At 52.9% G+C, this 57,671-nt stretch carries 42 protein-coding genes (2 of these 42 cut by a window edge); 29 read left to right on the top strand and 13 right to left on the bottom strand.

Annotated elements, in window-relative coordinates; genetic code table 11:
* A protein-coding gene (locus SH302x_RS00405) for a proton-conducting transporter transmembrane domain-containing protein (RefSeq protein WP_479366527.1) crosses the window boundary here: on the bottom strand, nucleotides 1–937 show its 5' portion. 626 nt of this gene lie to the left of the window's left edge; 937 of the gene's 1,563 nt are visible here — the first part of the coding sequence; its start codon is at nucleotides 935–937; its stop codon lies beyond the left edge, outside the window.
* 326 nt (nucleotides 938–1,263) lie between these two features.
* Here SH302x_RS00405 and SH302x_RS00410 point away from each other — a divergent pair, with 326 nt between their 5' ends.
* The 11 genes from SH302x_RS00410 to SH302x_RS00460 all read left to right on the top strand — a co-directional run bounded on the left by SH302x_RS00410 (nucleotide 1,264) and on the right by SH302x_RS00460 (nucleotide 19,775).
* Nucleotides 1,264–1,692 (top strand): helix-turn-helix transcriptional regulator, encoded by a 429-nt coding sequence (locus SH302x_RS00410; RefSeq protein WP_479366528.1) that lies wholly within the window; start codon nucleotides 1,264–1,266, stop codon nucleotides 1,690–1,692.
* A gap of 187 nt (nucleotides 1,693–1,879) precedes the next feature.
* Nucleotides 1,880–3,253, top strand: coding sequence for a Gfo/Idh/MocA family protein (locus tag SH302x_RS00415; RefSeq protein WP_479366530.1), 1,374 nt, complete (start codon nucleotides 1,880–1,882; stop codon nucleotides 3,251–3,253).
* 153 nt (nucleotides 3,254–3,406) lie between these two features.
* Nucleotides 3,407–4,396, top strand: coding sequence for an AAA family ATPase (locus SH302x_RS00420; RefSeq protein ID WP_479366532.1), 990 nt, complete (start codon nucleotides 3,407–3,409; stop codon nucleotides 4,394–4,396).
* Nucleotides 4,397–4,437: 41 nt separating this feature from the next.
* Entirely contained in the window at nucleotides 4,438–5,343 is a 906-nt protein-coding gene (locus SH302x_RS00425; RefSeq protein WP_479366533.1) for a DUF58 domain-containing protein, read from the top strand.
* 3 nt (nucleotides 5,344–5,346) lie between these two features.
* Nucleotides 5,347–7,467 (top strand): vWA domain-containing protein, encoded by a 2,121-nt coding sequence (locus SH302x_RS00430; protein WP_479366534.1) that lies wholly within the window; start codon nucleotides 5,347–5,349, stop codon nucleotides 7,465–7,467.
* Nucleotides 7,452–9,860: a hypothetical protein gene (locus SH302x_RS00435; protein ID WP_479366535.1), complete on the top strand. Its 2,409-nt coding sequence runs from the start codon at nucleotides 7,452–7,454 to the stop codon at nucleotides 9,858–9,860. Before SH302x_RS00430 ends, SH302x_RS00435 begins: the two co-directional genes overlap by 16 nt.
* Before the next feature lie 7 nt (nucleotides 9,861–9,867).
* Nucleotides 9,868–12,720 carry a hypothetical protein gene (locus SH302x_RS00440; protein ID WP_479366536.1) on the top strand — a complete coding sequence of 951 codons (2,853 nt, stop codon included), beginning with the start codon at nucleotides 9,868–9,870 and terminating at the stop codon, nucleotides 12,718–12,720.
* Between the two features lie 32 nt (nucleotides 12,721–12,752).
* Nucleotides 12,753–13,520 (top strand): DUF4159 domain-containing protein, encoded by a 768-nt coding sequence (locus SH302x_RS00445; RefSeq protein ID WP_479366538.1) that lies wholly within the window; start codon nucleotides 12,753–12,755, stop codon nucleotides 13,518–13,520.
* Complete coding sequence (locus tag SH302x_RS00450) at nucleotides 13,517–14,938, top strand: multiheme c-type cytochrome (RefSeq protein WP_479366540.1); 1,422 nt, start codon at nucleotides 13,517–13,519, stop codon at nucleotides 14,936–14,938. Before SH302x_RS00445 ends, SH302x_RS00450 begins: the two co-directional genes overlap by 4 nt.
* Entirely contained in the window at nucleotides 14,928–18,779 is a 3,852-nt protein-coding gene (locus tag SH302x_RS00455) for a HEAT repeat domain-containing protein (protein WP_479366541.1), read from the top strand. The genes SH302x_RS00450 and SH302x_RS00455 overlap by 11 nt, the downstream gene beginning before the upstream one ends.
* A 93-nt stretch (nucleotides 18,780–18,872) precedes the next feature.
* Nucleotides 18,873–19,775, top strand: a complete 903-nt coding sequence (locus tag SH302x_RS00460; protein WP_479366542.1) for a hypothetical protein — start codon at nucleotides 18,873–18,875, stop codon at nucleotides 19,773–19,775.
* Between the two features lie 40 nt (nucleotides 19,776–19,815).
* Here SH302x_RS00460 and SH302x_RS00465 read toward each other — a convergent pair whose 3' ends face one another.
* Both SH302x_RS00465 and SH302x_RS00470 read right to left on the bottom strand, forming a co-directional pair.
* Entirely contained in the window at nucleotides 19,816–21,078 is a 1,263-nt protein-coding gene (locus SH302x_RS00465; RefSeq protein ID WP_479366544.1) for a DUF1552 domain-containing protein, read from the bottom strand.
* 20 nt (nucleotides 21,079–21,098) lie between these two features.
* Nucleotides 21,099–23,615, bottom strand: coding sequence for a DUF1592 domain-containing protein (locus SH302x_RS00470; RefSeq protein ID WP_479366545.1), 2,517 nt, complete (start codon nucleotides 23,613–23,615; stop codon nucleotides 21,099–21,101).
* Between the two features lie 69 nt (nucleotides 23,616–23,684).
* Between SH302x_RS00470 and SH302x_RS00475 the strand changes: the two genes are divergently transcribed.
* The gene (locus SH302x_RS00475; protein WP_479366546.1) at nucleotides 23,685–24,428 is read left to right on the top strand and encodes a helix-turn-helix domain-containing protein; all 744 of its coding nucleotides are present in this window, start codon (nucleotides 23,685–23,687) and stop codon (nucleotides 24,426–24,428) included.
* A 59-nt stretch (nucleotides 24,429–24,487) separates the two neighbouring features.
* Here the strand turns inward: SH302x_RS00475 and SH302x_RS00480 are convergent, their stop codons facing one another.
* Entirely contained in the window at nucleotides 24,488–25,585 is a 1,098-nt protein-coding gene (locus SH302x_RS00480; protein WP_479366547.1) for a serine hydrolase domain-containing protein, read from the bottom strand.
* A 111-nt stretch (nucleotides 25,586–25,696) separates the two neighbouring features.
* Between SH302x_RS00480 and SH302x_RS00485 the strand changes: the two genes are divergently transcribed.
* The 3 genes from SH302x_RS00485 (at nucleotide 25,697) to SH302x_RS00495 (ending at nucleotide 28,758) form a co-directional block, all read left to right on the top strand.
* Nucleotides 25,697–26,254, top strand: coding sequence for a cysteine hydrolase family protein (locus SH302x_RS00485; RefSeq protein ID WP_479366548.1), 558 nt, complete (start codon nucleotides 25,697–25,699; stop codon nucleotides 26,252–26,254).
* Complete coding sequence (locus tag SH302x_RS00490) at nucleotides 26,233–27,078, top strand: CvfB family protein (RefSeq protein ID WP_479366549.1); 846 nt, start codon at nucleotides 26,233–26,235, stop codon at nucleotides 27,076–27,078. The genes SH302x_RS00485 and SH302x_RS00490 overlap by 22 nt, the downstream gene beginning before the upstream one ends.
* Nucleotides 27,079–27,528: 450 nt before the next feature.
* The gene (locus SH302x_RS00495; protein WP_479366550.1) at nucleotides 27,529–28,758 is read left to right on the top strand and encodes a CPBP family glutamic-type intramembrane protease; all 1,230 of its coding nucleotides are present in this window, start codon (nucleotides 27,529–27,531) and stop codon (nucleotides 28,756–28,758) included.
* A gap of 133 nt (nucleotides 28,759–28,891) precedes the next feature.
* On the opposite strand, the gene SH302x_RS00500 is transcribed toward SH302x_RS00495, so the two are convergent.
* Nucleotides 28,892–30,154 carry a hypothetical protein gene (locus SH302x_RS00500; RefSeq protein WP_479366551.1) on the bottom strand — a complete coding sequence of 421 codons (1,263 nt, stop codon included), beginning with the start codon at nucleotides 30,152–30,154 and terminating at the stop codon, nucleotides 28,892–28,894.
* A 323-nt stretch (nucleotides 30,155–30,477) separates the two neighbouring features.
* On the opposite strand from SH302x_RS00500, the gene SH302x_RS00505 reads away from it, so the two are divergent.
* Nucleotides 30,478–33,552 carry a zinc-dependent metalloprotease gene (locus SH302x_RS00505; protein ID WP_479366552.1) on the top strand — a complete coding sequence of 1,025 codons (3,075 nt, stop codon included), beginning with the start codon at nucleotides 30,478–30,480 and terminating at the stop codon, nucleotides 33,550–33,552.
* Nucleotides 33,553–33,561: 9 nt separating this feature from the next.
* Here the strand turns inward: SH302x_RS00505 and SH302x_RS00510 are convergent, their stop codons facing one another.
* The 3 genes from SH302x_RS00510 to SH302x_RS00520 form a co-directional block, all read right to left on the bottom strand.
* Nucleotides 33,562–34,461 carry an EamA family transporter gene (locus SH302x_RS00510; protein ID WP_479366554.1) on the bottom strand — a complete coding sequence of 300 codons (900 nt, stop codon included), beginning with the start codon at nucleotides 34,459–34,461 and terminating at the stop codon, nucleotides 33,562–33,564.
* 130 nt (nucleotides 34,462–34,591) lie between these two features.
* Nucleotides 34,592–36,097: an ArnT family glycosyltransferase gene (locus SH302x_RS00515; RefSeq protein ID WP_479366555.1), complete on the bottom strand. Its 1,506-nt coding sequence runs from the start codon at nucleotides 36,095–36,097 to the stop codon at nucleotides 34,592–34,594.
* 2 nt (nucleotides 36,098–36,099) lie between these two features.
* Nucleotides 36,100–37,101: a GNAT family N-acetyltransferase gene (locus tag SH302x_RS00520; RefSeq protein WP_479366557.1), complete on the bottom strand. Its 1,002-nt coding sequence runs from the start codon at nucleotides 37,099–37,101 to the stop codon at nucleotides 36,100–36,102.
* Nucleotides 37,102–37,378: 277 nt separating this feature from the next.
* Here SH302x_RS00520 and SH302x_RS00525 point away from each other — a divergent pair, with 277 nt between their 5' ends.
* The 6 genes from SH302x_RS00525 (at nucleotide 37,379) to SH302x_RS00550 (ending at nucleotide 44,869) form a co-directional block, all read left to right on the top strand.
* Nucleotides 37,379–38,566, top strand: a complete 1,188-nt coding sequence (locus SH302x_RS00525) for a PDZ domain-containing protein (protein WP_479366558.1) — start codon at nucleotides 37,379–37,381, stop codon at nucleotides 38,564–38,566.
* 49 nt (nucleotides 38,567–38,615) lie between these two features.
* A complete protein-coding gene (locus SH302x_RS00530) occupies nucleotides 38,616–39,059 on the top strand; it encodes a 3-hydroxyacyl-ACP dehydratase FabZ family protein (protein WP_479366559.1) in 444 nt (147 codons plus the stop codon).
* A gap of 255 nt (nucleotides 39,060–39,314) precedes the next feature.
* Nucleotides 39,315–40,619, top strand: coding sequence for a lipopolysaccharide biosynthesis protein (locus SH302x_RS00535; RefSeq protein ID WP_479366561.1), 1,305 nt, complete (start codon nucleotides 39,315–39,317; stop codon nucleotides 40,617–40,619).
* Between the two features lie 93 nt (nucleotides 40,620–40,712).
* Complete coding sequence (locus tag SH302x_RS00540) at nucleotides 40,713–41,255, top strand: DUF6677 family protein (RefSeq protein ID WP_479366562.1); 543 nt, start codon at nucleotides 40,713–40,715, stop codon at nucleotides 41,253–41,255.
* Between the two features lie 45 nt (nucleotides 41,256–41,300).
* Complete coding sequence (argS, locus tag SH302x_RS00545; RefSeq protein WP_479366564.1) at nucleotides 41,301–43,274, top strand: arginine--tRNA ligase; 1,974 nt, start codon at nucleotides 41,301–41,303, stop codon at nucleotides 43,272–43,274.
* Between the two features lie 737 nt (nucleotides 43,275–44,011).
* Nucleotides 44,012–44,869: a WecB/TagA/CpsF family glycosyltransferase gene (locus tag SH302x_RS00550; protein WP_479366565.1), complete on the top strand. Its 858-nt coding sequence runs from the start codon at nucleotides 44,012–44,014 to the stop codon at nucleotides 44,867–44,869.
* A 42-nt stretch (nucleotides 44,870–44,911) separates the two neighbouring features.
* On the opposite strand, the gene SH302x_RS00555 is transcribed toward SH302x_RS00550, so the two are convergent.
* On the bottom strand, nucleotides 44,912–45,730 hold the full coding sequence (locus tag SH302x_RS00555; protein WP_479366566.1) for a type III pantothenate kinase: 819 nt from the start codon (nucleotides 45,728–45,730) through the stop codon (nucleotides 44,912–44,914).
* A gap of 256 nt (nucleotides 45,731–45,986) precedes the next feature.
* On the opposite strand from SH302x_RS00555, the gene SH302x_RS00560 reads away from it, so the two are divergent.
* The 5 genes from SH302x_RS00560 to SH302x_RS00580 all read left to right on the top strand — a co-directional run bounded on the left by SH302x_RS00560 (nucleotide 45,987) and on the right by SH302x_RS00580 (nucleotide 49,902).
* The gene (locus SH302x_RS00560; protein ID WP_479366567.1) at nucleotides 45,987–46,703 is read left to right on the top strand and encodes a PEP-CTERM sorting domain-containing protein; all 717 of its coding nucleotides are present in this window, start codon (nucleotides 45,987–45,989) and stop codon (nucleotides 46,701–46,703) included.
* 69 nt (nucleotides 46,704–46,772) lie between these two features.
* Nucleotides 46,773–47,672 (top strand): DUF1559 domain-containing protein, encoded by a 900-nt coding sequence (locus SH302x_RS00565; RefSeq protein ID WP_479366568.1) that lies wholly within the window; start codon nucleotides 46,773–46,775, stop codon nucleotides 47,670–47,672.
* 34 nt (nucleotides 47,673–47,706) lie between these two features.
* Entirely contained in the window at nucleotides 47,707–48,141 is a 435-nt protein-coding gene (locus SH302x_RS00570) for a hypothetical protein (RefSeq protein ID WP_479366570.1), read from the top strand.
* Nucleotides 48,142–48,165: 24 nt separating this feature from the next.
* The gene (locus SH302x_RS00575; RefSeq protein WP_479366572.1) at nucleotides 48,166–49,200 is read left to right on the top strand and encodes a Kelch repeat-containing protein; all 1,035 of its coding nucleotides are present in this window, start codon (nucleotides 48,166–48,168) and stop codon (nucleotides 49,198–49,200) included.
* A 21-nt stretch (nucleotides 49,201–49,221) separates the two neighbouring features.
* A complete protein-coding gene (locus SH302x_RS00580; RefSeq protein WP_479366573.1) occupies nucleotides 49,222–49,902 on the top strand; it encodes a hypothetical protein in 681 nt (226 codons plus the stop codon).
* Between the two features lie 139 nt (nucleotides 49,903–50,041).
* Here SH302x_RS00580 and SH302x_RS00585 read toward each other — a convergent pair whose 3' ends face one another.
* Nucleotides 50,042–52,291 carry a hypothetical protein gene (locus SH302x_RS00585; protein WP_479366574.1) on the bottom strand — a complete coding sequence of 750 codons (2,250 nt, stop codon included), beginning with the start codon at nucleotides 52,289–52,291 and terminating at the stop codon, nucleotides 50,042–50,044.
* Between the two features lie 483 nt (nucleotides 52,292–52,774).
* Here SH302x_RS00585 and SH302x_RS00590 point away from each other — a divergent pair, with 483 nt between their 5' ends.
* Nucleotides 52,775–53,227, top strand: a complete 453-nt coding sequence (locus tag SH302x_RS00590; protein WP_479366575.1) for a ferritin-like domain-containing protein — start codon at nucleotides 52,775–52,777, stop codon at nucleotides 53,225–53,227.
* 104 nt (nucleotides 53,228–53,331) lie between these two features.
* Here SH302x_RS00590 and SH302x_RS00595 read toward each other — a convergent pair whose 3' ends face one another.
* The 3 genes from SH302x_RS00595 to cbiE all read right to left on the bottom strand — a co-directional run bounded on the left by SH302x_RS00595 (nucleotide 53,332) and on the right by cbiE (nucleotide 55,438).
* A complete protein-coding gene (locus SH302x_RS00595) occupies nucleotides 53,332–53,685 on the bottom strand; it encodes a hypothetical protein (RefSeq protein ID WP_479366577.1) in 354 nt (117 codons plus the stop codon).
* Nucleotides 53,686–53,724: 39 nt separating this feature from the next.
* Nucleotides 53,725–53,997, bottom strand: coding sequence for a hemin uptake protein HemP (gene hemP / locus SH302x_RS00600; protein WP_479366578.1), 273 nt, complete (start codon nucleotides 53,995–53,997; stop codon nucleotides 53,725–53,727).
* A 193-nt stretch (nucleotides 53,998–54,190) separates the two neighbouring features.
* Nucleotides 54,191–55,438 (bottom strand): precorrin-6y C5,15-methyltransferase (decarboxylating) subunit CbiE, encoded by a 1,248-nt coding sequence (gene cbiE / locus SH302x_RS00605; RefSeq protein WP_479366580.1) that lies wholly within the window; start codon nucleotides 55,436–55,438, stop codon nucleotides 54,191–54,193.
* A 309-nt stretch (nucleotides 55,439–55,747) separates the two neighbouring features.
* On the opposite strand from cbiE, the gene SH302x_RS00610 reads away from it, so the two are divergent.
* On the top strand, nucleotides 55,748–57,671 hold the 5' portion of the coding sequence (locus SH302x_RS00610; protein WP_479366582.1) for a hypothetical protein. Its footprint extends 287 nt past the window's final position; the window shows 1,924 of its 2,211 coding nt (coding positions 1–1,924); it begins with the start codon at nucleotides 55,748–55,750; the stop codon falls past the right edge of the window.

Here is a 57,671-nt window from a genome sequence, read left to right on the forward strand (position 1 = left end):
TCATGAAGCCCATTTGCGCAATGGTGGAGTACGCTAAAGATCGCTTCACACTAGTTGCCGTGAGCATAACGATAGCGCCACCACAAGCGGTGACCAATCCCACGATCGTGAGGAACTGCAAACTCTCTGGTACTAGTGTTAATAAGGGACTGACTCGAATCACCAGGTAGCCACCCGCATTGATAATCCCAGCATGCATCAAAGCAGATACAGGCGTGGGCGTCTCCATCGTTTCGGGCAGCCAAGCATGGAAAGGAAACTGAGCCGATTTCGTGATTGCACCAAGCACAAACATCCATGCGGATATCTGAAGGTTCATGGTTACCGCGTTAGGGTCATTTCCCAACTGCTGCAGCTTGGGCAATAGTTGAGCGAATTGAACGGTGCCCAGTTCACGATATAACAAAGCAACCGCGTAAATGAGAAACAGATCGCCCAAACGACTGATGGTGAATTTGCTCCAAGCAGCAAACCTCGCTGGTTCGCGCTCAGGGTACAGCAGCAAAAGTTTGTGAAGTGCGAGGCTGGTACCGACCCAAGCAAAAAAGAACAACAGCAAGTTGCCAGAGATTGCCATGATGGAGACCGACACCACCGCCAGAGCTGACCAGCGAAAGAAGCCGAGCTGTTGTGATTCTCCGTCCATGTATCGCAGGGCGAATCGACACACAATCCAGCCGACAAAGCTTACAAGCGTCAGCATCAAGACCGATAAGGTGTCGAAATAAAAAGTTAGAAGTGGCGGCCAGGAGGGGGAGCTCAGCAAAGTTTGGCTGACTACACTGCTGGCCAGCAAACCGCCGGAAATGAAGAAATGCACCGCCGTCATGGCGTTGAACCAACGGCAGGTCGCTTTGCTGTTGATGCCTGGAAACGCACTCCAGCACAATAAAAAGCCGAAACCGATAAAACTCAAAAAAATGACACTCGTAATCATGTAGTAACCTTGATATGGTACGAACTAGACTTCGCGGCATTTTATGCACGAATTGCAGTTCGTCAATTGCAGTTCGTTGAATGAGTCGGAGTTGCATTTTCCGTCTGTGGCGGCCAAGAATCAAAGGCTCTAGGGCCAAAAAGGGCGTCTAGCGGGAGGGGTGGTGGTTTTGCCATCTGTTTCGTGAATGCAAATTCGCTAAAATAGCTATGGCTTGGTGACGTTTTGTCGACGCCAGCCACACTAGAGACACGACTTGCTGACCCCCTAGGTCGTGCCTGGCTTTATTCCTTTTTCGTCATCGCCCATCCTCCAGGCAAATCGCATTGGCCAAGAAAACTGCACCTAAGTCCTACAAATCGAGCAGCGCGGGTGGTTCCGAATCGGCCGCAGAAAGCACCAACTCAAATGCTGCTTCTGCCGTTGCCATGGCGGCATCTGGTACGTCGAGCCGTTGGACTTTTCTAACCAATCATGCCCACGTGCTGATTCTGCTGCATGCCCACGGCGATTTAGTGCTGCGGGACGTGGCCAATCAAGTCGGCATTACCGAACGAGCTGTCCAAAAGATTATTCAGGATTTGGTGGAAGGTGGCTTCATCGAGATCCAACGCGTCGGGCGACGCAATCACTACGAAGTTTTCATCGACAAACCGTTGCGTCATCCCATCGAAGCCCACCGTCAGATCGGCGACCTGCTGAAGATGATCGCGCCAGGCAAGTCGTCCAATCTAAAGGACAGATCTGCCAAGTAGCCTGCGTTGCGGGGGCGTTTGTAGCAAACTTAGCAAACTCAGGCTCGCCACCCCGCTAGCCTGCGGACCTCCGCCGCCGGATCTTACTGCCCAGCAAGTACTTCTCAGCAGACGTCGCTCGATTCGACTATACTACCAGCTTAACCCACCTGACTGCTCTATAGATCCCTCCGCGAAAGGTCCGCTTGTGAACCCTCTAAGCTCACCCACTTCCACTCGTCGTCGTTTCATCGCTGGTACGACGACTTCCGCTGCAGGCTTGGCCCTTGCAGCCAAGCTCACGACGGTTGCAAAAGCAGCCGGGCCGCGCGCTCAAGGTAAGCTGCGTTTGGCAAGCGTGGGGGTCGGAGGGATGGGCGCATCTGACTTGAGCAGCTTGAGCTCGCATCCGTCAGTCGAAGTGGTTGCGCTGTGTGATGTCGATCAATCGCGGCTAGATGTTGCGGCGAAACTTCATCCAAACGCAAAGCTGTTTCGTGATTATCGCGTCATGCTGCGCGACATGGATGCCGAGATCGATGCGGTCAACGTCGCCACGCCAGATCATACGCATGCGGCGGCGACTATGTCGGCCATGTTGCAGAACAAACATGTATATTGCCAGAAGCCTTTGACGCATGACGTCTATGAAGCGAGGCAGTTAGCCATTGTCGCCGCTCAGCGTGACTTGGTTACTCAGATGGGAACACAAGTGCATTCGGCTCGTGAATATCGTTCGGCCGTCAAGCTGGTGCAGTCCGGAGCGATTGGTAGGGTTCGTGAAGTGCATTCATGGAGCAGCAAGACTTGGGGCTATGAAGGGCCGGTCCCTAAGCCCAGCGACGTTCCGCCAACGCTGGATTGGGAGCTATGGTTAGGCACGGCTCCTTTCCGTCCATACAGCGCGGGGCACTATCATCCTGCCGATTGGCGTCGTTGGTGTGACTTTGGTTGTGGCACGATGGGTGACATGTCAATTCACATCTTGGATCCGGTATTCACGGCTTTACGACTGGGTGCGCCCAAAACCATTGTCAGTCACAGCGACACGCCGGCTACGGAATCCTTTGGGCTGCAGAATGCGGTTGAGTATCGTTTCCCTGGAACCGATTTTACAAGCGACGAGCTCAAATTGACTTGGCATGATGGCGGAGCGATGCCCGATCTTTCTGCGTTACCGATGCCGACCATTAAAAAGGAGGACGGATCAGAACAAACCGATGTACCGGACCAAGGTTCCGTCTTTGTGGGCGAGAAGGGTTGTGTATTATTGCCTCACGTGGCGATGCCGCAATTGATACCTATGTCTAGTTTTCCAGCAAGTCCGATCGAGGCTGTTGCGGGCGGCAATCATTATCACTTGTGGGTCGATGCTTGTATGGGTGGTGAGCCCACCACGGCTGGCTTCAATTATGCGGGCCCCTTAACCGAAGCAGTCCTGTTAGGCGTTTTGGCGAATCGTTATCCGCACCAGCTTCTCACTTGGGATGCCAAATCCATGACCATCTCAGGCGTCGAAGGAGCGAATGCTCGCTTGCGGCGAAATTATCGCGAAGGCTTTGAGGTAGAAGGCTTGATGTGATCGAGGTTTTGGGGGCTTCCTTCGCCAGATTTCGGTTTAGCGAAAAATTCTTGACCACTGGTAGATTTCTGGCACCGAAACGAGTATGCTCGATCCGTCGGTTGTGACGCTCATGCTCTACTCATCGCATTCAGCTCTTGTCTTGAGGTTCACGTGGTTACTCTTGATGCAAAATCGGTCAGTGAAACATTTGTGCGACAAGCTGTTGAGGTTCGCACCAAACTTAAAGAGTCGATCGTCGGTCAAGATGACGTGCTCGACCAATTGTTAATCTGTGCTCTGACTGGTTCGCATGCTCTGATCGTAGGCGCACCAGGACTTGCCAAGACCTTAATGGTAAAAACGCTTGCTCGGGCGCTAAACCTAAAATTCTCTCGCATCCAGTTTACGCCCGATTTGATGCCCAGCGATATTACTGGTTATGAACTGCTGGCACGCAATGCTGAAACAAACGACATGACGATGCAGTTTCGTCATGGACCGATATTTGCCAACCTTGTTTTGGCCGATGAAATTAACCGTGCTGCTCCGAAGACCCAATCGGCGCTGCTGGAGGCAATGGCCGAGCGGCATGTGACCGTGGGCGGCATGACTTACAATCTTGATGATCCGTTTCTCGTCGTCGCAACGCAGAATCCCATTGAACAAGAGGGAACTTACCCATTGCCTGAAGCGCAGCTAGATCGCTTCATGATGGAAATTCGTGTTGGCTATCCAACAAAAGCTCAAGAGCGTGAAGTCGTATTGCGAACGACTGCGGAGAAAACCGATTTTACTTCGGGGGGGCTTACGCAAGAGGATTTTCTCGAGCTTCGCAAGACCGTGCGAGCAGTACCTGTGCCCGATTCGGTCGTCGATCTCGCTGTGGCTATCTGCAGTGCAAGTCGGCCAGAATGTGATGACGCGCCTGAAGTTGTTCGCAACTACGTGGCCTTCGGGGCTGGGCCGCGCGGTTCGCAGAATCTGGTGCTGGCCGCAAAAGCTCGCGCTTTGTTGGAAGGCCGTACGGCACCGATCACTGGTGATGTGCAGGCTGTCGCTAGTGCTGTCCTGCGACATCGAATCTTGATGAACCATCGTGCCATTGGAGATAACTTTAGCGTCGAGCAATTGATTGCCGCGCTGCTCAAAGAAGCAATCTGATCGTCGGCTGTGAAATTGTTTAATTCTAGGAGTTCGACGGCATGCAATCGCAAAGTACGTTTTTTGAACCGGGCCGCTTGTCTGGCCTCGAGAAAATGCGTTTCACGACATCGCGTCGTGTTGAAGGTTCATATTCCGGCCGACATATCGCGAAACGTCGCGGTGGCTCAGGTGAATTCGTCGACTATCGCGAGTACTCTCCCGGCGATGATTTGCGTCGCATCGACTGGAAGGCTTTCGGCAGAACCGGCCGCACTTATCTCAAGCTGTTTCAAGACGAAACCGATCTGCGATGTACGCTGGTGCTGGACTGCAGCGGTTCGATGTCGCAAGGCGGCAACTCCGCTTCCGATATACGCGGCTCCAAACTCGAGTGGATGAAGTACTTCGCAACGGCGCTGGCGCATTTAATTGTGCTTGGCCGCGATGCTGTTGGATTGTGTGCGATTCATTCTGCCATAGATCACTACGTTGCGCCGGCAGCTTCCATGCAGCAACGGGCTCTGGTGCATCAGGAGATCGAACGCATGAAGTCACACGGCCAAACGGATCTCGCTGCAGGTCTGGATTCAGCGTTACTGCAATCATCGCGTCGAGGTGTCTTGCTGGTGATGAGCGATTTCTTAGTGCCCAGTTTAGAGCCAGTCTTATCGAGCTTTCGAAAGTTCCGAGCTCGTGGATGGGAGATAGTTGTCTTGCACTTGGTTCATCCTAACGAAGAAAAGCTACCCGAGGGCAATGCCTTCCGCTTTACTGGCCTAGAAAACGATGGCTTCGTTAATTGCCAAGTTGCCGAGATTCGTCGCGCCTATGAAGAGCGTTTTGCAGCGCACTTAAAACATACGCGGTCGGCGCTCTATGCCACTGGCTGCGATTACCATTTGGTCCGTACATCTGAGAACTACCTTGACGTATTGCGATCGTTCATGGTTATGCGAGGAGCATAAAGAATGGGCGTTTTAAATTTTTGGGCGATAGGAATGGGAATGATGGCGCTCGCCGCGCCGATTGCCGTCCACTTTCTCACTAAGCCCAAGCCTGTTCCCTTCGCGTTATCGACGATCCGCTTCTTGCAAGAAGTCATCCAGCAGCGCAAAGCTCGCAGCCGATTCCGCGACTGGTTGGTTTTGCTATTGAGAACTCTTTGTATCGGCTTACTGGCCCTTGCTCTCGCGCGACCAATGTTAAGTGCCCGGCCCGCTGTTCCTATGGAAGCATCCAAGAACACCCAACGCGTGCTGGTGATCGATGTTAGCCAGAGCATGGCAGCCGGAAGTGGCGGTGTAACCAGTTGGTCCGCAGCGCAAGCCAGCGCATTGCAGTATTTAGAAAGCGGATCAGGCTTGCAAGCCGCTGTCGTATTCGCCGGAGCCCGCGGCTATCCTGTTTTCGATCGTATGTCGCCAAATTTGAATGCTTTGCGGGAAGCGATTCGGCAAGCCAAACCGAGAGCAGAGCGGGCTGACGCGCGAGCGGCAATGGAACAAGCCGCGATGATCCTTGGTAATGCAAGCGGCGAAACGAAAGAGCTTGTCATCATCAGCGACTTCCAACGAAACAACTGGGGGCAATTGATGATCGATTTGATACCCAGCGATACTCAAATTCAGTTTCACAGCGTGGCTCCTAAAGTTACCGACAACGTCGCTGTCACCACCGTCCGTTTTCAAACCGAACCGATCATCAACCAGTCGACGCAACTCGAGATTGAACTGGCCAATTACTCCGACCGCGAAGTCGATGTTCGTTGCGTGATCGAAATGACAGATACGCAGCGCGTCATCGAAGCCAAACTCGCGGCCAGCAGCACGCGCACTTTAGCCGAATCGATCACTTTCTCCGAAGTCGGTTGGAAGCACGGTTGGGTGCGGCTCGAAAATAACCTGGATGTGCTACCAGATGACGACCAACGCCCCGTCGCTGTTCGCGTTCGTCCTCCGGTGCAAGTCCTTATGGTGACGCGGCAGAACGTTCAGGAGGTCCCTTCGTCAAGCTTCTACCTTGAACAAGTATTATCCGTTGCGCTGGGAGGTAATGAGATTACCGATCCTAATTCGAATCGAACGGTTCAACGAGTACATCCGAGCCGCGATGCGCTACGAAGCTGGCCAGCGAGCGACCTTTTCGTTTTAGATCATCCCGGTTCGCTATCAACCGAAACGCTGCAGTTTATCGCTTCCCAATTGCGGCGTGGTAAAGGGCTGCTGTATGTTACAACCGAACTTGCCGATGCAATGAATCTGAAGCAACTGCAAGACTTGTTGGGCAGCGATTTTCAACCGCCCGTGGAATTCGCTGCCGATCGAACCAGCGGCGATCGAAAGGACCTTTTTGTCCGGCAAGTCCAAAGTCGGGAATCACCTTTTGCCGTGCTAGGCAGTAACAACGCGGCCAGCCTCTTCACTCCAGTTCGCTTTGCAGGTGGTTTGACCACCAAGGCGACGTCGGAAGGACTCAAAGATCAAGTGCTCGCGGAGTTGAGCGATACATCGGCGCTTCTTTATTCAACTTCCGTCGGGGCCGGTCAATTGGCGATCCTCAATACCGATTTGTCACGATCGAATTGGGCGATTCAACCGACCTATTTGCCAGTCATGGGCGAACTGGCTCAATCGCTGCTTGCTTCCCGCGGGCAACGCGATGAAACGCACTGCGGCGAGCCAGTCGTACGTTTGCTGCCAGCCGATGTCGTCAGTACCGAACAAATGGTTGCCAAGACACTCGAAGGCCCGCCGCCTATCGATAGCGAGTTTGGCAAGTGGGAATGGGTGGCCAATCAAAGCTCGGTAATCTGGTCGTGGAGCGCACCGCCCGGTCCCGGAGTGTATGCGCTAGAACAAAACGGTGCACCGAAAATGTTACTTGCAACCAGTGCGCCTGCAATTGAATCTGATTTGGCATCTTTGTCCGAAGATATCCTGACGACACGCGTAAGCGGGACACGTAAAGTTGGCTTTGCCTCCAATGATGCCGATTCGACGAATTCAGATGACCTTTGGAAGTGGTTGATTGTTGGCTGCTTACTCGGCTTAGTTGCAGAAATTGCAACGCTTAGGTGGAATCGAATGTAATGTGGACGATTGATCCTAAAATCCCGATGACTTTGTGGTGGGGCTTGGCGGTCTTAGCCTTCGCCGCGGTCGCTTGGTATGCCATCCGCAAACAGTGGTCGGTCGCTCCGACCAAACGCGTTCTGATCACTATGTTGTTGGGGCTGGGCATCACCGGACCGCTCTTGATTGCATTGAATCCAACTTGGGTCGAGACCATTCCACCTGTTCCCGGCAACCCTCTGCTAACGGTGCTGATCGATGGTACGTTGAGTATGCAGACGGTCGACGCTGGCGATAGCGGGCGGCAATCGCGATGGGATTATGCAGCAGAATTAGCCAAATCAGTCCAGCAAGGTAAGTCCACGGTTGAAGTTCGTAAGCTTGCCTTCGGTGACAGCGGCATAAGAGCAATCACCGAAGAACAACTGAATCCCAGCACGTCGGACAAAGTCGAGCCCGCAGCAGCCGATCGGTGGCCGCGAGGTTACAACAGTGATCTTGCCTCTTCACTTCGACAGACAACGCGCACTGGTTCTCCGCTCGGACATGCTGTGTTGATGATCAGCGACGGGGCACATAACGTCGGATCGGTGGAGAGCGTGCTACAGGCAGCAGTCGAGTCCAATGCACTAGCGACACCGATCCACACCGTGACTTTGGGGACTTCGATTGGCATGTTAAATATGTCGTTGACTGCCAAGTCATCGCGGATGATCGCGTTCCCTAACAATCCCATTGCAATCAGAGTCACAGTCGGACATAGCGGGCTCGCAGGCCAAAGCACCAGGCTTACGCTTTTACGCGATGACACGGTCGTTCAAGAGCAAACGGTTCGATTGACCAGCGAACCGTCGCAAGAAGTCCGGTTTGTGGTTAAAGAAGGCGTTACGCAGGCCATGGAACGCTATCGAGTCATTGCGAGCGATGTCCCGGGAGAAGTGACCACAGCCGACAATCAAACGATGGTGCTCGTACAACGTTTGAGCGCTCCGATTGGGGTCTTGGTGCTGGAAGGAAAGCCGTACTGGGACTGCAAGTTTCTCACTCGTAACTTAGCACGCGATCCGGTGGTGAATCTGACAACGATCGTTCGACTGGGCGATGGTCGGTTTTTAAAACGCAAGGTCGAGCAAGAGCAGAAGCTGTCCTTCAATCCGCTACGGTCGACTCGTCTTCCACTCGCCTTTTCAGGCCTCGCGCCAACGCTCTTAACGGGTGTGTTAGCGGACGATCAGCCGGAAGCACTTAAGTCGGTCGATTGGTCGATTGTCGAAAAGCTATCGTCCCCCCTGGAATCGCCAGAACTATTGGACGAATATCGTTTGATCATCTTGGGTCGAGATGCGGATGCGTTTTTAACCGAGGCGGGCATCGAGCATCTGCGAAGCTGGATCTCGGAACGAGGTGGTTGCTTATTGTGCTCGCGTGGTGCACCAACCGACCAAGTCGCATCCAAATTGGGCGAGATACTTCCGGTCAGATGGTCTTCGTCGGCAGAGTCACGCTATCGCGCTAAAGTTAGCCGTCATGGAATCGATTCCTCTGTATTCGATTCATTGCTCAGCGACGGCTCTGATCCACTGGGGACTTTGCCCAGCCTTGCACTCGGGGCCAAACCACGACCGCGTGCCGGGCTGCCCCAAGTACTGCTGGAAAGCGCAGTCGACACCAGTGGTACCGAAGTGCCCATTGTTACGTATCAACCATTCGGCAGTGGGCAAACAATTGTTGTGGAAGGCTCTGGGATGTGGCGTTGGGCATTCTTGCCACCGCAGCATGCAGACAAAGAGAAAATCTATCCAGGGCTTTGGCAATCGATGGTTCAGTGGATTGTGTCTCAGCAGGACATGATGCCCGGTCAAGACGTTGCGGTGCGAGCGGATCGCGCGACCTTCATTTCCGGAGACCAAGCGACCGCTTCGATTACTTTGCGTTCGGGCTCAAAGTGGTTAGAAACGGGTGCCGAAGCTGGAATCAGCCTGCTGCTACAATCATCGGAGATGGATTTGCCAGCGCGAAAATCGCTGACGCCATCGGGGCTCGAAAACAATCTGTTTCGCGCGGACCTTGGAACGCTCGACGTCGGCTACTACACCTTAAAAGCAGTCACAGGCGAGCACGACGAAGTGTTGGCGGTTACAGCTTTCGAAGTTCGCGACCCGTGGATGGAACGTCTGGAAGTGGATGCCCGGCCCGATGTAATGCGACAGATCGCTAGGCTCAGCGGCGGTCAAGTGTTAACGGCAGCGGACATTCCAAAGCTGGTCGAGCAATTCGAAGAAAAAGTAAGATCACAACAGAAGCACGAAGAGATTCGCACCACCATGTGGGATCGTCCGTGGGTTTTGTTTCTAATTTTATGCGGTTGGATCGGGACTTGGATCGTTCGCCGTCAAAGCGGACTTGTGTGAGGGAATCATGTCAGCAGGCTCGATATATCAAGGCCCATCGGCCGATAGTTTTCTGGCGGTGCTCAATCCGTTTCGTCGGCGTATCATCGGCTTCAATGTCGGTCGGATAGTGTTGCTGGCATCTGCGGCACTATTGAGCGCGTTCATTGTATTGTTATGGGCAGATACAGTTTGGGAGATGTCGTCCGCCGTTCGATGGTGGACCAGTCGTGGAGCGATCGTTGTTGCATTGGTCGCGTTAGTAAGCTTGGCAGCGTATCGTGTTCGCCGAACAACGCATACGTCTGTAGCAAAGGTCTTGGACCGCAGCAGTAACAGTGGCGGTGAAGTGCTGGCTGGGCTACAGCTAGCCACCAATCCTGTCGCGCCGAACCATGATCTGTCGCGTGGGTTGGCTCAGATCGCCACCGCGCGGGCTGCGAATCGAGTACAAACGTTCGCGCCTGACCTAGTGACCGACTGGATTGGCATTCGCAGCGCTGGATTTATGCTTGCCGCAGCACTTGCTGCCAGGCTCATGATCGCTGCCGTTGTGCCTTCGATCGCTTGGAATCAAGTCCAACGGTTTCTTTACCCGGCCAGCGATATTCCTCCTTACACCGGTGTCTTGATCGAATTGGAACTTGAAAGCCCCTCGGTTCTCTATGGAGCAGACGCGTTTGCGAAAGCGATCATTCAGTCTGGTTCCGTGGACCGCGTACAGTTGGTGGTTAAAGCTGCGAGCGGACAAGAGCAGGTCTTGCCGATGCTGGCGCAAAACAGTCAGGAGTACCAAGCGATCTTGACTCGCGTTACCGAACCGCTGACCGTCTACGCTCGCAGCGGATCAAGCCGCTCAACGGCTAAACAATTGGATGTCCAGATGACGCCGAAAATCGTGTCATCTAAAGTGCAGATTACGCCACCGGCTTACACCCGAGCAGCTGTTTATCGCGGCGCAATTCCAGAGAAAGGTATCGCTGGGCTCGTCGGTACCGAAGTCCTTTGGGAGATCACCAGCAACCGCCCGCTGGCGAAAGGGATCTTGCGCGTAACGTATCGCGACGGCAACGAAGAGTTGTTTGAGCTATCCCCGTCCAGCAGCGATGGCGATGCGACCACCGTGACGGCTACCGTTGCACTGTCGAAAGCGGGCACATTTGAGTTGAGCGTATTCGATATTTCCGGACTTCAGTCGCAAGAAAACGTGACCGGCTCTCTTTCGATATTAGAAGATCGACGTCCCATCGTAAGGATCACTCAACCGCGACAGATTTCCATTGCGACGCCCGATGTACGCTTGCCAGTCGTCGTGCTTGCCGAAGATGATTATGGCATTACGAACTTAACACTGTTTCGCTCCTTAAATGGTTCGCCAGCCACTCCGGTGCGAGCGGAAGTTGATGGAACCGCACGAGCTCAAGCGACGTGGGAGCTGCCGCTGGAAAGCTATGGCTTGGAAGAGGGAGACGAGATTCAGTTGTTCGCGCGGACGGAAGACAACGATCCCTCCGGTGCAAAAGGAGCCGAATCGCCTATCACAAGAATTCAAATCATCTCTGTAGCTCACTTCCAAGAGATGATGATGCAACAAAAAGGTGCTCAGAGCATGCAAGCCAAGTACCAGGCGGCGCGGCGATATTTTGAGCAACTGGACAACGCACTGCGAGAAGTAGAGGAAGCACAGAAGGAACTGGAAGCGAACCCTGATTCTGCAGAAGCGGCTGCGAAATTGCAGGAGAAATTGGAGGCCGCTCAGCAAGCTGCAGCGCAAGCCGCCGAGCAACTTGATAAGCTCAGCCGCCAAGCGATGCCGATCGATATCGACCAGGAACTGGCGAAAGAACTCGCTGAAATGGCCAAACAAGCTCGCAAGATGAGCGAGCAACTTGGCGACATGCAGGAGGGTGCCAACGATGGACTGGATCAATCGCAGCAAGAACAAATTGAACAAATGCGTCAGCAAGCGGGCGGCTTGCAGAAAGAACTGAAAGAGAACGCCATCGACCCGATGAATCAAATGCAGGCGATGCTTCCTTTGATGACCGATCAAGCTGCCTTCAGTCGGCTTGTTGAGCAGCAGCGTGATTTATCAGAACGCTTGAGAGGCTTACAGAATGCGGACGCGTCGACCCCAGAAACGGCCAGACGTATCGCAGATCTAGAAGCCGAACAAGAACAGCTCAAGCAGAGCTTAAGTGAACTGCTCGATAATATCGAACAACACGCGGAAGCGCTGCCTGAAAATGAAGACACACGTGAGCTGAAAGCGACTGCGCTGGAGTTTGTTGAAGCCGTTCGTCAAAGCGAAGCGTCCGCAGAGATGAGTAAGGCGCAAGAGAATTTGCTTGGCAATCAGTTCTCTAACTCGCAGGCCAACGCACAGAAGGCCGCGGAGATCTTGGAAAGTTTCCTCAGCCAATGTGAGAGTATGGGCGATCAAGCCTGCGAGAACTGCAAGGCAAAATTCAGTCCAGGTAAGTTTGGTAATTCAATGCAGCAAATGATGGAAATGATGGGCATGAAGCCCGGCTCCAGTGGAATGAAACCAGGCGGAAAACCAGGCATGGGACTGGGCTGGGGTAGGGGTGGCGGGTACTCCCAACGAATGCCCGGCCCGCAAAATATCGGCATGTACGGATCGCTACCAATGCCACAGGCCGCGCCAAGCAGCGGTAGTGGCGATCGCGAATCGATGTCAGGTGCCGCTTCAAGCCATCAGATTGGTCAATCAAATGACTCAGAAAACGCAAGTGAGTTGCAAGCTCGTGGCGAGGCAGCGGGGCAAGGCATGAACGCGGTGCCTGCCAACTATCGCTCTAAAGTCTCCGAGTACTTCCGAGTGCTAAACGAACAGTTGAACCGCGAGACCGCAGAATAATTCTCTTTTCTCAAACGTATGAGGGTATGGTCATGGAACAAGAAACAATGCCAATGTGGTACCAGTCGTTAAGGCAGGCAGCATGTTCGGCAATCGTGCGAACGGCTTGCTTGTGCGCAGTGTTCAACTGCGGCTCAGGGATCGCTGCAATCGCGGCCGAAGCTAGTTCGCCTAAATCGGGTGTGATATCCGAACCTGCGTCGGCTGGGGGTGAGGCTGATAGTGTCGTGCAAGTTGCAAACCTTATTTACGCTGGCACGAAAACGAGCGAATGTTTCGCCGATCACTTCTTACGTCGCGCCGAACAAAGCTCTTCCATTACAACCAGTCGTCGACTGCATTCGGTCAAACTGAGCAGCGAGGAAATTTATAGCTTTCCAATGTTGATCATGACGGGCGAAGGAGAGTTCACGCTGCTGCCCGAAGAACGCGAAAACCTGCGACAGTTTATTGAACGCGGCGGTTTCTTGCTGGCTTCCTCGGGGTGCTCTTCCGAAGATTGGGATCGTTCTTTTCGCAGCGAAATGGCCAAAGTCTTCCCAACCTTAGAACTGCAAGCGTTGGGACTGGAGCATCTTGTCTTCCACACGGCTTATGACATTGGAGAGCTGCAAGCGAAACATGGGACGCCCAAACCATTGGTTGGGCTGCATTTCGGAACACGACTGGGCGTACTGTATTCGCAAGATGGACTCAACGATACATCCAACACGCATGGCTGCTGTTGCTGCGGCGGGAACGAAATCACGAACGCTGAAGAGATCAACGTCAACATTCTCGTCTACAGTCTTTTGCAATGAAACAAGCTCTGAGCGACCAAGCTACCCACTCGCAAAAAGCGGCCGCTGTGCGATGCCGTCGGAATGTTTCAACAAGCATTCACGCTTGTGATGTGCTGCGTTTCCTGTCGCTGTTTTCGGTGCTGGTCGTTGCCCTGCTGAGCTTGGGTTGTACTTCAAAAACGACATCGTTGACTATCTACGTCGCAGGAGACACGCAAGGTTGGATTACGCCCTGCGGTTGTGCCTCGAATCAGTCTGGTGGCCTAGCGCGTCGCGCCGAACTGATTGACTTTGACAAGCAAAAGGGAGATGTCTTGTTGCTAGACGTTGGAGGATCAGCGATTGGCACGACCGCCTATCAACGGCTTAAGTTCGAAGCGTTGCTTGATGGCCTTCAGTTGATGGGGCTCGCCGCGATGAACGTTGGCGCAGCAGAGACGAAATTCACTCCGCAAGAGCTCAACGAAATTGGCCTCAAGACAGGGACCCGATGGCTGGCGTCCAACCTCCAGGACATCTCCGGCGCAGCGTTTGGTTCCGACAAGCTTGAGTTCCAGCTCGCGAAAATGAAAATAGCGGTCGTCGGCGTAATCGATCCAAACTTGGTCAGCAGCAATACTTGGCAAGCAACCGACGCAGTGCCCGCCATCCTCAGGTCGTTTGGTCCATCGTCAGCCGATGTCAAAATCGTGCTAGCGTACTTTGACGAGCCCGGCTTGCGTGCACTCGCTCAGTCTCTGCCAGAGGTTGACTACGTGATCGGTGGGCCTACGGGACAAACTGTGATGCCTTCTCGGGTCGGCTCAACGACGATCATGTCGACCACGAACAAAGGAAAATTTCTGGCGCGGATTGAACTGCAGAAATCAGGTGACTCCAAGCAAGAAACTGATGCAAGAATCACGGAAGTATCCAGCACTCTTAGCGAGTCGGACGTGCAAGTGAAGAACTTGGCGGCTTACTATGAAGCGTTATCGAAGAAAGATTTTCGATCGGACGAAGCGGGCTTAGTCGCAAGCTTGACGGTGAATCAGCCTGACTATGCGATCGCTGGTTCTGCGTCGTGTGTTTCCTGCCACCAAGTAGATGACAATATTTGGCATCAGTCCAAGCATAGCCACGCGTGGAATGTGCTTGAGATGAAAAATGCGCACTTCGATCCGCACTGCCAGCAGTGCCATACGACGGGTTACGGTTTGCCGGGCGGTTTTGTAAACGTGGCGCTCTCGCGAAATCTTGTTCATGTAGGATGTGAGAACTGCCATGGGCCTTCTCAGGCGCATGTCATCAATCCGAAAAAGAAGACGCCGTTCAAAGCGATGGAGCAATGCGTGCGCTGTCACGATCATGAGAATAGCCCTTCATTTTCGCTCGATGCCTATTGGCCAAAGATTGCACACGGAAAGACGAGTATAGGTAATCAAGATGCCAAATAACCGCATATCGCTGAGTGTTTTACATCGATCGCTTTTGTGCATCGCCTTGTTTCTCGGCGGAAGCACTTCGTTGCAAGGACAAGATACCGTCGAGTCGGACGGCGGTATCTTAGGTTGGCTTTTCGGTTCAGGTTCTTCGCAAGTTGAATCGACGGAAGAAACCGATGCAGACGCCGAAGACGAAGACGAAGACGACGATGAAATGTTCGAGGGGTCAGACAATCCTTTTGCTGGTCGCATTCGTGCTGACGCCTTCCTTGACGATGACACGCAAGATGTCGATTCGCCCGACATCCAGTCAGCAGCACCACGCAGCGACGAACGAATAGAAATCACAGATAGCTATAGTGAAGCGATTTCGCTCGCCCAATTGCATCAGCGTCCACTGCTGGTTGTCTTCGGCGCAGACTGGTGTACTTGGTGCAGGAAGCTGGAAAAGGAGTTGACGTTACCGGAGGCGGAAGCCCTCTTGCAGCAGTGGGTGATTGCCAAAGTTGACGTGGATGCGAATCCCGAAGTAGCTCAACAACTGGGTGCTTCGGCCCTTCCTTCGCTTCGCATCCTCGCTACCAATAAAGCGGTCGTGGCTGGACGAGAAGGGTATCTGCCGCTGGATGAATTGAAAGGTTGGCTGGACGAAAATATCAGTCAAGCCGATCCGGCGATTCAAAAGATTCTGTACGATTCGGGCAACGTGTCGTCGGAGGAGTTGCCAAAGTTGGTCGAGTTCTTGGCCAATCGTTCGCCCGATCTTCGGCAGGCGGCAGCGCAGCGCATGCTGAAGGCGAAATCAGATTGTGCCGATGCAGTCGTCGACGTACTACGTGTCGGGAAGCTTTCGCAACGGTTGGCTGCTATCGAGATTTTGACTTCGTGGCAAGCTCCCGTTAGCGCCATCGATCCGTGGCACCCGGAGTCGATGTCAGAACAAAGCTTTGCGCCCGTCATCGATTGGTTGCGAGCCCAGACCAGCGATGAAGACAACTCTGATTCCGAAAGTGCGGCAAATGCTCGCGCATTAAATCCGGAAACGATCAGCCAAGCAGTCACCTCGCTGCTGACCGCTCCCACCGAGAGCGTCTTGGCCGCCATGTCGCAGGCTGTTCGCTACGGAGACCAATTGCTCCCCGAGCTTCGCAGTCGGCTGGCGAACGCAGAACTTGACGATTCCCAAAGGATCTTGCTGCGTGAACTAATATACCGCGTCCTCGCAGGCGAACGATTGCGTCTAGAACATAGCTCACAGTTCTCGGCCATGGCCAGTTTGGATGGCAAGCAACACCGCGCCGCAGTCGAACGAATCTTGACCAAGGCAACGTCGAGAGACACTCCACTCATCGACGAGCTTTCACAAGACAGTGATCCTTTGGTGCGAGAACTCGCGATTCCCGCACTGCAAAAGATCGGAGCGTTGCAGGAAAGCGAGCGTTTGGAAAGGCTCTTAGCGGACAAAAGCCCAAGCGTTCGGACAGCAGTTTTGCGTCAATTGTCGCTCAGTCCTGATCCAAAATCTACATCGTCATTGATCAGTTACATTGCCAATGAGTCTGACGAAGACTTGCTGGTCTACGCTGCCAAAACGCTGGGGAACATCGGCGACAAGGAAGGCGTCCAAGATTGTTTGGTCAGACTGCTAGAGAACAATAGTTGGCGAGTTCGGGCTGCTGCTGTTGATGCCACCGGGGAGTTGCTTTCAAGAAGTTCCTATGGTTCACAAGAAACTGTCTCAGTGACCGTTGCTCAATCGGTATTGAAGTTGACAACTGACGATGATGAGTTTGTTGCGCAGCGAGCGGTAGCCTTGTTGCCGAAAACAGTGATCGAAGAGACAGCGAATGAAGTTGTGCTGTTCTTGTCCGCTCACCCAGAGCATCTGAAGACATTCAAGAAGGAAATGTCAAGCTATCGATATGAAGGTAAGTTGGAGGTGATCACCTCTACCGCCGCAAAGTGGTTGAACAGCGGCGATGCCAATGAGGTCCGAGGAGCAACAAGGATTCTTTCGATTTTGCAACCAACTTTGCTCCAAGACAAACTTCCGCAATTGTTGAACGACGGTGATGGGCAAATCCGTGAAGCAGCTTTGGTCGCGACCGTTGCGGCGCTGGAAGTTCATCGGGATAACGTCATCGAGAATCTCGAATCCGAGTCAAACTCCGAAGCGCAGCTAGCTGCTTGGTTCCAGGTTCCAGAAGAATTGGTGAACACCAAACGGCGTGCAACGGCTGGTTTTTCTAACGTAAGGGCAACTCGAGTATTAGAGGATGATGGCGATGGCATGACTGAGGCAGCGGAGGCTGGACTGGACGTTTTGGATGATCTCTTTGGCAGTGCGCCCTTGGATGAAGTGACTTCCGAACTAAAGGTTGTTGAATCCGCTAGTGATGGTGACACGTTGTACGAAAGTAACACGGACTCGTTTGCGTTGCTGGATGATTTTTTTGGTTCTGCGGATGTTTTACCCGAAGTAGATCTAGCAAGTGAGGAAGTAGAAAGCGACGAAGATGCGAAGATGCTGGACGCTTACCAGCAACAAATGAACGCAGCAGTTGAAGATGATGATGGAGGGGAATCTGATTCGATGCCATCAGCGTGGCTGGTAAAGTGGCACGCTGGAGCAGACAAGGAGCCTTGGATTACCGAAGTATCCAAAGTACTTCGCGAAATGGATGCAACTGGAACCCAAGTCGCGCTCGCCGAGAAACGCTGGCGAAATTTGGCTCTTCTAGCAACCGGTGAGATTGATTATGCAAATCCTGTCAAAGCGGATCTCGAACAGGAGCTAGTTCCAGAGAAGTCGGAATCGACTCCAACACTTGCTCAGGTATTGCCTTGGCTGCCTGCCAAAGTTCGATTGCAAGTCTTGAAGAACACAGAGATCGACTGGCAGCATTTCGAGGATGCGAAGGTTGGCGCGATTTTGCGAGCTGCGACTTTGTTAGATGACGTTGCAATCACGGATTGGTTTTACGAAGCCATCGATCGCCCTGATTTCATGAATGAGAGTCGAATCAACTTAGTTCGTTACATTCTCTTGCGAGGTTTGCAGGGAAGCCGCGCCGATGACATTTCTCAATACTTGTATCCGCGCAACGCAGGCTACTATAGGGATACAGATTATATTCCTGAACCTGAACAGGCATGGAACTGGCTGCAAACTCGATACTTTGAATCAGAATCGGTTGAGCTACAAGCGGCAATCTTACTGTCATCAAGCTACGTGAGTCACGACTCCGCAGTAAAGACTGCATTGGGCCTCGTGTCTCAGGCAGAGAATTATGATGTCCGAGTGAAGCTGGCTGCCGTTATTGCGCTGGGCGATCAAATCGATGACGCGGTTTTCCGGGCACGCATCTGGCTCAGCCACTCTCTGCCCGAAGTCCGAGCACTAGCGATACAACGGTTGCTAGATACATCGCCACAGTTTGCGAGTAAGTATCTGGAGACGGGCGCGCGTGTGATGTACAGCTATGAAGACAAGTTTCCTGGCTTTTGGAACATGCGAGAATCGTTACCAGTTGATGCTCTTCAGAGTGCACTAGAAAAGGCCGTCGCCGAAAAAGACAAACGGAATATCAAATTACTGCTGCTGGCGTCAGGACAGGATGTTCCGCTGGGGGAGCTAGAATTCGAAAGCATGGAGGGAAGGTTGATTGTTGCAATGGCCTTGGCAAAAGACAACCGTGTGGACGAAGCGGCAATCGCATATTATCAATCGTTGGTAACAGAAATCGATGAAGAAAATGGAACGCAGTTATTGAATGTTCTCAAGACGCTCAAGGATGCCAAGCTGCTTGAAATCCGAAAGCAACTGCGTAAGAAGTTGGAATCAGGCAATTAGCCAAACGATGAATCATTAGTTTAGTGTTTGTTTTGGGTGTTTATCAATTCTTCGGAGGTTTAGATGTTTCGCGTATTCTCTTTTCTCGCTTCGTTGATTGTAGTTGCAGGTATAAACTCCACCGGCTACGCACAATTTTCCACGATGACCGGTGCTGCCGGTTTGTCCGTGAGCGCGACGGAATCGATTTCCATTAAGCCACAACGAATCCGACTAACCATGTGGATCAAGGCCGAAGGAAAAGATGCCAAATCCGCCATGATGGCACTGAATAAACACAAAGACAAAGTAGCAAAAGATTTGGAGACGATGAAGGCTGACAAAGCCAGTATCGTCTTCTCGGCAGCTCGTATAGGTGGGCAGGAGAAAGAGGAAAGCCAGCGCATGATGCAAATGCAGATGAGGGCTATGCGGGCAAGCGGAAAGGCCTCGCCAAAAATGGAAATGCCGAACATCCTGACGGCTACTTGTGCAGTCATGGCGGAATGGCCGCTTCCTGTTCAAGAAGGCGATGCCTTAACAATCTTGCCAGTCGCACTTAAAGAACAAATCGAAGCACGAGATCTTGCGGGTCTTAATAATCGCGCAGAACTGTCCGATGAAGAACAGGAGCAAATGGACGAAATGCAACAAATGATGAGCGATTCGTATGGCTATATGAGCTCAAGCAGTTCGGAGAACGCATTACAAATCGAGTTTGTCGGGCAACCGAGCGAGGAAGACGTTGAGAAGCTAACAAAGAAAGCCTTTGATGCCGCGGCCGCTAAAGCCGTTTTTATCAGTAATGCAACGGGAGCAAAAGTTGGCAAGCTGAAATCCCTCACGGCTCATTCAGACGAGTTACAAAGTATCGTCGAACTGGAACGAATCTACAGTCGATATGATTCGAGTGCTCAGTCGCCCTTTGAATTTAGCTCCAAAAATGAGGTGCGTGCGCAAAGCGTCGATGCACTCAAGTTCAAAACTTCCGTGATGCTAGTGTATGAACTCGAATAGGCTGGCGGCTCTTGTCAACAATGCTGCACGTGGTTCAAGACTATCCAAATACGCCGAGTGAGCCGGTGCTGGTGCCGAACCGGTCCACGTCCATTCCAAATTGTTGCAACATCGATACGTATAGGTTTGATAATGGAACGTTCTCCGTTTTGCCGACACTCCAATATTGCCCATGCCTAAAACCTCCTCCAAACAACACGGCTGGCAAATCGCGAGTGTCGTGGTTCGATGCGTTTCCGAGATTGCTACCAACGAAGACCATGGTTTGGTCGAGCAACCGGCCGCCGGCTTCTGGACTAGAGTTCAACTGGTCTATGAACTGTCGTATCGCCAATAATTCCGCATGTTCCACAACTCGCAGTTGCTCTAGCTTTCCATCGTCCTGACCATGATGGCTAAGGTTGTGGCGAGTTTCGTGTACTCCGTCGATGGGTGGTACTCCACCGTCAGGATCCAGCGACAAGGTTACGATGCGGGTGGAATCAGTACGCAAAGCGAGGTAGGCCAACTGCAGTAATAAATCAGCTCGGCCAATGATATCTTTTGCATCTGGATAGTTCTTTGGGAAATCAAATTCGACCGTCGGCTTGGGCTTATGCATCCAGCTTTCTGCCAACTGCATGCGACGTTCGACGTCGCGGAGCGAACTGAGGTATTGATCTAAACGTTCTTTATCTCCGGAGCCAACACGTCGCAGCATTGAACGGGTTTCAGATCGGACAGAATCAAGGATGCTGTAACCTTGACGCAGTCGTTCTTCCTCATTTCTTATGTCATTGGATGTTCCGGTGAGGAACAGGCGCTGAAAGAGTTTGCTCGGATTTGTCTCCGAGGAGATACGGACTCCGTTGCCCGTCCATGACATACTACCATTGTTGGTTCCTAAGGTCATAAAGGGCATCCGGGTTTGTCCCATTACGTGATTTGCGGCAAGCTGATCGACGGAAATCGAATTCTTATAGCCTGGCGTTCCTGGATGAGGGGCGGCGGTTAGGAAGCTCATCTCTGACGCATGCAGTCCGCCAACGTCAGGATGTGACATCCCGCGGATCACTGAAAAATCGCCGCGCAAGCTTGCGAAATGTTTTAAGTAGGGCGAGAGTGTATAGTCTGGTCCAGTCTCGATGGGAAAAAAATCGCTCGCATGAAGTCCCAGTGTTAAGTTGATGAAAACCATCCTTTTCGGTGGTGTGTCAGATCGCTGAGAATCACCATAGACTGGCTGCATCGCGTCAAGCAAAGGTAAAGCAACCAAAGCAGCACCGCCACGTAGGCACGCTCGTCGAGAAAGTCTGGTTTGCATGTTTAACGCCTTGTCTTGAACTACTGATTCAGGAAAATTGGACTGACAACGAACGAATGGATAAGGTCACGCACTGCGTAGTCACTGGACTCACACTGATTGAGTATGTCATCGATGTACCTTCGATCCGAATACTGCTCAGGAACTCCAGTTGCGTAGGTCGTTAAATGGCGAACAAACGCGCGAGCGAGTTGCCTTTGGTGCGTTGCAGTCAATGCTTGGAACTCAGGATAGTTTCGAAACGATTCACCGCTGCTGAGGCGACCAGACAAGTCGACGGGGCGGCCAACTCCTACTTTGGACGACATCCTTTGTCGTAAGGTGGCATCCTTCCACACGGCGTCGTAGTCGAAAGTGATAGGCAGTGTTACAGTCATGGTCTCTTGGGCTGTACTAGGATCTGCGCGATAGTTCTTTCGGTATCCTCCGATAGCATCAAAGGCTTCCAAAGCGAATCCGGGTGGGTCCATGCTGGCATGGCACGCGGCACAGGCCGCGTCAGCGCGATGTTTATCCAGTTGTTCCCGAATTGTGGTTGCGCCACGGATATCTGGTTCGATCGCTGGTATACCGTCGGGTGGCGGCGGAACTGGTTTACCCAGTATGCGTTCCATGAACCAAACTCCGCGTCGAACAGGAGATGTCACTGTTCCATCCGCAGTCACCTTGAGAACGGCGGCTTGGGTTAAAAATCCGCCTCGCAGCGAATCTTCAGGCAGATGGACTCGCTGCATTTCGACATCAGTAACACCTTCAATTTGATAGTGTTCAGCCAATCGATCGTTTAAGAAGCCAAAGTCAGATTTTACAACATGACGGATGGAAAGATTTTCGTCAACCAGTGCGTCGAAGTACATTCGAGACTCACGTAAAGCAGACCATTCCAGCAATTCATCCCACTCTGGATATAAACGCTCATCGGGTGTTGTCGCATTAATCTTTCGCAGGTCGAGCCACTGCCCCACAAACCCTGACCGAAATGCAGCGGACTTGGAATCAGATAGCATGCGCTCGACTTGAGCGTGCAAGATACTCGGCTGATCAAGTTGGCCATTTACGCACAGCGATTGCAGTTCCTTGTCGGGTATCGTATTCCATAAGAACAAGGAGAGCCTGGTTGCCAAATCGAATTGGTTGAGCTTTCCTGAAGGCGCATCGACGAACAAGAAATATGGGGAGCAAAGGGCTGTCTTCAGTGCAAACTTCAAACCAACTGCGTGGCCATGCATCACGGCCCGATCGTAAATCGCTAGGTAATGGTCAACTTCTGTTTGCGAAGCAGGGCGTCGGAATGCGAGCGAAAGGAAACGTACCAAAGTGTCTTCCGCGTCTTGGCGATTTCCGTTGGCAACTGTTGCTGGATCAAGCCACGTTTGCGTAACTGCGCCGATTGGGTCGTGGAGCGGTCCTGTCACCTCCGCCCACTCGAAAAGTAGCCCAGGACCTGGATACTTGTCTGCGTTCTTCTCATTGGTGAATGGTACGCGATGCAAGAAATCAGAACCGGCTGTCTCAATCGGCGAGACTCGCAACGTTTCTCCTTTCCCAACGTAAGTCGTCAATTCGATTGTTTTGCCCTCTGGCGGAAAGCTCACATAATCGCGATATCGAATCACTGCTTGGTCACCACCTGCCGAAACACGAAGTCTGGCACGCATGGGTTGGTCTGTCTGAAATGCACGAGCGCGAACGCGATAACGGTAGTAGCCAGCAACCCGCATTTTTGGCAATCCAACCAAGGGATCTACTAAATCGCCGAATCGAACCAAGCCTTCTTCTGTATCGCGAAAAAATTTAATGAATTCACGATGGAACTGTTCGCCCCCTAATTCAGGTGACCAGCGTTGATCTGCGTGGATAGATATCGGTTCAATATCTGACTGCGGCTGGAACGTTTGCTGAAGTACTTCATCGGCGATTTCCATGATGGCTTGCACATGTTCATGAGACACCGCGAGCGCTGCACCTGCTTTGTCAAAACCTGCCATCGTTGAATCTTCGGGCAAGTGACGACGGAAATCGGTGTGAGTTCCGAACAGACTTTGCAGAATCGTTTGTAACTCGTCACGATTGAGGCGTCTGGCAAGTGCTCGACCCTCAGTTGATTGCTTCTGGAAGTCAATCGTATGGAGACGCTCGTCAAGCGAACGTACAAAGGAAGTCCATTCCTCTTCCCCCGGTTGCTCAGCATCCTGGGGGGGCATCTGTCGCTCTAGGATCCGATCGTAGACCAACTCCCATCGGAGAAAGTCCCCAGAATTGTCCAATACTTCCTGGGGGGGCATCTGTCGCTCTAGGATCCGATCGTAGACCAACTCCCATCGGAGAAAGTCCCCAGAATTGTCCAATACTTCCGCTAAATGTTCGATGTCGAACTTTGCACTTGGGTCGGAACCGCTGTGACAGTCGATACAGTACTTTACTAAAAACGTTTGGTGAGCTTCCGAAACTTCTTCAGCAAAGATCAAAGTGGGTATCGAACTTGTTAACGCAAGATACGCAAAAAGGACGATGAGTATTGGATTCAGTCTTATCATGATGCAATTCTACGCCAGCTTGATATGGATAGATTGTCTGCGCACGACAAATTTTGGTATAATCCTGCCATGAACATCTCGCTGCAGAAAAAGTTCTTCTCATCCATGGCGGATCCGCAATGTATTCGCCAATTGTTTGATTTGCTACCTGGGGTTTCATTCTTTATCAAAGATGCAAAAGGTAGGTTCATTGCGGCCAGTCGTTGCGTTGTTGAGAATCTTGGCTGCAACCACGAGCAGGATTTGATTGGTCGATCGGACGAAGATTTCTACTCGCTCGAACTGGCAAATCAGTTTCGGTTAGATGATCAATTGGTGATGGAATCAAGATCACCTCTTATGAATCGCATTGAAGTATGCATCAAGGGCCAAAAGTTGCTCGATTGGTTTATTACCTCAAAAATCCCGATCTTCGGAAAGAATGGCAAAGTGGTTGGTGTGATGGGAATAACGGTCAGTGTTGATCGTGCGACCGAAAGTCTTCCGGTTTTTCGCGAGTTGAGCAGCGTGATGGAGTACATTCGTGTCCACTACCGTGAACGTATTAGCATCGAGCAATTGGCGGAGATCTCCTTGCTGTCTGTGCGTCAGTTCTACCGTCGCTTCCAATCCGCTTACGGAATGTCGCCCTACGAATTTATTCAGCGGACAAGGATTCAGGCAGCGGGCGCTGTATTGCGGTCCACAGATCTGACTCTGGCACAGATCGCAATAGACTTTGGGTTCAGCGATCAAAGCAGCTTTACCAAGCAGTTTCGCAACCGCATGGGAGTGACACCGCTACAATATCGCCGATCAATGATCGGGAGTTGAATCACGATAGGTACGTGAATTTGCATTGATGGAAATTCGGGCGTCAGTGAACGGCCGCATCACGAACAGATGCACTCGGACGCCAGGTGCCGGGGATGCTGGGCTGCTGGGAGCGCTTGACCGGGGAGCGTAGTCAGTACAACACAAACGCAGTTCCGATCCATATCCGCCCAGCAAATCGTACCTGTTGAACCTGTATGCCCAAACGAATTGTGCGAACAAGAAAGGCCACTGGTTCGCAGGTCGACATCAAAGCCCAAGCCACGCGACTCTAGGCCAACTGGATTGTGATTGGTGGTCATCAATCGAGCTGTCGCGGGTTGCAAAAAACTGTGCTCGGGATGCAAAACCGACCACAGCAACTTTCCGACATCGGCCGCCGACGCGTGCCCACCGCCCCAAGGCGCCCCCAGCGCTCGCCAATACTCGCTATTCCAGTTCCATTCTTTGGAGTCTTCGGAACCACCCCCCGCTTCCGGTGCACCAAATTCGACTTGGCACGGCATAATTTGCTTACGATCTAACGTCCCTAGTCCCAATGCAGAATCCTTCATCTCCAGCGGGTCCAGCACTCGCTTTTGGACCAATCCTGCAATGCTTGTGTTTGAGATTCGCTGCGCAATTTCCGATGCCAACAAGATCCCCATACTGGAGTACTCGTACGAAGTGCCAGGGGCGAAACTAAAAGGCAGCTTCCGACACGCCGCAACGAACTCAGCCAGCGAAGCGTGACTAGCTCGCAACTGGGCGTTACCAGGCAGTTGATCGGGGAGTCCTGAAGTGTGCGTCAGCAAATGTCGGATCTCAACTTGAGCAAAATAGCTTTCGGTGAAATCTGGCAGAAACTTCTGTATCTTGTCTTCCAAGCGAAAATGACCTTCATCGTACAGCGTCATCATGGCGGCGATGACAAGTGGCTTGGTAATCGATCCCAGAAGGAAAGAAGCACGGGCGTTGGTCGCTTGCCCAAAGGATTCCGTAAAAGTGGTATCGGTGTCTTGAACATAGATCGATGCCGCCAGGACTTGGCCACTAGCGGTCGCGGCCTGCAATACTTGGGCGGCCTGGTCCAGTCGACCACTCTCAATTTTGGCTCGTAGCGGGCTGGTCACAATGGCTCCAGAGGATGCGAGGATAAACGTGCGTCGAGAAAACATGGTGGATTCCGTTGTGCGGAAGGCGGCTACCAAAGCGTAGGCGGCGGGGCTGAGTATGCTATGATACCAACATCTTCTTCAATCCTAAAGTAAAGGTAATTCAGGTTTGTCATGGCGGAAACGAAAAGAGCATTAATGGTCATCGATGTACAGCGAGAGTATTTTGACGGCGCATTGCCCATCAGTTACCCACATGGGCACTTGGAACAAATCCTAGCTGTTATGGACGCAGCGGAAACTGCGGGCTTGCCGACCATTGTTGTGCGTCACCACCAAGCCGATCCCGAGTCGCCAATCTTTCGGCTGAACTCCGAAATGTGGCAGTTGCATCCGGAGGTCGAGCAGCGTCCGCGTTCCTTACTGTTAGACAAGCAATTGCCGGGCGCTTTCACTGGTACGCAGTTAGAAAAATGGCTGCAGGAAAACCAGATCACCACCTTGTCGATTTCCGGATACATGACGCACATGTGCTGCGATACAACCGCGCGGCAGGCGTTTCATTCGGGGTATCAAGTCGAATTCTTGAACGATGCCACAGGTACTCTATTGGTCGAGAATAAAGCTGGCCGCGTAGACGCTCAACAATTGCACGAGTCGATCTTGGTCGCCCAGCAAATGTTTATCAGCGATGTCATTTCCACGCAAGAATGGCTAGGCCGTCTGTCATGATTGAAATCGGGCGAACATATCCATTGGAAGTTGTCAAAAGAACGGACTTTGGATTTTATTTGGATGCCGACAATTTGGGCGAGATTTTGCTTCCGACCAAGAACGCCCCTAGCGATTTGAGTGTCGGCGAAATGCTCGACGTCTTTCTCTACTTGGACTCCGAAGACCGACCCGTCGCGACCACTCAAGTTCCCAAGGCGGAGGTGGGTCAGTTCGCTTATCTGGAAGTCAAAGATAACACGCCGATTGGTGCGTTTTTGGATTGGGGGTTGGATAAAGACGTCTTGGTCCCTTTCGCCCAACAGCATCGCCCGATGGTCGTGGGCAATTTCTATATCGTTTTTCTTTATCTCGATAATCAGGGGCGGATTGCTGCGACATCCAAGATTGACAAGATCGTGCGGGATGATGACCAGCATGACTTTGTACCTCACCAACCCGTCGATCTGATCATTGGAAATAGTACCGAGTTAGGTTTTAAAGCAATTGTGAATCAGAGCCACTGGGGGTTATTGTACAAAGACGAGGTCGATCAGCGACTTAGTTTTGGCCAAAGCATTCGCGGTTACATCAAGCATATTCGGGACGATGGCAAGATCGACTTGAGTTTGAAAAGTGTTTGGCAGATCCGCGACAGCTATAGCGAAGTGATTCAGCAATACCTGCGTGAGCATGATGGCTTTGCACCTGTGCATGATAAATCTCCACCAGATGTGATTCTCGACATGTTCGGGATGAGCAAAGGCCAATTCAAAAAAGCGATTGGCGGTTTGTACAAACAGAGGATTATCACTATAGAAGCCGACGGCATACGACTGGTGTAGGCATCGATCGGGCGACTATTTGACGCTGGAGGGTTGCGAACACTAGCGATGCGCAAGAGGTTTGTCCAACGAATTTAGGGAGACCTCGAATAAGAGCTTCACTGCGAGTTGCTTTCTGCAATTCGTCGGTCTCTTTTAATTCGTTGGAAGTTGTCTTCCTCCGCGAGCTTCTTCGCGTCTCCGCGTGCAATCAACGAATTATTGTTTCGCGCAAAGGCACTAAGGAAGAGGTTTGTCCAACGAATTTAGGTAGACCTCGAATAAGAGCTTCGCTATACGACGCTTCTGCAATTCGTTGTCTCTTTCGATTCGTTGGAAGTAATTGGCTTTTGCTTACTGATTGCGATACGGCATTCGACAGATTATTCTTGATTCCAATCCTGTTTGATGCGTGTCGTTCAAGAGTCGTTGTGATATCCCCTCTGCTTGTAAAAGTTATCAGGTCTCAACATGCATGACCTCGTTACCGTAGCGGTATTTGATCGAGAAGAGCCAGCGCGTGGTCTTCAATTGCGACTGGAAAACGAAGGGATCGACAGTTTTTTGATGAACGAGCATATTGCTGCCACGCATTTCCTGCTGACTCTTGCGGCTGGAGGAATCAAAGTGCAGGTTCGCCAGTGCGATTTAACAAAAGCACAGCAAATACAGGAGGCGTTTGACGCCAAACGTAAGGAATCCCGATTAGAGGATTTTCAACGAGAGATTCGATTTGAGTGCGAAGAATGCAGGGCACTAATCGCGATTGGAATCTCTCGTGCCGATGGAGTTGAGAACTGCCCCGCATGCCAATCCAACATTGATGTTCCGGCAGTCACCGAAGATAACATTTTTCCTGTTCCCTCCGACTCCAAGTTCGCCAGTCAACTGCAGGCGACTTCGCCCAGGCTCATCCATACAGGGACGCTTGATAATGCACTTGCTATATCGAAGGGCTGGCTTGTCTTCGAAATCGCGCTCGTGTTGTGTTTTGCATGGTTGCCTGATTTTCTCAATGCTGTTCGGAACTTTGGCGGAGAAACGTATGAGTTTGCGTGGAGCAAAGAGCTGTTCACGTTCCTAATCATTCGTTCTTGCAAGGTCTTGGCCGTAGTCGCGGTTATCGCTTTATTCACAAAGCGAGCATGGAAAGAATTCGGGTTCGTGCGATTCGCTCCATTGAAAGACTTCGGTGGAGCATTTCTACTTCTCATCGGCTCAGTCCTGATTGGATACATGCTACAGTCCGTGATTTACAGCGCTTTCCCGCAAGCCGCTGCGGAGGCCAATCCGTATACTGAAATGGCCGACGGCTCAGGCTATGAATCGGTCGGAGCATACTCAAATGATATTGCGTATGAATATGAGGAGAGTACGTCTTTTGAGCTTGGTTGGAAAACCTTGGTGTTTGCGTTCATCGCACTATCGCTAAACAGCTTCGCAGAAGAGACTGCGATGCGATTCTACTTGATCCCTAGATTGGTGTCGCTCACGGGCTCTGGAGTTGTCGCCGTTCTAGCGTCGTCGCTTCTTTTTGCAAGCTACCACATCTATCAAGGTTGGCCGAGTGCTCTGATTATATTCGCGGACGCCATTCTGCTAGGGGCTTACTTCCTCTGGACTGGTCGAGCGTGGCCGTTGATCATACTTCATACGGCATGGAACTGCCTTTTCTACATGAGCTACCTCAACCTAGCATAGAGGCTGCGTGACTGTGGACGCTTGTAGCGCGCGGACTTCGAGCTCTCCTGACGGTTAGCCTTATGCCGGTCAACAGGACATCACTTGAGTGCTCAACCGAATAAAGTAGTGAGTCGCTATCTCGTGCTGTTGTTTACTGCAACAGGAAAGGAACGGGTGTCAAGAATGCGTGCTGCAAGATCATAACTGCGGATCCATCCCAACTGGCCAGCGCGGCTAAGTACAAGAACAGCACATAGACGGGTAAGCCTGCTACAAGAACTATCCAAGCTGGCCATCGATTGTACCAAGCTCGGCTGGCCGATCGGCTGTCCGCATAACGGATTGCCCAAGCGATCATGAACTTGGTGGGAATGTTGAACAAGACAAAGAACACACATAGTAACCATACCAGTTGAGCTGGCGGCATCTCGATTCTCAGCAAGTACATCGGTAGTGAAAAGACAACCAGTAACAGAACCGAGATTGCGTGCAGCCATGGAGCTCGCTTGAAACCCTGACGCACGGCGCGAATATCAAAGAACGAACGGAACTGTTTGGTCTTGGCGTATCGCATTTGGATAAAAGGCAAGTACTGCAGCATCACTGCCATGGCGAGTACGCCTGCGATCGTTAGTAGGCCCTTTGCCCCATCGTTTTGGGCTCGGATGCCCGCAATCATGAGTCCGCCTGGAATGATCAAGTACATTAGAGTGCCCGTCGCGCCCACCAAACCGAACTTGAGTAGATAGAAGATACGGAAGCGAGCGATGCCTTCAGCCAATCGATCGATGGCCGCTTGCCAAGTCCGTGGTCGAAAGAACTCACGTGCAAATCGAATGGGAGCGGGCCACAGGAAATGGTATGCTCGGCCGCCTCGCAAGATGGCCCACCAGACATAGAAGACCCAAATGACCCACGCGATGGTGGCTCCAATGTGCCAATTGCGAGCGACTTCGGAATTGGGGCTGATCAATTGGGCGGAAGCGGCTAGGTCTCGCAGGATCGTGACTGGCAGGCTGCTCAGGCCGATCCAGACAAACGCAGTGCCAATGTAGCCCGCTTGCTTGAGCCCAGGCAAACAGTTACGCAGAGGTTCGCCACGAGCCCAGCGACCGGCGCTCTCCAGCAGGTAGCCCAGGCTGGCAAACTGCAGGATCGGAACACTTGCGGCTACCGCCAACAGGGTCACTAGACTGATGAATTGCCATATCCGAATGCAAGCTCCGCCCAACCACAGCAATGTCGACCAAGCCCAGCTCCGACGTTGAGGAACTTCCAAGGCCGCGGGTATCTGGCTGCGATTGTCCAGGGAAAAAGCCGGGGGTGACAGGTTGCTAGGTAATGCCCCGTCCAGTGCTGGAGTATCGATGAATGGACTGGCTGGCGCCATGAGTTCAGCTTTACTGTCGGTCAAATGAAGTGTCGTCGTTTGCGGTTGATTCGCTGGGAAAACCAGATCTTGGACGAATAATCGTTACTTTCTGAACTTTGGCTGGTTTGGGGCAGTAAGAACAGAGTGTTTTTGTTTGGTACTGTCGGAATTGTATCAAATCTCAAACTACCGTTCGCTTGGCCGAATGCGTTTGGAACGCAGAATTGGCCGCAAAGTCTGCCAAGTTGATAGACGCGGCGGACGAGTTGGTTAATAATTCTAGATCGGCGCGGTCATTCTGCCAGCGGCAAAATCGCCAGCAGCGGTAGGCTTTGAAGTCAGTTTTCATTCAAGTGGTTTGTCGAATGCATCAACTATTACGTTCCCTGTTAAGTTTCACGGGGTTGGCTACAGCGGGATTGCTGGCGGGCGCATTGTCAGCCCAAGAGTCCAAGCTCCCGCCTTCTGAGAAAGTTCTCGAGGGCTTTCAAAAGATCGAGTCGAAATCACCCAATGGGCAGACGTTAGGCAACTTGTATACCCGAGAGGAAGACGCTCAAGTCTACATCGAGCTGCCCAAGGACTACGCGACAAGAAAATACTTTATCGCACTGACCGTCAGCAGCGGTGATGAATACGCGGGCTTGCAAGCTGGCGACTATTACGTTTACTGGCGCAAGTACGATGACCGACTCGCATTGATTCTGCCTAACGTTGATATTCGTTCGACGGGCGAACCCGAATCCAAGGCAAGCGTCAAGCGATTGTTCACCGACCGCGTTTTGGCCGATGTGCCCATCGTATCGATGGTTCCTCGCGGTGGGCCGCTGATAGATGCCGATGACTTGTTCGTCAAAAATGCCTTCACTTTTTTTGGCTCGCAGTATCGATCGACGAATCCAAAGCTGACGAAGATCATCAAGGCAAAAGCGTTCAGCAAGAACCTTGAGCTTGCTTTTGAAACGGCTGGCCGCAATGGTGTGTTGCAAACGCTGCACTATTCCTTTAGCGAAGTACCCGAAGAGGGCAGCTATCGCCCACGTCGCTCGGATGAACGTATCGGTTACTTCTCTACTGCTTACAGCGATTTAGGTAAGTACAAAGAAGACGAGGTCAAAACACGTTTTATCAATCGCTGGCGTTTAGAAAAGCGTGATCCAAAGTTGAAAGTTAGTCCGCCGGTTCAACCTATTCGATTTTATGTGGAACATACGACTCCGGTTCGCTATCGACGCTGGGTCAAGCAGGGCATTGAGTACTGGAACAAAGCGTTCGAAAAAGTCGGCTTTGCAGATGCCATCGAAGTCTACTATCAAGACGCATCGACCGGAGCCTACATGGACTTGGATCCGGAAGACGTGCAGTACAACTTCATTCGCTGGTTGAACAACAATGTCGGAACAGCCATTGGACCTTCGCGAGTGCACCCCGTGACGGGCGAAATCTTGGATGCGGATATCATTCTGACCGATGGCTGGATTCGTCATTACAACATTCAGTTCGAAAAACTGATGCCCGAAGTTGCGACCGAAGGCATGAGCTCCGAGACGCTCGCTTGGCTGGCCAATCACCCCAATTGGGATCCGCGACTACTGTTTGCGAACCCTTCCGATCGCCGCCATATGTCATCGATTATCAGTGCAACGGCTTCGATGCCAATGGGCGGACATCCTATGACGCGGGTGGATCCGGTGATGATGGGCAGCAATCCTTTTGACGGTTTGGTTGGACGAACTAGCCAAGTCAACGGATTATGTTTGGCTGCTCGCGGAAAACAGATGCAGACTGCTTTTGGTCGGATGGCTTTTGAGCTGCTGACGGAGCGCGAGCTCAATGAGATGGCAGCCGAAGAGCCTAAGCCTGAAGAGGGTGAAGGCAGCGAGCCTAAGGCAGAAGATGCCAAAGACGATGCAGAAAAATCTGATAAGGAAAAAGCAGACGGCGACAAATCCGCCGACGCAGATAAGTCCAAAGAGGACAAGTCTGACGAGTCGAAGAAAGAGGAGCCTAAGAAAGAAGACGACAAGAAGGAAGTTGCTAAGCCGGAAACCAAACCCAAAGCACCTGAAGAAGACATGCTCGATGGTATGCCGGAATCCTTCGTTGGCCCGCTGCTAGCAGAACTTGTTGCACACGAAGTTGGTCACACGTTGGGCTTGCGCCACAACTTCAAAGCTTCTGCCGCCTATTCGCTGGAGAAGATCAACTCCGAAGAACTCAAGGGTAAGAAGCCGTTGGCGGGTTCGGTCATGGATTATCTTCCGATCAATATTCCTCTAGAGGTCGGCGACGCTCGTGGAGACTACACGATGATTGGCATCGGTCCATACGATTACTGGGCCATCGAATATGGTTACACACCAGATGAATCCAAACTGGATTCGATCCTGCAGCGTTGTGCCGAACCTGAATTGCAGTACGCGACCGATGAAGATACCAGCGGTCCGGACCCACTGGCGCGTCGCTACGATTACTCGACCAACCCTCTGGATTATGCGAATAATCAGATGCTGAAGGTCAAGAAGTTCCGCGAGCGATTGCTGGAGCGCTACGTAGAGAAGGGGCAGTCGTGGGCCAAAGCGCGCCAGGGCTACGAATTGACGTTATCAATGCAGATGCAATCGGTATCCATGATGGCTAACTGGATCGGTGGCGCATTTGTTAATCGCGATCGAAAAGGTGATCCAGGCGACCGTCGGCCGATTGAGCCCGTGCCTGCTCAAATGCAACGCGATGCGCTTCAATTTGTGATCGCGAATGCCTTTCGAGATGAAGCTTACGGGCTCACGCCAGAAATACTGGAACGCATGACCGTGGATAAGTGGTGGGACGATCAAGCTTCGGTATCGAAAGATTCAACGTTCCCTGTCCATGATCGAGTGCTAAGTGTTCAGGCGTCGACGTTGACTATGTTGATGAATCCTACGACCCTGCGCAGGATTTTTGATAATGAGCAATTGATCGCGGCTGATAAAGAGGCGATCGTCTTGCCGGAAGTGATGGATACACTGCTCAATGAAATCTGGAGCGAGCTGGATAAGAAACCAGATGGCGAAGTGACAGCACGTAAACCTCGCATCAGTTCCTTGCGACGCAACTTGCAACGTGAGCATATGGAACGTTTAATTGATTTGGCGATTCCCGAGAGCACCAGTGCGGCGATGAAACCGATCGCGACGTTGGCTGTCGATCAGTTGCGTGAAATCAATCGCAAGATCGCTAACGCTTTAGAATCGCGAGAAGCGCTGGATGCCTATTCGCGAGCCCATTTGTCTGAAGCGTCCAACCGTATCACGAAGGCTCTCGATGGTCAGTACATCTACAACATGCCGAAGAACTTAGGCGGTGGTATGGTGCCCATTCTGATCTTGGGAGAAGAAGGCCAGTTGGTCCCCCGAGACTATGATGCAGCCTTCCCCGCCGAAGTGCCTCAGCGATAATCACTCGCCTCACTGTCCCAGCGAGATCAGTACGACGCCCACAATCATGATGGTCACGCAGATCGATTTCGCGAAGGCTTGAGTCTCTTTCCAATGCATCACGCCGATTGCTAGCGCCACGATGACGCTCAATCGGCGGACTGGGGAAACCACGGAAACCAAGGCGTCGGGATCCGACAACGCTTTGAAGTACGCGAAATCAGCCAGTAATAGCAGGACCGCAATGGCAGGTATGGAATGCCGCCAGTGAAACGGCATCAGCTTGCGTTGTCGCAACCGCCAGTAGACAAACGAGGGTAGAAGCACGGGGACCAAATAGATCGAGAACCATGCTTGTAAAACCTGCGGCGGGATCAGCACGCTTTGCAATAAGTACTTGTCATACAGTCCGCTGATGGCTCCCAGGATGGTGCCCGCAACCATCAACCAGACGCCGCGATGCTTGCGGAAATCGATTCCTTCACGCCGGCCGACGATCGAAAATGCGAAAAAGGCAATCAACAAGACGCTGATACCAAGCCACTGAAGCAGCGATGGTCGTTCGTGAAAGAACAAAGTTGCAAAGCTGATTGTCCATATGGGGCCCGTCGATCGCAGTGGCGACGCGATCGAGAGTGGCAGCGTTTTCATGCTGGTATAAGCCAGCATCCACGACGATGCCGTGATCGCAGACTTCATTGCGATCATTCCATGTTCCCGCCATTGGATTGGGCTAATGTCGAAATGAAGTTGTTGAAGAGAGCTCGAACTGCGAGATAAAATCAGCAACGCCAGCCAGATCAGGGCCCCGCACAAGACCGATGCCATCAAGACCGCGGGCACTGCATTCCTCGAGACTGAATCCTTCTTGGCAGCTTCATATAAGCCAAGCAGAATCGCCGAAAGAACCGAATGGAGGATCCAGTTCACTTGATGACCGATCGTACGAGGAGGTGGCTTGGGGTTCGCATCCGTTTGGCTATGGCATTTCTAGCGGCCGGTCGATCAGGGAGTTGACGGGTCATTGGATGGCATCGCCATGAGTTTGGTGGCTTGGTTTTCATTCTTCTTCCGCTTCGAATGCTCTGCCGTAGACTTCCGCATAGCACTGTAGTACATCGGCTTGGGTTCCCACGGACCTTTGCAAAACGACAGACCGACTTTCATGCAGTTTATATTGTTGGCCAAGTCTTCCGCTTACCAAATAGTCCAGCGGCGTCGCAGACGAATCATAAAATAGCGGCATGTCTAAAGCTAAGGTGACTTCCGGGCGAAGCAGATAGAAATCAAAAATATAGTCTGTACTGACTTGGACAACAGCTTCGCTTGGCAGTTGCAAGTCAATCGTTTTGCAAAATTCAAAGCGGTTGTAGGCGGGATCATTCCAGTGAGCAAGGTAACGAAAGCTGCCTCGCAAACCGCTGCCTGGTACGCTGAGCAGGACGACAACTAGACTCAACGGCGTGACCCAAGATCGCCAGTTGGTAGATCCAGCTATGGCCGATATCGCAGTGAAGAACGCCCAGACCAACAGGCAAGCCGGATAACACCAATAACCAAAGGCAAAGTGTGGACCGATCAATGCCACATGCAGATAGATGCTGCTAGCAACCATCACGACTGGCAATCGTACAACTGTGTGGCGTATGCAGGCCAGCGTGGCAAGCACAAGCATGAAGCCCAGCATCGCAAGCTGTAAATGGCCAGTTCGCTCGGCGACTAAGTGAAACTGGAACTCGACGAACGGGTAAGGCCATAGTAAGCGACGCAGCAGGCCCTGACCGGAATCATGCAACAGATTCTTACCGAACTGTGCAACGAAAAGTTCTGTATCTTGCGCTATACTCCAGCCCCATAAGGCCAGCGGCAGTAGACCTCCGGCCGCTAACAATGCGGTGGTGCGGAGCCGTTCGCTGTAAGTTTGCTTTCTGAGAAAGAGTAGAGCGACGATTTGCAATGCAAAGACCAACGCGTAAGGATGGACCACGATCCCCAGGCTCACGCACAGACCGATAGAAAAGTAAGTGATGCGAGAGGTCGGAACGCGACGAGCGTAGGCCGCTAGCAAGACGCTGATGATCCCCAAACAGCAGCATAACATATCGGGCCGAGCTTCAATCCAAGGGAACAGGAATAGACGGATATTCGAAAGGCAGACAACCGCTGCCATTGCGAGCCCTATCGACATGGTTCGCGTTAGCGAAATTCCAATTGCAAATAAACAAGTCATTCCGGCTAGCCACGTTCCCAGTCGAGCGGTCCCCAGCGATGGCGGCAATAGATAGAAGAAAATCGATTGCCAATAAAAGTATCCAGGTGGCAATGTGTATAAGCGCTGATCGCAGTTCACAAACACACTGTTTTCATCGCGAACCGGCATATAGGGGATGCGCGGTATGCCTTCGTAAGCAATCGTATAACCTGGAACCGCAAAGAAAGCTTCATCATAGTTCGCGGGGCTTTGCCAAATCGTTGGCAGACGAATCAAGCTGCACAGCAGCACGGTGCCTGCAATGGCTAGCATGCGTGGGTTAGGTAGCCGTTGATGAACTGCTTGATCGGCCATTCTCAATTCGACGTGCTGGTTGAGAATTGCTGGGCATGTTTAAGCGGCCAGTGGAACGCATTCCAGTGGCCAGCGACTCGAAAGCCAAGCTGATCATATATTCTGATGGCTGGTGCATTGCGAATATCGACGTAGGTAATCAACTGTCGTGCTTTTAGTTCACGCAGTTTTTCAAGAGCGAACTGCAGCGTCTTTTTGCCCAGCCCAAGTTGCCGAAACTCTTTTGAAACTCCGAAATAAGTTAGCTCCCAAGTGCCTGAATGGATCGGCGTTAAAAGGAAAGCGGCTTGGATCGGTGACTCAGGTGCAGCCTCGTGTTCTCGCAGCATCCACCATTGCGGCAAAGCTACGTCATCTGCTACCGCGCGACGTACCGACCGACCGTTACCCAACTGCCAATACCCTTCGACGACATGTTGCGTGTCGCGCAGCGCTGTGAGTTCGGGGCAATCCAGCGTCTCGTCATAGGTCGCATCGAGCCACTGATGCAGTAGGTCTAAATGTTCTAGCTTGATTTGCTGCCAGCCTTCGGTATGGTTCAACGGAGGGGGGGCGGCATTTGTTGGAAAGAGGAGCATCAACTGGTGTAACGTCGCCAGGAATTCAAACCCTGCACCGGAAAGAGCCTGTGTTTCGAATTCAACATCGTGCGGCAGTGTTGTCTGCAGCATTTCAATAGGCCAGCGATCGGCGGCGAGTTGAGCCAGCGTTATGCAAACCTCGCTTGCCTTAGAAGAATAGCGAGCAAAGTCTTTGTCACTGCCGGGCGTGATGCAACGCGGCCCTGTGAGGATTCCCATCCTCCCCGGGTATTTCATAACGTAAGCTACCAGATAGCTGCCAGGTGCGAGGTCGGCGCGGATGCCCAGAAAGCTGTCCGGGCCGTCTTGATCGGCCATGAGATCGGTAACTGACGTCAGAATTGAGCGTCGTACTTCTCGCATTTGGTCATGGAACATCCACTCAACAAAGGCTTCTGCGTGGGTGCCATTAAAGATCTGCATCAAGACCGATCCGGTTTGCTAGCGAATGATTCAATTCGAATGTTCATTACATTGTTCACCATTGAATGTTCATAGTGTACTGCGATGAACCGTGCCGCAAAGCAGCACAGGATACTAAGATTCTGAGAAAGATGGTTTCGCAAGGGAAGCTTAAGTGCATAGAATGACAAAAGAATTCGTCGGCGACGCTTTTCACTCGCAAACTCTTCTACTGGGATAGATCGGCATGGATACATTAGCTCATAGGCTGCGACTCGTTTTAGGGATGGGGTGCTGCATGTGGTTGATACACAGCACGGTCGCGAGCGCGGGAGCTCAAGATTTCTTTCAGCAACTGCAGGACACGCTGGGGGTACCCTCTACAGCAGATCCGGCGCGAGAACGCCAAGCCGTCGAATCGGACGAATCTTTGCCAGCGCCCAAAGCTCCGGCGCAAGCAGGCGGGCCACGCGACCGTTCTTCGGCCATACCCGGTTCTGCGCCACCGGCGGTTACACAAGTTCCTTCACCGTTCGTTGACCCAGTTCCAGATCTGGAATCGGATGCCCCCTCGCTACAACCTAACCCAGGGCCCGGCGATCGGCCGTATTTCGGGATCACCGTGGAGCAGATGGAAGGTGGCGGGGTGGGGCTGCGGGTGGTAGAGGTCACCGCGAACTCGCCGGGTTGGAAAGCCGGCATCACCCCTGGCGACAACTTACTGGCCATCGATGGCAAGGCGGTTTCTGGGCTCGATCAACTGGCAGGGGAAATACTGCAGCATGCTCCTGGCGAGGTCGTTAAGTGCTTGATTGATCGTCGTGGCCGATCGTTGACTTTGCCCGTTGTATTAGGTTCGGCCGCATTAGCCCAGCGCAGTGGTTTGCAATCGTCGCCAGCTTCAGGGTTACCGCCTTATGTGCCCATTGGCCCTGGAGCGGACGCTTTGGAGTCAGAGCCCGATTTGAGTTTTGATCCGGTGCCCAGTGAGCGTAACAAGCCCCGCGCGAGCTTAGGAATTTCCGTCGAGCGTTTGAGTGAGTCGGCGCGACAACGCTATGGCATACCTGTGCATCGCGGCGCGATGGTGGCCGCCGTGACCAACGATTCACCCGCTATGCGGGGGGGGCTCCGGTCCGGTGACTGTATCGTGGAAATCGATTCGGTGGTCATTCAGTCGGATGTCGAGTTGCTGAACTGGGCAATGACCGCTCAACCCGGTCAAATTGCGACCGTGCGTTATTTCCGTGGGCGAGATTTGCAGACAGCGAAGATTCGATTGGCGGCCAGCAACGGACCACTGGTCAATCCGGGCGATGTGTTGCGTGAGCGTCCCGAACTGCCTGATCGCGGCGGTTTGGGCAATGCACCTGGCGATGAAGCCTCTCGCATTCAGATGCAGCAGTTGGAAAGCCAGATCCAGGCCATGCAGCGAGAGTTGCAGCGAGCTCAAGAAGAGCTAGAGGTTCTGCGCAACAGTCGTTAAGATGGCACGCTTTTCATCTCGCACGCTCCCACTCATTTCGGTCCCGCTTATGTCCATTGAATCTCTCGACGCATCTATAACCAATGCGATCCCACATCGTCCGCCGATGTTGTTGGTCGATGAAATTTTGGAAAAGACCGAAAACACGATCACATGCCGCAAGACTTTTCGGCCCGAGGAGTACTTTACTCAGGGGCATTTTCCCGATTTTCCATTAGTCCCCGGCGTGATTTTATGTGAGTGTGCGTTGCAGAGCGGCGCGATCTTGCTCAGCGATAAAACGCCGCAAACAGGTTATGTACCCGTTGCGACTCGACTGGATAACGTGAAATTTAAGCAGATGGTTCGGCCTGGAGATACAATCGAAATTGCGGTAGTGCTTAACGAAGTTGTGTCGACGGCTTATTTTATGACTGGCAAGGTGACGGTGGGTGGCAAACTTGCGGCCCGCTTGGATTTCGCTTGCTCGGTCGCACCTAAGCCGGGCGCATAAACTGCCGGAGTCCGTAAATTCCGAAAGAACGTGCGAACTTCTGCCAGTTTGACGCCAGAAATTTCGAGCGGCCGGTACGTTTTGGAAATAACATAAAGTATGCCTCGGTCGGCTGACTCGACAGATCGCCACGCAATTTCACAAACCTATCCGAAAAGGGGTCTGACCCTCTCCGGCGAGGCAAAAACACCACCGATATCGACTAGTCTCGAAAGGGTCAGACCCCTTTTCGGATAGGCTCTTAGTCCATAAGAATTGTCTCAAACATCCCAGTTACCGGTCGCCGAAACTCCTGAGCACCCAACCGTCCAACCGGCATTGGGCGCGAAGCTTCGCAAGTTCACTGGAATCGCCAGCACGATTGGCGTGTCGCTGGGCGTTTTCGGATTCTTCGCGATCCAAGGCATCGTGCTGGCTCGCATGTTGGGGCCGACGGGTCGCGGCGAATTCGCGGTAGCCAATCTTTACGGCCAAGCGTTATTGTACGTTTGCATGTTGGGGGCTCCTGAGATCTTTGCTCGCCTGGCAGCTACGCGGCCGGAGGACGCTGCGATACGCCGCTCCGCGCTGCGATTTGCACTGGCCACTGGCGGCTTTACCATCGTGCTGTGCACCCTGCTCAGCGCGCTAACGATTAAACCTGACCAAAGCTACCTGATGCCGATGGCGGTGATTTGCTGCGTCGCCGCTGCTGCTCAGCAAATACGGATAGCGATTCAGTCGGTCGATCACGGCAAGCGGGCCATGTTTCGCTATAACGCGTGTCGCTTGATCGCCGGTGCGCTCTTTCCGGTTGGCTTGTTGGTGGGTTGGGCTTTGGGAGCGACCAGCGTCCAGTCGGCAGCAACCATTTTGCTCACCACCTCAATCGTTGCCATTGGTCTTTGCCAGTGGGGAATGACAGAAAGCTGGCTGGGCGATTCAGTGGTGACCGTGACACAGGCATTCCGTTCCGCTAAATCTTTGATGGGTTCAATCGCGATTAACGAGCTGATGGAACGCTCGGATATGATCTTGATCGTTTGGTTTCTGTCAGCGACCCAGTTGGATGTGGTTGGCGCCTACGCAGCAGCGGTGCCTGTGGCGTCGGTCATGTTGATTTTTCCAAATGCGGTGGGGCTGTACGTTTTCAATCGAGCTGCTCGGCCTGAGGAGGCGGTTACGCTCAATGAGTTGTGGACGACCATCGTAGCTTTGTTTGGAATTCAGATTGTCTTCGGAATAGGGTTGGCCATTGCGTTACCCATGCTGCTGCCCTTTCTGTACGGCGAGCGTTTTGAGATTGCGGTTGCATTCGCTCAAGCATTGATTCCTGCGGCAGCGCTGCGAGGGCTGTTACAGGCAGGCGATTCCTATCTGCGAGCTCGCGGGCTTTCGATGGCTAGTATTCCTCCGCGGATCGCAGGGCTTGTGCTGATCTATGCCACGTCGATTTTCGCGTGGCCGTGGTTAGGTGCGTTTGCTGTTCCATTGGGGCTGACGCTGGCGCAACTGCTGAGCTGTATCTGGATTATGTGGACAATTCATCGGGATGTAGTCCGATTTACACAATCCTCTTGACTATGTTCTAAATGCGAAAAAAGCAGTACACTTTCTCAATTCGTCAGCGAAACAGAGCCTCTCAACGCGGAACACAAAAAGACAGACACAGGCATGGCCGACCAAATTATACAAACACACGATGGCGTACAGTTGAATCTGAAATCCCCGCTGGTGGCTGCGATCCTAGCATTTCTTTTTCCAGGGGCAGGGCACGCTTACCAGGGGCGGAATTTCAAAGCGATCGCGTACTCGATCTGTATCCTGGGTTTGTTCTTCGGTGGTTTATGGATCGGCGATGGCAAGGTCGTGTACAGCTCTTGGACCAATGAAGATTACCGTTGGCAGTATGGGTTGCAAGCGGCGGTGGGTTTGCCAGCAGCTCCCGCGGCGCTGCAAGCTTACTGGTTGAAAAAATACAACCGCACGTTTGCGGGCAGCAGTTATATGGCCAAGCCGACCAGTACCTTTGTGCTGGACAAATGGCACTTGAATTCATCAGCCGGATTTGATCTGGGCACACTCTACACGATGATCGCCGGCATTCTCAACATTCTGGTCATTTTAGATGCCATTGGGGGGCCTTTGCCACCGCCCAAACACGGTCAACGCAAAGACAAAAAGGCCGCTGAGTCACCTACTGAGCAAGCTGCATAGGCTTGCGACAGGATCGCTTATTCTACTTCTCTAAGAAACATTGCCATGCAGTTACTGGAACTAGTTCGTCAGCAAGTGAGCACAATCCTTGGAAGCTTTACTGCCAACGCCGCTCAGCATGCGATGCGCGTTTCTCCGACCAAGGATGCTGCGCTGGGTGATTATCAAGCCAACGTGGTCTTCGCTTTAGCAAAAGAGTTACAATGCAAGCCCGAGGAGCTCGCCGAAGCGATCGCAACTCATCTGCGCCAAAGCCACATGTTTGAAACCGTAGAAGTCGCTGGCAAAGGTTTTATTAACATGCGACTGGCGGCCAGTGTCGTGCATGAAGCAATCGTACAATCGGCCAGCGATGGTCGCTGTGGCGTATCGATGATTGCTTCGCCCAAGACCTATGTCGTCGATTTCTCTTCACCCAATGTTGCCAAGCCGATGCATGTCGGTCATATCCGATCGACCGTCATCGGCGATGCGATTGCACGGACCTTGCGCTTCTTGGGACACCATGTCATCACCGACAATCATTTAGGTGACTGGGGAACGCAGTTTGGCATGATCATCTACGGCTACAAACATTTTGTCGATCAAGCTCGTTATAGCGAGCAGCCGGTGCAAGAGCTCAGCCGTTTGTATCGCTTGGTCCAGCAGCTAATCGGTTATCAAGCGGCCGTGGAAGATCTGCCTAAGCTGCAGCAGCAAAGCTTGGATGCTCAGCAAGCTGTGCAGACGGCCGAAGCGAGCTTGGAGGGCAATGCCAAAGACAAAGCCTTAGAGAAAACTGCGAGGGCTGCTCGCAGACGCTTTGACACTATCAAGGAAGATATTGCCGCGACAGAATCAAAGATCAACGCCTTACAAGCCAGCGCCGATCTCCTGGCGATCTCTGATCAGCATCCACGTATTGAGGCGGCTTGTCTCCGGGAAACAGCGTTGTTGCATGCAGGGGATCCAACTAATATCGGATTGTGGCAACAGTTCATGCCGTACTGTTTAGAGTCGATTGAAAGCGTCTACGATGCGCTGAATGTACAATTCGATCATCAACTGGGTGAAAGCTTCTATCATGATCGACTGGCTGCGGTCGTGGAAGAGCTGCAAGCCAAGAGCTTGGCGCAGGAAAGCGAAGGAGCGATGTGCGTCTTCTTGGATGGCTTTGACGCCCCCATGATCGTCCAAAAGCAAGATGGAGCTTATTTGTATGCGACCACCGATTTGGCCACTGTCCAATATCGAGTCGAAACGTTTGACCCTGATGTTGTCTTGTACGTGGTCGATCATCGTCAAAGCGAACACTTTCAGAAGTTCTTTGCGGCTTCGAAGGCCATGGGATATGAGCTGGATTTGCGTCATATTAGCTTTGGGACTGTTTTAGGAACCGATGGCAAGCCATTCAAGACTCGTTCAGGCGATGTCGTAGGGTTAGAGTCCTTGTTGGAGGAAGCCATTGAGAGAGCTCGAGCGGTTGTTTGCGATCCCGAGCGGCTGAACAAAGCGGCCATCCAGATGGATGCATTGGAGCAAGATGCGATTGCCACCACGGTTGGACTAGGCGCGATCAAGTACGCGGACTTGTCGCACAATCGGACCAGCGATTATGTGTTTGATCTAGAGAAGATGGTGCAGTTGGAAGGTAACACGGCGACTTATATTCAGTATTCTTATGCGCGAGCGGCGAGCATTCTGCGCAAGTTAGAAGCAGAGCAGGGGGGGGCGTCCGATCAAGTGCCCGCGGTGGAGGAGATTGCGATCAGCCACTCTGCCGAGCGTAGTTTGGCTTTGCAGTTATTGCGGTTTGAGGATGCGATCGTTGGTTCGATGGAAGACTATCAGCCGAGTATTTTGGCCGATTATTTGTTTGAGACATCGAGGCTCTTTGCATCGTTTTTCGATCAGTGTCCAGTAGCGAAGGCAGAATCGCCAATGGCGTTGGCGACACGTCGGTTGCTGGTGAATTTCAGTCGTCAAGTGCTTAAGCGAGGCCTGGAGTTGCTTGGCATTAGCGTTGTTGAGCGGATGTAGGCAGCGTTGTGATCGCTGGCGCATCAATTATTCAAGCTTTGCTGGCCGCGTCTTGCCTAGTTCGAACCGCGAAGCGGGGCGATGTGCCCAGTCTTCGCAATGAGATTGGCCCGCGAACTTAGCACACCAATCCTGTTGCGACGCGTTGGGGCAAGCCCAACGGTCGCTCTTCGCGATCTCAGAACGTTGTGCCTTGGTCTCTTGTCTTTCCAATGCTCCCGGCTTGTCCGGGAGATCCTTCCGTTTCTTGCTAGAGAGCGAGGTTAACTAGCGAGGAGCCGAACGATCCACCGGGCGAGCCGGTGGGATTCCCGTTATGGCGGGCTCTTTGCTGTAGCGAGAAACCCAACCAACCACTGGACAAGCCAGTGGGATTTGGTTCACGCGTTGGGGCAAGCCCAACGGTCGCTCAGGACTCGCCTTCACAACGAATGACGCTGCGTTCAGAAAGCGAAGCTGGGCCCTGTGCCAGCGGTAGCCATGAGATTGGTACGATAAAGCGACCTTTTTGCCGGCCTACTACGACTCCCGCAGGAGGGTGACGAAGAACGCGTGCGCCGGACGTCGTCCGATGGGTAGCTCGCCCGCGAGCATCGTATTTGGTGCTCGATACGTTAGTGGTTTTGGAGCTTAACGCACTCAATTTGTTTGCTTTGTGCCGGTTTTGTAATATCCTTTGAGTATCATTTGTTCCATTCGAGTCGGCGGTCCACCGGAAAGTGGGCTAGTCGGCATCCATGTTCTCACCCTCACACATTCGACATTGCAAAGAAGTAGCCGGACGCTGCATGATTGACTTAGGGAAAAAGAATCTCATCGGCGTGCAGATCGACGCGGTAGACTACGAAGGTGCGGTCGCTAGGATTATGGCGGCTGCAGCTCAAAAGCGACGTTGTACCACCACCGCCCTGGCGGTTCATGGCGTCATGACAGGGGCACTCGATCCCGAGCAACGCTATCGCTTGAATCATCTGGATCTGGTGGTACCCGATGGAATGCCCGTTCGTTGGGGACTGAACTTGGTGCACAAAACGAAACTGCCCGATCGTGTTTATGGGCCAAACTTGATGCTTAAGGTTTGCGAAGCGGCCGCCAGCACCGGTGTGCCGATTTATCTCTTTGGTAGCGACGCTGGCACGCTCGAGCGACTTTCCGGTAATCTCTTGCAAAAGTACCCGCAGTTACAGATCGCGGGCATGAAGCCGTCGCAGTTCCGTCAACTGGAGCCCGCCGAATGCGATGCGATGATCAGCGATATTCAAGCCAGTGGAGCGGGCATCACCTTTGTCGGGATTGGCTGTCCGCGGCAGGAGGTTTGGGCGTATGAGTTTGGCGATCGATTGCAAATGCCCGTGCTGACCGTAGGGGCTGCTTATGCATTTCATGCAGGTACGCTTTCGCAAGCGCCCGCGTGGATTCAAAACAACGGCTTAGAGTGGCTGTATCGATTCTCTAAAGAGCCCAGGCGATTGTGGCGGCGCTATGTGTACTTGAATCCCGCTTATCTGACGCTGTTGGCCCTGCAATGGCTGGGGCTGAAGAAGTACGCCGCTGACAGTGCCCGGCAGCCGACGCAAGCGATGCGTTACGGTTGAGCCCGTTGGTGGTTGCTCTGCGAGCCGCAGCAGCAAGCCCTATCATTTGCAGAGCAGCGAGAGGCCTTTGAGGACCAGGTTCGAGACAAGGGTTACAGGCATATCGTCGATCACCAATTCTGTCGCCCCACCACCGGTTGCCACGACGGGTAGATTGGCCCCAAATTGCTCGCAGTACTTTCGATAAGTCCAATCGACACCGCCTCGCATGCAGTGCGATACGCCCAGTCGCATGGCATCGACCGTGTTCTTGCCTGGGGGAAGGACGGATGGTCCTCGCAACGACCGGGATGGCAGCTTCAAAAGTTCGCCGGGCTGTACCAAGTCGATTTCGAAGTGTTTGGCATCGACTTCGATCTTGGGTAAGCGGTCGGTCTTTTCTGCCAAGCTGCTGTAGAGCGTCGTTTCGCTGGGCAAGATCACGCCGCCTTGGTAGATGCCCTGTTTGTCCATCAAGTCGATCGTGACCGCCGTGCCGACTTGTAAGACAATCAGCGGTTTTGACTTTCCAAACATCGACCAAGCGGCGTGGGCGGCCAGCAATCGATCGATGCCGACGTTTTCCGGGGCGTCGACGGCGATTTGGATTGGGATTGCTCGATAGTCAATTAAGTGGGGCTGGACGGACGAGGCACTGCGAATGTATTGGGTCAGGGTTTCGCAGTGCGGGCGATTCACTGAGCTGACCAAGATGGAGTCACATGCGCGGGCCGCATCGCGCAGTTCTTGGCACTGGAGCGCCGTTTGGTGAGCCGCCCAGGCCAAGCGGATGGGGCTAGTGGAAAACGCCCGAGTTGCAGGTCGAAAGTTGGCGAATTTCAGGGCCGAGTTACCGATATCGATCAGGAGTGTTTCGTGCATTTGAGGAGTGCAAATGGGGCTGGCAGGTAATGCAAAACATGCATCGTCAGGTTTTTGAAACTTTTTCGCAATGCAGCTTGACAAAAACGACGAGATAGTCATATTGAGACACGATCTCAATAGCCACGTCCAGCCAGCGACGGCCTGACAGCAAGTCAGGCGTGACGGAGTTTAGCCAGCAAGATGGGGATGAGTAGATCAGGTTTCGGATGTGCCGACCTGAACTTCGCTTCTTCGTTTTCGCTTAGGTTTTGCAATGCTTCGTTTGATTTGTTCGACGTTCATGGTTCTTTTGTCCGCTCAGTTTTCGATGGCTGCAATTTTGACTCCATCGACCTCGGACGCTCGTTTCGGCTGGAATCGCGGCGATGCCAACACGTTCTATAGTGGTTGGGATAATTTTGGCGAACCCTTTACCCAGTTTACTTCGAACAGCTCTCCAGAGTTCTTTAGTGGGACCAATCCCGGTCCTGTGACACTAGCAGATCTCACTGGTGATGCAGGCATTACGTCGACTCGGAATATTTACAATGCCTTAGGGGCAAATCCGCTGTCTTTCTCAGCGTCGATCCCTTCGTTCGATCTTGGTGAAGGTTTTCAAACTCGCGTCGCCGTACAATTCAGGACTCGCGGTGGTGATCTTAATTTCGGCAGTTTGCTGCTGAACAATTTCGCGCCGACATTTCAGGAAGAGACCGGACGGCAAGTGATCCAGTTACCGGGCGGTTCGCCAGCTCCCGGCGCTCCAAGTTCAGTAACTGTCATTGATTATCTAGCCGTTTGGGATTTCTCGTCCACTGAATCGGTCTACGACCTTCGGTTCGCGATGGGCGGCTTGAACACGTCGCTAGACCAGCTCCACATCGATGGTGCGGTAACGGCGATTCCTGAGCCTGCTTCCATGACTGTGCTTGGATTGGCGGCTGGGGTAGGTGCTTGGCGAATGCGAAGACGTAAGGCTGCAGCGGTCTAGGCCCTTAAATGAGTCGTTAAAGAGAAGAGTCTTTAAAAGTTCCAAAGGTTTTGAAAGATGGAGTTTTTGATGTCTGGAAACCAACCTGTGCACTCGTTGAGTCGCCCTGTGAGCCGTGCTGGACGCAGGTCAGCGTTTACCCTGGTAGAACTGCTGGTGGTGATTGCCATTATTGGAATCTTGGCTGGTTTGATCATGCCATCGATTCATTCGGCGCGTGAGGCAGCTCGCAAGATGAGTTGTGGTAGCAACCTGCGTCAAATTGGGTTTGCTTTGCATTCGTACAGCGATATTTATCGGCAACTGCCACCGACCATTTTGCCCAATGGTGGCAGTGGGTTTATGTCGATTCTGCCGCAACTGGACGAAGCGCCGCTCTATAATGGATTTAACTTCAGCGTCTCGATGTCGCGGGAGCCCAATGCAACGGCTCGGAAAGCAACGCCGCCGATCTATATTTGTCCAAGTACGGTGTTTTTGGAGAGGCCACGCAATCGTGGTTTTTCGAGTTACGCGTTTTCAACGGGCAGCGAGTATTATCGAACTTCGCTGAACAAAGGCGCGATGGTGGATTCCTTTAACATCCTAAGCTGGAATCGCAATGATTTGTTGATGGGGCCAACGTCGATCGCTGGGATGTCCACGGCTGATGGCGCGTCGAATATTCTGTTGGTGGGTGAGTTAAGTTTTACGTTGCGGGATGTTCAGCCGAATCGCGGGTTTACCCAGTGGGCGGAAGGGTATCCGTTCCATTCGGCAGGCTCGATGGCTGGGCGATTCAATGCTCGCGATAATAGTCGATTTGATTTTCGAACTTGGGAGACCTTCCGTAGTCATCACGTAGGCATGGTGCAGTTTGTCTTTTGTGACGGATCGGTGCATGCCATTAGTGAAGCGACTGATGCATTGGTGTTAGATAATTTGGCAGATCGCAACGAAGGTAACTTTTCAAGTCGATTGGAGTTGTAGTGTGCTTGCGAGTTGGCTGAGCGAAAGAAATTCAATGAAACCCAGAGCGCTGGCTGGCTGCATGGCGATTGTGCTGCTAGCGATAAGTTTCCTGAGTTTAGCTGGTTGCAAACAGGCAACTGGCCCTTCGGTGTCGGTGCAAGGGGAAGTCAAAGTCGAAGGTTACTCGATGGACGAAGGTTTGATTACGTTCGTTCCCATTGCAGGCACCCCTGGGCCCAAAGTATCAGCGTCGATTGAGGCTGGTAAGTATGTGATTGCGCCTGAGCAAGGATTGCGGACAGGCAGCTTCAATGTCGAGGTGTACGGTTTGCCGCCTGGGATTAAAGCCATGATGAATGGCCAGCCCGTTTCGCATGAGAAGTCGAATTATCGCGAGATCGCGCCGCAGTATAACTCGCAGACCAGGTTGGGAGCAGTACTGAAGGAAGGCGAGAACTTGCATTCTTTTGAAGTTGAATATCAGTAGGTTTAACCCGGAATAGGAAACGAAATGCGTCTAAGCAAAGTTTTGATTTTATCGTCTCTGGCTGCTTCACTTTTTATGGCTAGCGCCTTTCGTGAGCGATGTTTGGCTGAAAGCAGTAGTTCGGCGGCAGAACGATCTGCGTTCAAGGCGGCAGAAATCCCGCTGACGCTGACTAGTTTTGGTGCAGCACGATGGGAAAACAAGGTCTACATTTACGGCGGTCATACCGGTGATGCTCATACTTATTCAGTGAAAGAGCAATCCAACCAATTGCTAAGTTTGGATTTGGATCATCCTGAGCAGCCATGGCAGGTGGTTAGTGAGTCGACGCGTTTGCAGGGCTTGGCCTTGGTCGCATACAACGGCAAGATAATTCGAGTGGGTGGGTTTACGGCTCTGAATGAAGAAGGCGAAGAGCATGTGCTGAAGTCATCGTCCGAAGTAGCCGCCTTTGATGTGGCTAGCGGTCAATGGGAAAACTTGCCATCGTTGCCGCAGCCTCGTTCGAGCCATGATGCGATTTTAGTTGGCTCCAAATTGTACGTTGTTGGTGGTTGGCAGTTGGATGGTGGATCAAACGACTCGCAGTGGCACGATACGGCTTATGCGATGGACCTAGCAGCAGAGGAGCTCAAGTGGTCGCCATTAGCAACGCCGCCATTTCAACGCCGTGCTCTGAGTTTGGTTGCCTGCGGTGACACGATTGCCGCGATTGGTGGCATGGAGCCCGAAGGCAAGATCACCAAGAGCACGATGATGTACTCGCCGGCGGAGGATGCTTGGCATGCAGGTCCTGAATTGGTTGGCGAAGGCCGCATGACGGGCTTTGGTACCGCGGCGATTGCGGTCAACGGTACCGTCTTGGTTAGTACCATTGACGGCGGATTGCAAGAGTTGAAGTTTGGTGACAGCCAATGGAAACCGCGTGGCAAGACGGAAGATGCTCGCTTCTTTCACGAGCTGATTGCATTGGATGCTGACCGCGTGTTGGTGTTGGGCGGGGCGAATATGGAGCACGGTAAGTTTCAAAATATCGAAGTCATTTCTGTTTCAAAATAAATCTACAAAGGTAAATGTATTATGCGTATTCGAATTCAAGCCCTGGCTCTCGCGATTCTGGCAAGTGGTTTTACCGCTTCGGTCCAAGCACACTTCCCATGGTTGGCAACCAACAGCGATGGTAAAGCGATTCTCTTCTTTGGCGAGAACCCAGCCGATCGTACTTATAAACTGCCCGCTTCGATTGCCGCGGCTAAAGTTTATGCGGCGGACCAGCAACTGGAATTGAGCCCGCTGGAGTCGGACGATTTCGTGGGTTTGATTTCCAAAGAACCGGTTGTTGCCAAGTCAGCATTGGCATCGCAGGTCACTTTCGGAATTTATCATGGAACTCGTTTGGAGTACTATGTTCAGCATGAAGGCGGCCCATTGCCCAAAGCAAAGCCTGAGAAGGCAACAGAAGGCAAGAAAGGCTTGCATGCGATGTTGGTCGATACGGAGCATGGTGTCGACGTTTATGTTCATTTTGATGGCCAGCCCATCAAGAGCGCTGAAGTGAAGCTTTACTGCGCCGAAGGTCATGAAGAAGCCAAAGCAACGACAGACAAAGAAGGCAAAGTTTCCTTCACCGATAAGGAGGTCGAGGAAGGATTAAACGCTATTTTGGTTGGCCTCACGCTGGACGACAAATCCGGCGAGTTGGATGGCAAGCCCTATAAGACGGAGTCACACTATTTGACTGCAACTTTCCAGAGCGAATAAAGGCATCTGTTTGGTTCGCAAACCTTCTTGATTAACCAAGACCAGCAGCCCGCGTTAGCGGGCTGTTATCGTTAGTTGGTCGCAGCCATCCGGCCCAAGGGCCGGATGAGAAATGCTTTCCGCCTGTGCCCCGCGCGGACTAGCGGACACGACCGCGTCCGGCGCCACGGTCCGGGCTGCCGCCGCGGCCGCCGCTTGGGATCGAAGGCATCGAGCGGTTGAGACCAGCGGAGCGGCCTACGCTGCCACCACTTGGCGGACCACTCCCGCCCGCAGAGATTCGCGGTGCCGCCGAACGCTGCGGCGGTGCGCTCGGACGCGATATGTTAGGCGCTGCGGATCGCTGCCGTGGTGCGACCGACTGTTGAAGCTCCGCGCTGGGGCGATTCATGCTCCGAGCGGGTGACTCGGGTCGATTCAAGCTCGGGCGTGTAGGATTGAGTGTCACCCTGGGGGGGGCAGCCCTTGGGGTGCTGCTTCCGCTTGGAGAAACATTCGGGGAAGCACCCGGCAAACCCGCGGCCGGACGACCGGGCTGACCGTTCCGAAGAGCAGGTGCAGTTCCCTGCAATGGAGTCGCTCGCTGTGGCGGTGCAGCGGCTTGCTGCTGCTGCTGCGTGGTCGGCCTGCCGGAAATCGCCCCTGGCGCTGCGGCGCTAGCGCGACCCAAGCTTCCCTGAGGCGTCTGCCGCGCGGCTCCTGGAACCCCTCGGATTTCTGCACGCGGCCGGGCAGCGTCGGGTGGAGCTACTTCATCGCCGGTTTGGCCTCGGGGCGAGCGGTCAGATAATGAATCGGCAGCGGCCCGCGGCAGACGGCGCTGGCCGTTGGGGCCATCGGGGCCATCTGCGTTTGATCTGCCCGATCCAAAACGGACCGCCGGCGGCAATTGCAGCCGCGCGCTGGCAGCTACCGAGGCTTTACCTTCCTCGCCGACTCGGACGCCGCTGCTCTCTCCTCGCTCGCGATCGAACCCTGCGCGGGCACCTCCGCCCGGGCTTCGGCCGACAGCGTTGCGAGCTTCCGCGTTGCGGCGGAGGTCAGCGAGCGAGCTGGTATCCGTTCGCTCGCTTCGCCACTGGTTGCGATCCTCAGTCGACAGATTCCTGTAACGGTCTTGCTCTCGCTGCGCAACATCGCGAAATGGCTCTCCCAAACGGCCATCATTCCATCTCGGTTCACCCTGTCCCGCTGGGCCGCCATGAAAATTGCGATCAAAGTCTCGGCCAAAGCTCCCGTCTCGGCCGGAGCCCTGCCAGGATTGTTGCCGATCCAACTGCTCGCGGTAGGTCCGCGGCGGTCGACGGTCAGCTTGGTTGACGTAGGTGATGTGTTGGTTGTTGATTAGCTGGAAGTAGTTGATTCCTCGCGACTGGAAGTTGCGGCTCTGGGAAACGAACAGTGGATCATAACCCCAAGGACCGCGATGCATGCCAAATCCGCGGTGAAAAGTATGCCAGGGATAGAAGCCGTACGGATTGAACCCGAATTGGTTGCCCCGAAACTGATTGGATCCTCTCCCATAGAAGTCACCGAAGTAGTAATGCCGAAAGCCTGGACGCACCCAGAGATGGGCCTGTAGCGCTGCGGTAAGTAAGGAAATCCGCGGAGTGAACAAGAACCCAGGCTGCGCATAGACTGGCTGGTTGAACAAAAATGGCGCGAATGCGGTACCTCGCCCAACTAGCGGGTAGTCCCAATAACCGGACGAGTAGACGTAGCCACTGGGTGTCCAGAGGTAACGTTCGGGCATCCAGACCCAATCTGAACGGCCTTGCGTCCAATAACCTGGCCGCCAAGCATAACTGGTGTTTTGCCATACCCAGCAACCTGGGGTCCAGAAATGTTCAGCGGTGGGTGGCTGACTCGTGGGACCAAGTTCAAGTGATTCTGGCGGCGATTCAGCAATATATTCGACTTCCATCCGCTCATTGGCCAACCAAGTGCCGGACACCCACTGGTAGCGGCCATTGACCTCTGCCCAGTAGCCCGGCAGCCATCGCTGGCCTGGCGGGATTTTTCGCCAAACGCCGCTGATCCAGATGAAATCGCTGCGGTCGTCGTCCCAGAACCAGTAGCCCGGAATCCATTCGACATTCGGCTCATCCAGTGTTTGTTCCGGGGGAAGCTCGGGGACTGCTGATGGCGGCGCGCGGTCTACGATGACACCCTCAAGGGGTTCCTGGTTATACTGCTCTGCAAAGGCCTCATGTAGCGGGCCGTGCAACAGGGTTTCTCCAAAATCTTCAAGGCCATCGGCCGGATTCGACGGTATTCCGGCCTGTGAGACCGCTAAATCTACGGCCGGTACGGCAAAGGGCTGTGCGAAGCCAGAGCTTCCCAACAGGCCCCACAACATAAAAGTGCTTAACCATCGGCTTAAAATCATGATATTCACCTGCCTCTACGCCAATTCACGTCATTGTTGCCGCGATTGAAATTTTGTGATCCTTCCAATTTTTGATTTCCTCAATTGACGCCTGCCTGCAGCGAAATACATACATTTCATCAGGCGGCGGCAACTTACTTCGTAGTCCTAGAATGCACTGGGTGTGCCGTTTCCGTAAAAGGCATGTCAATTAGGTGTCGCAAAACCATCGCGGCCCATTCATCTGGCGCGATAGCAAGAGCTCAAGTTCAAAGTTTTTCCAGGGATTATCAGCGCTTCAAATTTCCTAATCCTGACCGCAACCACAATAGTAGCTGACTAAAAAAAGACGCGTTACAACACTCGCAATGCAGTCATACTGATGACACATGTGGGCAAATTGATGGGCTCTGTGCCGAACCGAGTTGACAGCGATGAGTTGTCAAAAGTCAGAAAATACAGTCAAATGCACGGAAATGTTTTCAACTAAAAAGGAAGAGTGTCATGAATAAGCAAGCCGTGATTGACCAATTAAATGAGATCCTCAAGCATGAGTGGACTGGCGTGGTGCAATATTCGCAGGCCAGTTTCATTATTGAAGGGGTTTGGCGAGAGGTATATGCAGAGAAGTTTGAAGGTGATGCGAAGGAGTCCTTCAAGCATGCCAAGCTGATCGGAGACAAGATTGTCGCTATGGGTGGGGTGCCGGTTGCAACTCGCAATGAGATCAAGCAATCTCGTGACTTGCAAGAAGTGCTTAAGTACAGCTTGGAGTTTGAATCCAAAGCGGTCGAGATGTACACCAAAGCGTTGGAGATGGCCGAAGGCGATCGTCCGCTGGTGATCTTCTTGGAAGACATCTTGATTGACGAGCAAGAAGGTGTGGAAGAGTACACCAAGCTACTCCGAAATTCCGCAGCCGCTGCATCGGGCCAGACGGTCAGCAAGACCGCATAGTTGTATAATGAAGTTCGATGCGAGGAGTGGTTGCTGGCAACGGCAGCCCCTCGTATTGAGCAGATTTAATCAGTATGACTTGATTTTTCGTTCTGTCGCAAAGCTTAACTTGCGCGGGTGAACGACAAGATGCCTTCTTCTTCTGGGCACTGGTCGGCGGTCTGCATTCGGTAGTTTCGCGTGGGCCGCTTTGGAGAGGCCATGTCGGAGGCACGACCGGTAAGCAGTACTTTCAGAGCCACCAGTTGATCGCGGTTCATGGCCACGCGGCTTTGGGTAAACCAGCCGACGTCGGGAGCAAAACTTTCCTGCTGCAGAATCATTTGCTCGATGCCGCACACCGTACGTTCCTTGATGACCAGCATGCGTTGGTGCGGTGTGTCCGAGGAGGAAAGTACATCAAGCACTTCGGTTTTCGCGGTAAATTCTTCGACACAATGGAGAGGAATCTGGGCCATGCGATGTTCCAATGGGTGGGGCTTGTCTGGAGGTGGGGCTTATTTGTTCAATACCAGTCGACCGTTTCGAGTCGACTTGAGTTCGTAAACGGCATCGCCATAGCGAATCATGATTCGCTGGCTGCCTTTGGCAAGGTCCTCAAAACGAAACTGCGGCGTGTTGTGGCTTGTGTCCAAACTGCCCAATGGGCTTGTGTCGTTGGACATTTCACCAGTCTTCTCGCAGACTGCATCACTGCTATTGCCAATGACAGGCTGCTCATCATTACTTGCCAAGGTATTGCTCCAGGTTTGCAGGAGTTCGATTTGCATTGTTCCACTTTTCTCCATGAAGATTTCGACGGAAGGTCGATTTCAAGCGTTGGATTACCTGGCGTGGCGTGCTTGGGCAAATCGTCCTCCGACATTTCCCTGGCTGGCTAGCCGCTGTTGCTATTGAGAATCTGTCTCATTAGGATAGCGGCTCATCGATTTTCGTCAACAGAGCTTGTGATAAATATTCTGATTACGGCTTTGTGGCTTTCACCAGGAAGGCGGGGTTGGTGGATTCCAGGCGAACGGTGTCGAGTTGTGAGTTCAATTTCGAGACTTGCAGCATCCAGATTTCGGGTTCGACATGGTGGGTATTCATGAACTGTTCTTGGAGGGCGACCACGTTATTGAGGCTGCTGACGTTGGCGACCAAGCGGCCGCCGGTGGGCAGGATGTCCCAGACCGACTGGCAGATGCTGGCGACTGCCCGTCCGGTTCCGCCGATGAAGACAGCGTTGGGGGCTGGCAGCGAGCTGAAGGCGGCGGGGGCTTCGCCCAGCACGGGCGTCAGGTTGGAGACGCCGAAGCGACGGGCGTTTTCTTGCAGCAGGCCGTAATCTTCGGGGTCCATTTCGATAGCAAAAACGTGGCCTTGATGGCAGATTTGGGCTGCTTCGATGGCAACCGAGCCGCTGCCAGCGCCGACATCCCAGACGATGGAGTCGGGTTCGATTTCCAGTTCGGACAGAGCCAATGAGCGGATTTCGCTGCCGGTGACCAGTCCGCGTTTGGGTTTGCTTTGCAAAAAGAGGTCATCTCGGTTTCCAAACAGTCGTACGCCTTGCAGTTCGCGCGGGCGATCTGGAGCGCCCGGTTTTCGGATCAAGATCATCACGTTCAGGGCGTTGAACTTTTGTTTGGCAATTTCGGCGACGGTGCCGCGGGTGACACGTTCGTCGGGCGAGCCGATATTCTCGCAGATGTAGACGGTAAAATAGTCGATGCCGAAATCTGCCATGCGGCCTGCGATGGCTTGGGGCGTTGTTTCGTCGCTGGTAAACAGACCGACTTTGGTACTGGTGCGGATGCGGTCGACCAGTTTGTCCAGGGGCATCGAGCCTACGCTGCTCAGGAATGCCTCTTCCCAGCTTTCTTTGACGCGAGCGAACGCCAGTTGCATGCTGCTGACGTGCGGCAGGACCTCAAATCGCTCTTTGCCCAAGCGGTCGCAGAGGAAGCGAGCTGTGCCGTAGAAAAGCGGATCGCCATAAGTCAGCAGGACTGCGGTGCCGGTCTCAAAGCGGTCGATGGCGTTGGCTAGTTGATCCAGGTCGGCGGAAACCGTTTGTTTTTTGGCGGGTAGGTGTTCTACTTTTTTCAGCAGAGCAGGGCTGCCGATGATCATGTCGGCCGCTTCAATTTTGGCGTTAGCGGACCGAGTGAGACCGTCTAGACCGTCATCACCGATGCCGATAATGAAAACTTTGCCCTGCGCTGTCATGCTAAAATTCCTTGGCTTTTACTTAGGTTTTGGTTGATTCTGCTGCATGATAATCGATTCCGCGGGAATATTCATGTGGTCCGGTAGTCAGGTCGCTTTATCGGTGCCCAGGCTTGTTGTAGGGGTGTAAGCGTGTTTAGGCCGACCGCAACAGAGAAAAAGGGCCGTATTCGCGGCCTTTGTGTGGATCGCGGCAAATTGAGCCTGTGACTTTTGATGTCGTCAGATTCGCTGAGAGTTGGTAAGATGCTTGGCCAAGTGTGGTGGAAATCAACAAATCCGGGTAGTCAATCCAGAGTATAGAACACAATGTCATTGAATATTTACGACGCGTGTCCGTGTGGTTCGGGCAAGAAGATCAAGTTTTGCAAGTGCCACGAGTACTTGGCCGAAATGGACAAGATCACACGCATGATTGACGGCGAGCAGTTTGTGGCTGCTTTGGATCAGATCAACAGCTATTTGAAAACTTTGCCTTCCGAGCCATGGTTGCTGGCATTGAAGTGTCAGGTTTTGTTGCGTTTGGGCGAAATTGAATCGCTGGAAGAAGCGTCTGCCAAGTTTATACGTCTGCAGCCGGACAATCCGTTGGCCAAGCTGAATCGGTCGATGGTCGCGTTGGTGCGAGGATCGCTGGAGGAAGCTGCCACTTTGTATCTACAGGCAATTTATTCGCCGACGTTGGAGCCGTCGATGTTGCTGTTGACAGTTATTTCCAACTTGGTCGATATGTTGACCAAGTTTGGGCATCCGCTGTCTGCCTATCTGCATCTGGAATTGGCGATGGATCGCTTTGAAGGCATCGAAAATGTCACGGCTCGATTGTCGGCCAGTTTGATCCAAAATACAGCGATCAGTTTGTTGTGCCGCGACACGCTTCCTTCGCCACCAGCTTGCGAAGACACGGATTTTGCCGAGCGTTATCGGGAAGCGATCGCCATGATGTACGGCGGTGATGTTCCTCATGCGAAAACAAAATTGGAGGGGATACAGCGAGAGTTCGGAAGCCATCCGGCTATTTTAATGGCTTTGCTGCACTGCAAGTTGTTTTTGGTCGATTCGACCGGAGCGGCGGAAACGTGTTTGCGTTTGGTGGGCGAGCAGTCGTTGCCGCTGGAGCAGCGAGCTTATTTCTATGCGTTGGCGACGGAAGTGCAGGCGTCCAAAGCGGGTGCTTCGGCGACGGCGCACGTGGTTGAATACGCCATTGAGGATGAGTCCGCGTTAGAAGCCAAGATCATGGCGTCATCGTTGTTGGCTGCGGTGGCGGACGACGAGTCGAAGGCGTTCGTGCAGCAGGTGGTGCGAGAGGAAGTGCCGCCTCGACTCGTGGCCGACATTCGCTGTTTGATTGAGGGCAGTCCTGTTGCCGCGCTTTCGCCAAGTTTGTCGGTGGGTTTGTTGGCCGTATTTGGCAAGCAGACTGATAAGCCAGCGCGGCTGTTGCTGATGTACAACAGTGAGGTTTTGGCGGCGCGTCAGGATCATATCGTGGCGGTTTTGGCCGAGCTTGGCTTGCAAGGGGCTGCTGCGACGCGGGACGACAAGCAGCCTGCTAGTTATTTAGCCGTACTGACTTCGCCGGTGGCAGTGAAGCCGCCGGAGCAGATCAATACCGACGAGATTCCGGGGGAAGGCGTGTTGGCTGAGTTCGTGCGGAGTCTGAGGATTTCGGAATTGAGGAACTCCAAGTTTTCCGCTTTCAATGGCAAGACCTTTGAGGAAGCGGCCAAGGATCCTGCTTATCAGGCCGAATGTTCTGGATTGTTGCTGCACTACTTGGCCAGTGGTCAGTCGGGGCTGGATTCGCGAGATTATCGTCGGATTCAAGACGAGTTGGGATTGCCTAAGCCAAAGTTGGCGGTGGATGCCGATGGTTTTGATTTGGTAGGCGGAGCGTACTATTACTGGGCTGATTTCGCTCAATTGCCAGCGATTGAGATGGCTGGTTTGGCGCGATCGGCCATGCAGCGGCAGCATTCGGAAGTTTTTGCCGAGTATTTGAGTGTGTTGCAGGGAGTATCGCTGGAGGCCGAGCAGGCGGTCGAAATCGATTTGCTCAAGCGTCAGTTGGCGCTTTCGTTGGCACGAACGTATGATGATAAGCTAGCGCAGATCGAAGACTACTATAGTGCATTGAGGACAGCCGGTCAGCCTTCTGGCGAGGTCGGGATAGCTTGGTTCCAGTTGCTGTCGGCTTTGCGTCGCAATGAAGAAGCTGGTGCGGTCTTGC

It is taken from the genome of Njordella calcicola (genome assembly GCF_056494125.1).

Coding starts and splice junctions, on each gene's coding strand:
- SH302x_RS00560 (WP_479366567.1), top strand. CDS start 45,987: ATGCTTCGTTTGATTTGTTCGACGTTCATGGTTCTTTTGTCCGCTCAG.
- SH302x_RS00495 (WP_479366550.1), top strand. CDS start 27,529: ATGCATGACCTCGTTACCGTAGCGGTATTTGATCGAGAAGAGCCAGCG.
- SH302x_RS00540 (WP_479366562.1), top strand. CDS start 40,713: ATGGCCGACCAAATTATACAAACACACGATGGCGTACAGTTGAATCTG.
- SH302x_RS00575 (WP_479366572.1), top strand. CDS start 48,166: ATGCGTCTAAGCAAAGTTTTGATTTTATCGTCTCTGGCTGCTTCACTT.
- cbiE (WP_479366580.1), bottom strand. CDS start 55,438: ATGACAGCGCAGGGCAAAGTTTTCATTATCGGCATCGGTGATGACGGT.
- SH302x_RS00455 (WP_479366541.1), top strand. CDS start 14,928: ATGCCAAATAACCGCATATCGCTGAGTGTTTTACATCGATCGCTTTTG.
- SH302x_RS00550 (WP_479366565.1), top strand. CDS start 44,012: ATGTTCTCACCCTCACACATTCGACATTGCAAAGAAGTAGCCGGACGC.
- SH302x_RS00470 (WP_479366545.1), bottom strand. CDS start 23,615: ATGATAAGACTGAATCCAATACTCATCGTCCTTTTTGCGTATCTTGCG.
- SH302x_RS00595 (WP_479366577.1), bottom strand. CDS start 53,685: ATGGCCCAGATTCCTCTCCATTGTGTCGAAGAATTTACCGCGAAAACC.
- SH302x_RS00585 (WP_479366574.1), bottom strand. CDS start 52,291: ATGATTTTAAGCCGATGGTTAAGCACTTTTATGTTGTGGGGCCTGTTG.
- SH302x_RS00490 (WP_479366549.1), top strand. CDS start 26,233: ATGGCTAGGCCGTCTGTCATGATTGAAATCGGGCGAACATATCCATTG.
- SH302x_RS00430 (WP_479366534.1), top strand. CDS start 5,347: ATGGGCGTTTTAAATTTTTGGGCGATAGGAATGGGAATGATGGCGCTC.
- SH302x_RS00520 (WP_479366557.1), bottom strand. CDS start 37,101: ATGCAGATCTTTAATGGCACCCACGCAGAAGCCTTTGTTGAGTGGATG.
- SH302x_RS00530 (WP_479366559.1), top strand. CDS start 38,616: ATGTCCATTGAATCTCTCGACGCATCTATAACCAATGCGATCCCACAT.
- SH302x_RS00475 (WP_479366546.1), top strand. CDS start 23,685: ATGAACATCTCGCTGCAGAAAAAGTTCTTCTCATCCATGGCGGATCCG.
- SH302x_RS00480 (WP_479366547.1), bottom strand. CDS start 25,585: ATGTTTTCTCGACGCACGTTTATCCTCGCATCCTCTGGAGCCATTGTG.
- hemP (WP_479366578.1), bottom strand. CDS start 53,997: ATGCAAATCGAACTCCTGCAAACCTGGAGCAATACCTTGGCAAGTAAT.
- SH302x_RS00570 (WP_479366570.1), top strand. CDS start 47,707: ATGAAACCCAGAGCGCTGGCTGGCTGCATGGCGATTGTGCTGCTAGCG.
- SH302x_RS00555 (WP_479366566.1), bottom strand. CDS start 45,730: ATGCACGAAACACTCCTGATCGATATCGGTAACTCGGCCCTGAAATTC.
- SH302x_RS00565 (WP_479366568.1), top strand. CDS start 46,773: ATGTCTGGAAACCAACCTGTGCACTCGTTGAGTCGCCCTGTGAGCCGT.
- SH302x_RS00445 (WP_479366538.1), top strand. CDS start 12,753: ATGGAACAAGAAACAATGCCAATGTGGTACCAGTCGTTAAGGCAGGCA.
- SH302x_RS00440 (WP_479366536.1), top strand. CDS start 9,868: ATGTCAGCAGGCTCGATATATCAAGGCCCATCGGCCGATAGTTTTCTG.
- SH302x_RS00465 (WP_479366544.1), bottom strand. CDS start 21,078: ATGCAAACCAGACTTTCTCGACGAGCGTGCCTACGTGGCGGTGCTGCT.
- SH302x_RS00485 (WP_479366548.1), top strand. CDS start 25,697: ATGGCGGAAACGAAAAGAGCATTAATGGTCATCGATGTACAGCGAGAG.
- SH302x_RS00505 (WP_479366552.1), top strand. CDS start 30,478: ATGCATCAACTATTACGTTCCCTGTTAAGTTTCACGGGGTTGGCTACA.
- argS (WP_479366564.1), top strand. CDS start 41,301: ATGCAGTTACTGGAACTAGTTCGTCAGCAAGTGAGCACAATCCTTGGA.
- SH302x_RS00525 (WP_479366558.1), top strand. CDS start 37,379: ATGTGGTTGATACACAGCACGGTCGCGAGCGCGGGAGCTCAAGATTTC.
- SH302x_RS00590 (WP_479366575.1), top strand. CDS start 52,775: ATGAATAAGCAAGCCGTGATTGACCAATTAAATGAGATCCTCAAGCAT.
- SH302x_RS00515 (WP_479366555.1), bottom strand. CDS start 36,097: ATGGCCGATCAAGCAGTTCATCAACGGCTACCTAACCCACGCATGCTA.
- SH302x_RS00450 (WP_479366540.1), top strand. CDS start 13,517: ATGAAACAAGCTCTGAGCGACCAAGCTACCCACTCGCAAAAAGCGGCC.
- SH302x_RS00425 (WP_479366533.1), top strand. CDS start 4,438: ATGCAATCGCAAAGTACGTTTTTTGAACCGGGCCGCTTGTCTGGCCTC.
- SH302x_RS00580 (WP_479366573.1), top strand. CDS start 49,222: ATGCGTATTCGAATTCAAGCCCTGGCTCTCGCGATTCTGGCAAGTGGT.